Origin of the sequence: Kitasatospora sp. NPDC058032 (assembly GCF_042885845.1) — a bacterium.
In the GTDB taxonomy this organism is placed as follows: domain Bacteria; phylum Actinomycetota; class Actinomycetes; order Streptomycetales; family Streptomycetaceae; genus Kitasatospora.
Window position 1 is genome coordinate 1 of sequence record NZ_JBHVRK010000032.1, and the last position, 57671, is coordinate 57671.

The window sequence follows — 57671 nt, forward strand, 5'->3', positions numbered from 1 at the left end:
TGGCGAGGGTGGTGTCGCCGAGGTGGACGGTGGTGCCGTCGACGGTGGCGGAGCCCCACCGGATGCCGAAGGGCTCGCCGCGCTCGTGGAGTTCGTGGAGGAGGGAGGTGATCTCGGGTTCGGTGTAGGTGCGGAGGTAGGGGTCGTGCGGGGGGATGGGGAGGTTCACGCGGCGGCGTCCAGCTCGAACCAGGTGACCTTGCCGGTCTTGGTGGGGGTGGTGCCGAAGCGGTGGGTGAGGGCGCGGATGAGGTGGAGGCCGCGTCCGGAGGTCGCGTAGGGGTCGGTGGGCGTGCGGGGTTCGGGCGGCAGGTCGGGGCAGTCGTCGCAGACGGCGACGCGCAGGGTGGTGGGCCGGAGGAAGACGAGGACGGACGGTGCCGGAGAGCCGGCGTGCTGCCAGGCGTTGATGTACAGCTCGTGGAAGGCGAGTTCGGCGTCGGCGATGGTGTCCGGCGGCCAGCCGGCGGAGCGGAGGTTGGCGCGGAGTTCGGCGCGGAAGGTGGAGCAGTCGGGCGGGTTGAGGGCACGCATGGGAGACCTCCATGGGGAGAGGCAGGGAGGGAGGGGAGGAGAGAAACGTCGACGGATGCGTCGCCGTGAACGAGGCCAGCCCGGACCTGGCTGCTCTGCGGTGCGAAGTGGGCAGCATGCGCCTACTGCCCAGGGAACAAGCGTTACTGACGATCAGTCGGATCGTTGTGAGATAGACCGTAGCTCACGCAACCTCTATTTATAGGTTGCGGCGAGAAAGTTCTCCCTATCGTGTAGTCGGCTCCCAGATGGACCCGCTCGCTGCCCGCGCGGCAGACTGATCCAGCACCGGTAGAGAGGACGTCATGGCCCTTCGCTCCAACCCGACCCTCCGTCAGCGGCGCCTCGGAAGCGAGCTGAGACGGATGAGAGAGCAGGCCGGCCTCGGCAGTAGTGAGCTCGCCCGGAAGCTCGGCATCAGTCCCGCTCAGATGACGCAGATGGAGATGGCGAAGATCGGCGTCAGCCCCGAGCGACTGCGGACGGTTGCCTCAGCGTGCGGGTGTGCCAACGAGCCACTCATCGATGCCCTCGCACGCATGGCTTCGGAACGTGGCAAGGGCTGGTGGGAGGAGTACCGCGGTGTTCTGACCATCGACTTTCTTGAGGTCGCCGAGCTTGAGGCCCATGCTGAGCGACTGACCTTCTGCACCACCGCCTACATCCCCGGCCTGCTCCAGACCCGCGCCTACGCGTCGGCAGTGTTCGCCCGGTTGTTCCCGCCGCTGCCGCCGCAGGAGATCGAAGCAAGGACCGCCTTCAGGATCCGACGGCAGGAGATCGTGCGCTCTGGCACCGTGCCTTTGCGGACGTTCGTCCATGAGGCCGCACTTCGGATGCAGTTCGGAGGTCCTGCGGTGCTCGTTGACCAGCTCGGCGCCTTGATCGACGACTCCGAGCAGTCAGGAATCTCGGTGAGGGTGGTGCCGTTCGCGCTCGACACCTTCCCGGGGTCCGGCGAGAACCTGACCTTTGCCGAAGGCCCTGTCCCTGAGCTCGACACCATTGAGATGGACGTATCCCAAGGCGCGCTCTTCTTCGACTCGCAAGCTGACTTGGCCAAGCATCGAGTCATCTTCTCGCGTCTCGATTCCACTGCTCTCTCCGAAGAGGAATCGCGCGAGTTCATCCGATCCGTTATGAAGGAAGTGAAGGCTGCCGATGTCTAGCTCGGAGTGGCAGAAGTCCAGCTACAGCGCATCGAACAACGAGTGCGTCGAGGCGCGTGCAGGGGCTGGAGCGGTCGAACTGCGTGAATCCGATGACCCTGCCACGGTCCTGTGTGCGGGCCCGGCCGCTTTTGCGGGCCTTCTCGCCAGCATCAAGGCTGGTGAACTCGACGATCGTGTCTGACCCGGGTGGCCCTCGCTCGACCGGAGCGAGGGCCACCCAGCACAGTGGTTGGTGGGGTGGCGGGGTTCGAGCAGGTCTCGAAGCCCGTCACCGGCAACGGAGCGGGAAGTCGGTTGACCGGACTTCCCGCTCCGTTGCGTGTGGGTCAGTTGTGGGCGTGGAGGTCGGCGTTGAGGCCGCCCCAGGAGCCGGTGCGGGCGATGACCTCGACGGCGCCGGTCTGGGAGTTGCGGCGGAAGAGGAGGTTGTCCTGGCCGGACAGCTCGACGGCCTTGGCCACGGTGCCGTCCGGGGTGGTGACCCGGGTGCCGGCGGTGACGTAGAGGCCGGCCTCGACGACGCAGTCGTTGCCGAGGGAGATGCCGATGCCCGCGTTGGCGCCGAGCAGGCAGCGCTCGCCGACGGAGACGACCTGCTTGCCGCCGCCCGACAGGGTGCCCATGATCGAGGCGCCGCCGCCGATGTCGCTGTGGTCGCCGACCAGGACGCCCGCGCTGATCCGGCCCTCGACCATCGAGGTGCCGAGGGTGCCGGCGTTGAAGTTGACGAAGCCCTCGTGCATCACGGTGGTCCCCACGGCGAGGTGCGCGCCGAGGCGGACGCGGTCCGCGTGGGCGATGCGCACGCCGGACGGCGCGACGTAGTCGGTCATCCGCGGGAACTTGTCGATGCCGTAGACGGCGAGCTGCCCGCCCTGGGCGCGCACGGCCAGCCGGGCCTGCTCGACCTTGTCCACCGGAACCGGGCCGATGCTGGTCCACGCCACGTTGGCCAGCAGGCCGAAGATGCCGTCGAGGCTCAGGCCGTGCGGCCGCACCAGGCGGTGGCTGAGCAGGTGCAGACGCAGGTAGGCGTCGTGCGCGTCGAGCGGCTTCTCGTCCAGCGAGGCGATGGTGGTGCGCACGGCGACCACCTCGACGCCGCGGCGGGCGTCGGCGCGCAGCGCCTCGGCGGCGCCCGCGCCCAGCTCGGCCTCGGCCTGCTCGGCGGTCAGGAGGACGGTCCCGGCCGGGCCGGCCTCGGCGGTCAGCGCGGGGGCCGGGTACCAGGTGTCGAGGACGGTGCCGTCCGCGGCGATGGTGGCCAGGCCTGCGGCAACGGCGCCGCTCACGGGGGTGGTGGATTCTGCAGTCACATCGTGCACGTTAACGAATCCGGGCCGCCGTTGCCGAACACGCTCACCGTCCGGACCGGCCCCGTCGGCCGCGGGCGGCGACAAAATGCGGTGCCGGTGGAGCCGCTCCTCGGCAATACTCCGACGGGTGTTCATGTCGATCTCCACCACAGGTACCGCCGAGAGCCCGGCCACTGACCTGGGCTTTCTGCTGCACAAGCACCCCGCCAAGGTCCAGCGGTTCGCCACGGCGCACGGCGAGGCGCACGTCTTCTACCCGGAGGCGGGCGACGAGTCCTGCACGGCCGCGCTGCTGCTCGACGTCGACCCGATCGCGCTGGTCCGCAAGGGCCGGGGCAAGGGACGCGCCGGCTCGCCGGACTTCGCGCTCGCCCAGTACGTCAACGACCGCCCGTACGCGGCCTCCTCGCTGCTCGCGGTGGCGCTGCGGACGGTGTTCCGGACGGCGATGCAGGGTGTCTGCGAGGCCCGCCCCGGGCTGGCCGACCGGCCTCGCCCGCTGCGGATCGTGCTGCCGGCCGTGCCGGTCGGCGGTGCCGACAGCACGCGCGAGGGCTCCGCCGCCGCGATGGCGGTCCGCCTCTTCGAGCCGCTGGGCTGGCAGGTGGAGGCGTCGGCGATCCCGCTGGACGCGGCCTTCCCCGAGTGGGGCGACTCGCGCTACGTCCGGCTGGAGCTGTCGGCGGAGCGGGCCCGGCTGGCGGACGCGCTCCAGCAGCTGTACGTGCTGCTGCCGGCGATGGACGGTGCCAAGCACTACTGGGTCGCCCCGGACGAGGTCGACAAGCTGCTCGCCGCCGGGGAGGGCTGGCTGGCCGGTCACCCGGAGCGGGACCTGATCACCCGACGCTACCTGTCGCGGCGCTGGTCGCTGACCCGGCGGGCGATGGAGCGGCTGGAGCTGGCCCGGCTGGCGGAGGCCGACGACCGCGAGGCCGAGGAGGTCGACAACGCGGTCGAAGACGCTTCGGAGGAAGCCGAGCAGGAGCAGGAGCAGGAGCAGAACGAGCAGGGGCAGAACGAGCGGCGCCCGCCCTCGCTGGCCGAGCAGCGCCGTACGGCGATCCTGGCCGCGCTGCGCGAGGTCGGCGCGGCCCGGGTGGCCGACCTCGGCTGCGGGCAGGGCGAGCTGATCGGCGCGCTGCTGAAGGACGCGGGCTTCACCGAGGTGCTGGGCGTGGACGTGTCGGTGCGGGCGCTGTCCACGGCGGCCCGCCGGCTGCGGCTGGACCGGATGCCGGAGCGTCAGGCGAAGCGGGTGCGGCTGGTCCAGGGCGCGCTGACCTACACGGACGAGCGGCTGAAGGGCTTCGACGCGGCCGTGCTCTGCGAGGTGATCGAGCACCTGGACCTGCCGCGGCTGCCCGCCCTGGAGTACGCCGTGTTCGGCGCGGCCCGGCCGCCCGCGGTGGTCGTGACGACGCCGAACGCCGGGTACAACGTCCGGTGGGAGAGCCTGCCGGCCGGCCGCCTCCGGCACGCCGACCACCGCTTCGAGTGGGACCGTGCCGAGTTCCGCGCCTGGGCCGAACGGGTCGCCGCCGCGTACGGCTACACGGTGGACATCCGCCCGGTCGGCCCGCAGGACGACGAGGTGGGCGCCCCGACCCAGCTCGCCCTGTTCCGCCTCGGTGACCGGGCGAGCGAAGGCGAGAAGACGGCCACCGCGGCCACCACGGACAGCACGACGCCCGAAGGGGGCGAGACCCGATGACCGACGAGACCGACGCGACCCAGCCCGCCGACGCCGCAGCGACTGCAGCGACCGAACCGACCGCAGCGACCGAACCGGCCGCGCCGACCGAACCGACGGCACCGGCCACGCCGCCCGCTCCCCGCCGCCTGCCGGTGACGGACGTCTCCCTGGTCGTGCTGATCGGCACCAGCGGCGCCGGCAAGTCCAGCTTCGCCCGCAAGCACTTCCTGCCCACCCAGGTCGTCTCCTCGGACTTCTGCCGCGGCCTGGTGGCCGACGACGAGAACGACCAGTCCGCCTCCGCCGAGGCCTTCGACGTGCTCCACTACATCGTCGGCAAGCGCCTCGCCGCCGGCCGGCTGACCGTCGTGGACGCCACCAACGTCCAGCCGGAGGCCCGCCGGCAGCTGGTCCGGATCGCCCGCGAGCACGACGTGCTGCCGATCGCCATCGTGCTGGACGTCCCGCCGGGCGTCTGCGCCGAGCGCAACCGCTCCCGCCCGGACCGTCAGCTGCCCGCCCACGTGGTGCCGCGCCAGCACCGCGAGCTGCGCCGCTCCCTGCGCGGCCTGGAGCGCGAGGGCTTCCGCAAGGTGCACATCCTGCGCGGCGCGGCCGAGGTCGAGACCGCCGAGATCGTGCCGGAGAAGCGCTTCAACGACCTGCGCCACCTCACCGGCCCGTTCGACATCGTCGGCGACATCCACGGCTGCCGCGCGGAGCTGGAGACCCTGCTCACCCGCCTCGGCTGGACGCTGGTGCGCGACGACGCCGGGCGACCGGTGGACGCGGTGCACCCGGACGGGCGGACGGCCGTCTTCGTCGGCGACCTGGTGGACCGCGGGCCGGACACGCCGGGCGTGCTGCGCCTGGTGATGGGCATGGTGGCGGCGGGACACGCGATCTGCGTACCGGGCAACCACGAGAACAAGCTCGGCCGCGCGATGAGCGGTCGCAAGGTCACCGTCTCGCACGGCCTCCAGGAGTCGCTGGACCAGCTGGCGGGCGAGTCCGAGGAGTTCCGGGCCGAGGTCCGGGCGTTCATCCGCGACCTGGTCAGCCACTACCTGCTGGACGGCGGCGCCCTCGTGGTCTGCCACGCCGGCCTGCCGGAGAAGTACCACGGCCGGGCCTCCGGCCGGGTGCGCTCGCACGCCCTGTACGGGGACACCACCGGCGAGACCGACGAGTACGGCCTGCCGGTGCGCTACCCGTGGGCGGAGGAGTACCGGGGCCGGGCGCTGGTGGTCTACGGCCACACACCGGTTCCGACGGCGAGCTTCCTCAACAACACCATCTGCCTGGACACCGGCTGCGTCTTCGGCGGCAGCCTGACCGCGCTGCGCTACCCGGAGCGGGAGCTGGTCACTGTCGAGGCCGAGCGGGAGTGGTACGCGCCGGTGCGGCCGATGCACACGGACGCGCCGGGCGCCCGCGAGGGCCGTCCGCTCGACCTCGCCGACGTGGCGGGCCGCCGGGTGGTGGAGACCTCGCTGCACGGCCGGGTCGCGGTCCGGGAGGAGAACGCGGCGGCGGCCCTGGAGGTGATGAGCCGGTTCGCGATCGACCCCCGGCTGCTCGCCTACCTGCCGCCGACCATGGCGCCGAGCGCGACCTCGGGCCGGCCCGGCTACCTGGAGCACCCCGACGAGGCCTTCGCCGCCTACCGGGCGGACGGTGTCGAGCGGGTGGTCTGCGAGGAGAAGCACATGGGCTCCCGCGCGGTGGTGCTGGTGGCGCGGGACGGCGCGGGGCTGGAGAAGCGGTTCGGGTCGGCCGTCCCGGGCGCGATCTGGACCCGCACCGGCCGGGCCTTCCTCGGGGACGAGGCGCTCACCGCCGCGGTGCTGGACCGGCTGCGGGCGGCGGCCGAGCGGTCCGGGCTGTTCGAGGAGCTGCGCACCGACTGGCTGCTGCTGGACGCCGAGCTGATGCCGTGGTCGCTGAAGGCCGTCGAGCTGCTGCGTCGTCAGTACGCGGCGGTCGGCGCCGCGGCGGGCGCGGCGCTGCCGGAGGTGCTGGCCGCGCTGGAGCGGGCGGGCGGGCGCGGGCTGGACGTGGCCGAGCTGACCGGGCGCCAGCGGCGGCGCGCCGCCGACGCGCAGGCGTTCACCGAGGCGTACCGGCGGTACTGCTGGCCGACCGAGGGGCTGGCCGGGATCCGGCTGGCGCCGTTCCAGGTGCTGGCCGCCGAGGGGGTGAACCTCGCGGTGCGTCCGCACGACGAGCACCTCGCCTGGATCGACCGGCTGGTCGAGGCGGACGAGGCGCACGTGGCCGACGCCGCGAACACGGCGGACGCGGCGCACACCGCGGACTCGGCCGACGCGGCGGACCGCCCGATCGCCCCGCTGCTGCACCGCACCGGCCGCCTGGTGGTGGACACCGCCGACGAGGCCTCGCTCGCCGCCGGCGTCGCCTGGTGGGAGCAGCTGACCGCGGCGGGCGGCGAGGGCATGGTGGTCAAGCCGCTGGCCTCGCTGGTGCGCGGCCGGGCGGGGGAGGGCCGGCCGGGCGGGCTGGTCCAGCCCGGGGTGAAGGTGCGCGGGCGCGAGTACCTGCGGATCATTTACGGTCCGGACTACACCGAGCACCTGGACCGGCTGCGCCAGCGCTTCCTCGGGCACAAGCGCTCGCTGGCGCTGCGCGAGTACGCGCTCGGGCTGGAGGCGCTGGACCGGCTGGCGGCGGGTGAGCCGCTCTGGCGGGTGCACGAGCCGGTCTTCGCCGTTCTCGCCCTGGAGTCGGAGCCGGTGGATCCGCGGCTGTAGCGGTACGGGCGGGCGGAGAGGCGGGCGGGCGGAAGGAAGCGGAAGTCGTACGATCGGCAGTCTTGCATAGAAATTCTGAGCATCGTATAGACTTGCTACTTTCCGCCCGTCCGCCCGTCCGCCCGCCCGAGACCGTCACCGTTACTGTCACCGTCACACCCAGGAGCCCGGCATGGCCTTCAACCTCCGGAACAGGCACTTCCTCAAGGAGCTCGACTTCACGGCCCAGGAGTTCCGCTTCCTGGTGGACCTCGCCGCCTCGCTCAAGGCGGCGAAGTACGCGGGCACCGAGCAGCCCCGGCTGCGCGGCAGGAACATCGCGCTGATCTTCGAGAAGACCTCCACCCGGACGCGCTGCGCCTTCGAGGTCGCCGCCCACGACCAGGGCGCCTCCACCACCTACCTGGACCCGGCCGGCTCGCAGATCGGCCACAAGGAGTCCATCAAGGACACCGCACGGGTGCTCGGCCGGATGTTCGACGGCATCGAGTACCGCGGGCACGGCCAGTCGGTGGTCGAGGAGCTGGCCGCCTACGCCGGGGTGCCGGTCTGGAACGGCCTCACCGACGAGTGGCACCCCACCCAGATGCTGGCGGACGTGCTCACCATGGCCGAGCACACCACCAAGCCGCTCACCGAGGTGGCGCTCGCCTACCTCGGGGACGCCCGCTCCAACATGGGCAACTCGCTGCTGGTCACCGGCGCGCTGCTCGGCATGGACATCCGGATCGTCGCCCCGCGCGCCCTGTGGCCGGACGAGGAGGTGCGCAAGGCCGCGCAGGCGCTCGCCGAGACCAGCGGCGCCCGGATCACCCTCACCGAGGACGTCGCCGAGGGCGTGGCCGGGGCCGACTTCCTCTACACCGACGTCTGGGTCTCGATGGGCGAGCCCAAGGAGGTCTGGGCCGAGCGGATCGCGCTGCTCAAGCCGTACCAGGTGTCGATGGAGACGGTGCGCGCCACCGGCAACCCGCAGGTGAAGTTCCTGCACTGCCTGCCGGCCTTCCACGACCTGGGCACGGTGGTCGGCCGGCAGCTGTTCGAGGAGACCGGCATGGCCGAGCTGGAGTGCACCGACGAGCTGTTCGAGTCGGCGCACTCCGTGGTCTTCGACCAGGCCGAGAACCGGCTGCACACCATCAAGGCCGTCCTGGTCGCCACCCTCGGCGACTGACGGCGACCGACGGCGGCGGCCGGCGCGCTACCGCTTCTCGCGCAGGTTCACGCAGGCGACCCGGTCGGCCGCGCCGTGCGCCCCGGCCGGGTCGCCCGCGTGCAGCACCAGCGAGCGCGCCCCGTCCGGCCGGGGCCGCCAGGCCACCGCGGCGGCGGCGGTGCCCGCGCCCCGCGCGTCGGTGCGCAGGGTGAGCCGCAGCTCGTTGCGGTCATTGGCGTACGCGGGGTCGGTGGACGGGCTGACCGGGTCCACCGCGTCCTGGTAGTGCGGGCCGGACGCGGCCGGGTCGGCCCCGCACGCGGCGGTGTGCAGGTGCACCGGGAACACGTGGTCGGCGGCGACCCCGGTCACGCTCACGGTCAGGACCGTCCGCCCGGGCAGCGAGCGGTCCATCACCACCCGGACGTGCGAGCCGTAGGGCACCAGGTCCGGCGCGTGGCTGATCGCGGTCGGCGGGACGAACGCGGTGGCGGGGTCGAAGTCGGCCTCGGTGACCGTGGCCGGCAGCGCGACCGGCGCCAGCAGGGCGAACGGGAGCAGCGCGGCGGTGAACGGGGCGGCGGCGAGCGGAGCGGGCATCGGCGAACCTCTTCGAGTGGGGGGCAGGAGGCCGGACGCCCCGTTCAACGCCGCACGCCGCCCCCGGACACGCTCCGGCTACCCGTCCGCCCGCCGGATCCCCCGGATCTCGCAGCGCGGTCCGCTGGCCCGCATCAGCCGCAGGTCGGCCGTGACCAGCGGCGCCCCGAACCGCTCCGCCACCGCCACGTACGCGGCGTCGTCCGGGGTGAGGTTGTCCTTCAGCTCCCAGATCCGCCCGAGCAGCGGCTCGACCGGGACCTTCCGGATCGCCAGCCCCGGCAGTGCGGCGGCGAGCTCGCCGACCCGTTCGGCGCTGAGCTCGCGCGCCAGGTAGAGGCCGCGCAGTGACTGCATCACCTCGATGACGACGTGCTCGGGCGCCACCCACTCGCCGCCCGCGGCCAGCTCGGCCCGGGCCGCTTCCCCGCGCTCACCCTCGTCGGCCAGCGCCAGCACCAGCGCGGACGCGTCCACCACGATCATCGGTCGGCCCCCGTATCCGTTCCCGGCCTCTCACGTGCGGCTCACCGTACCGGTGTCGGCACGCCGGTCGGGGCGGAGGGTGCGCCGGTCGGGGCGGAGGGGGTCCCGGGTTCCGGGTCCTCGTTGTAGTACGGCTGGACGGCCTGTTCGGCCTGCTGCGCCGTCTCGGGGGTGATCCACTCCTGGAAGCGGCCATCCATCGCGATGGCCTTGACCTGGTCGAGGGTGAGCGGCAGCCCGCTGCGGACCTGCTCGGGGGTGTCCGCGCCGGCCACCATCGCCGTGTTGTTGACGTTGACCAGGACCTGGGTGCCGTCCGGGCGCAGCAGGTCGGCGGTGCGGAAGAGCCGCTCGCCCTGGGCCAGCTCGGTGATCAGCAGACGGCCGCCGTCCGGGAGCGCGGCGTCGGAGCAGTACTGGTACTGGTTGGTCGCGTTGGCCTTGGCGCAGGAGTAGCGGTTGTCGAAGAAGGTGGTGACCAGGTCCTGGTCGGAGCCCGGCTGAAAGGTGGCGAGGGCACCGATGCTGCCGTTGTCGGAGTCCGGTTGGGGGGGGAGGACGCTGATGCGGCTCTTGTCGGAGTCCGGTTGGGGGGTGAGGCGGACGCGGAGGCTGCCGTAGCCGCCGGCCATGGTGACGGTGACGGTGGCCGGGCCGTTCCCGTCGTCGTAGAGGACGGAGCCGCTGCTGTCCACGCTGGGCCGGTCCGGTTCGCTCAGGAACATGTGGTCGGCGTAGCGGATCGTCGACGTGATGACCGCGGAGCGGCCGGAGTAGCCGGAGGTGGTGGCGCCGGGCGGCAGGGTCTGCAGCAGGGTGTGGACGGTGGCGCGGCCGGTCATGGCGACCTTGTCCGCGTTGGCCCCGGTGCCGGGACGCTGCTGCTCGGGGCCCGACGTGGGCTTCGGCAGCGGGGCCGGGAACGCGCCGCCCGCCGCGGGCGCGACGCCGGGCCTGTCGCCGGAGTGCAGGCCGAGCGTGCCGCCGACCGTCAGCACGGCGACGGTGGCGGCCGCGCCGGCCATGGTGGCCCGGCGGCGGCGCCGGATGCGGCGGCCGCGCTCGGCGGCGCCGGCGACCAGCGGTCCGAGGTCGGCGCCGACGCCGCCCATCGCCCGCTCGAAGGTGTCGGAGAGTCCCTGGGTGTCCCGGGGGCTGTTCGGTGTGTCCATTGCTGGTTCCTCGGTTTCGTCGGGATGAGCCGGATGAGCCGGATGAGCCGGACAGACGGGGTGGGCCGGATGAGCCGGACGGGCGGAATGATTCGGATGAATCGGGTGCGGTGGACGGTGCGGGGGCCTCAGGAGACGGTGAGCTGCTCGGCGGCCTGCGGCCCGAGCACGGCGCGCAGCCGCCCGAGGGCGCGCAGCGCCTGGCTGCGCACCGCCCCGGCGCTGACGCCGAGTTCGGCGGCGGTCTCCTCGACGCTGCGGTCCTCCCAGTAGCGCAGCACCAGGACGGCCCGGTCCCGGCGCGACAGCTCGGCGAGTGCGGCGAGCAGGGTGACCCGCAGCGCCGGGTCGCCGGCCGCGGGCGCCAGGCCGCCGGGCGGCTCCGGCAGGTCGCCGATGGCGGGCCGTTCGCCGCTGCGCCGCAGCCGTCGGTGGGAGAGGTGGGTGCGGACGAGCACGCCGCGGGCGTAGGCCTCCGGGCTCTCGGCGCGGCGCACCTTGGGCCAGGCGGCGTAGAGCTTGGCGAGGGTGGTCTGGGTGAGGTCCTCGGCGAGGTGCCAGTCCCCGCAGAGCAGCAGCGCGGTGCGGAAGAGGTGCTGTCCGCGGGCCAGGGCGAAGGCCTCGAACTCGGCGTTCTCCCCGGTCCGTCGTGTCCTGCCGATCACGCTGTCCCCTGCCCCTCGCGCCTCGTGGACGGCGGCCGCGCGTCCCCTGTGCCCGGATAGACGCGCGAGCCCGGCGGGCGCGTTACGGGAGGGTCCGGCGGGGGTTCGGGGAGGATGCACCCGGTGGGGGCAGGCTGGAGGTGGTGCCGACGTGGCGGACGCCGCAGCATGCACTATGGTTTATCTCGACATCGAGATAACTCAGCCTTACGATATATCTCGACATCAAGATACTTGCCGAGAGGCGCTCACCGGCGGTGCGGGGAGGGTCCACCCAAGTAAGGGTGACCTTACCAGCGTGGCGGCCGGATACCGCACGAAGCACCTAGAAGGAGTCAGTCGTGTCCGCGAACAGCTTCGACGCCCGCAGCTCGCTGCAGGTGGGCGACGAGTCGTACGAGATCTTCAAGCTCTCCGCCGTCGAGGGGTCCGAGCGGCTGCCCTACAGCCTCAAGGTGCTGCTGGAGAACCTGCTCCGCACCGAGGACGGCGCCAACATCACCGCCGACCACATCCGTGCCCTCGGCAACTGGGACGCCGACGCCCAGCCGAGCCAGGAGATCCAGTTCACCCCGGCCCGCGTGATCATGCAGGACTTCACCGGTGTGCCGTGCGTGGTCGACCTCGCCACCATGCGTGAGGCCGTCAAGGAGCTGGGCGGCGACCCGGCCAAGATCAACCCGCTGGCCCCGGCCGAGCTGGTCATCGACCACTCCGTCATCGCCGACAAGTTCGGCACCCCGGACGCCTTCGTCCAGAACGTCGAGATCGAGTACGGCCGCAACAAGGAGCGCTACCAGTTCCTGCGCTGGGGCCAGACCGCGTTCGACGAGTTCAAGGTCGTCCCGCCGGGCACCGGCATCGTCCACCAGGTGAACATCGAGCACCTGGCCCGCACCGTCATGGTCCGCGGCGGCCAGGCGTACCCGGACACCTGCGTCGGCACCGACTCGCACACCACCATGGTCAACGGCCTGGGCGTGCTGGGCTGGGGCGTCGGCGGCATCGAGGCCGAGGCCGCCATGCTCGGCCAGCCGGTCTCCATGCTGATCCCGCGCGTCGTCGGCTTCAAGCTGACCGGCGAGCTGCCGGCCGGCACCACCGCCACCGACCTGGTGCTCACCATCACCGAGATGCTGCGCAAGCACGGTGTGGTCGGCAAGTTCGTCGAGTTCTACGGCGACGGCATCGGCGCCATCCCGCTGGCCAACCGCGCCACCATCGGCAACATGTCGCCGGAGTTCGGCTCGACCTGTGCGATCTTCCCGATCGACGCCGAGACCATCAACTACCTGAAGCTCACCGGCCGCGACGCGCAGCAGCTCGCCCTGGTCGAGGCGTACGCCAAGGAGCAGGGCCTCTGGCACAACCCGGCGCACGAGCCGGTCTACTCCGAGTACCTGGAGCTGGACGTCTCCACCGTCGTCCCGTCGATCTCCGGCCCGAAGCGCCCGCAGGACCGCGTGATCCTGGCCGAGGCCTCCGAGCGCTTCGCCGAGGCGCTGCCGACCTACTCGGCCGAGGCCTCCAAGCCGACCGCGGTCAACGTGCCCGACGGCTCGACCTACCAGATCGACAACGGCGCGGTCGTGATCGCCTCGATCACCTCCTGCACCAACACCTCCAACCCCTCCGTCATGCTGGGCGCCGCCCTGCTGGCGAAGAAGGCCGTGGAGAAGGGCCTGACGGTCAAGCCCTGGGTCAAGACCACCCTGGCGCCCGGCTCCAAGGTCGTCATGGACTACTACGAGAAGGCCGGCCTGCTCCCGTACATGGAGAAGCTGGGCTTCAACCTGGTCGGCTACGGCTGCGTCACCTGCATCGGCAACTCGGGCCCGCTGCCCGAGGAGGTCTCGGCCGCGGTCAACGAGGCCGACCTGGCCGTCGTCTCGGTGCTCTCCGGCAACCGCAACTTCGAGGGCCGGATCAACCCGGACGTCAAGATGAACTACCTGGCCTCCCCGCCGCTGGTGGTCGCCTACGCCCTCGCCGGCAACATGAACGTCGACCTCACCAAGGACGCCCTGGGCCAGGACGCCGACGGCAACGACGTCTTCCTCGCCGACATCTGGCCGTCCGAGCAGGAGGTCGCGGACACCGTCGCCGCCTCCATCGACCAGGACATGTTCGACAAGGGCTACCAGGACGTCTTCGCCGGCGACCACCGCTGGCAGTCGCTCCCGGTCCCGACCGGCAACACCTTCGAGTGGGACGCCGAGTCCACCTACGTCCGCAAGCCCCCGTACTTCGAGGGCATGGCCAAGACCCCGAGCCCGGTGACCGACATCGCCGCCGCCCGCGTCCTGGCCAAGCTGGGCGACTCGGTCACCACCGACCACATCTCCCCGGCCGGCAACATCAAGCCGGGCACCCCGGCGGCGCAGTACCTGACCGCGAACGGTGTCGAGAAGCGCGACTTCAACTCCTACGGCTCGCGCCGTGGCAACCACGAGGTCATGATCCGCGGCACCTTCGCCAACATCCGCCTGCGCAACCAGATCGCGCCGGGCACCGAGGGCGGCTACACCCGCGACTTCACCCAGGCCGACGGCCCGGTGTCGTTCATCTACGACGCCTCGCAGAACTACCAGGCCGCCGGCACCCCGCTGGTCGTCCTGGCCGGCAAGGAGTACGGCTCCGGCTCGTCCCGCGACTGGGCCGCCAAGGGCACCGCGCTGCTCGGCGTCAAGGCCGTCATCGCCGAGTCCTACGAGCGTATCCACCGCTCGAACCTGATCGGCATGGGCGTCCTGCCGCTGCAGTTCCCGGAGGGCCAGAACGCCGACTCCCTCGGCCTGACCGGCGAGGAGACCTTCTCCATCACCGGCGTGACCGAGCTCAACGAGGGCCGCACCCCGGCGACCGTCAAGGTCGTCGCGGTCGGCGCGGACGGGACCGGCAGGGAGTTCGACGCGGTCGTGCGCATCGACACCCCCGGTGAGGCGGACTACTACCGCAACGGCGGCATCCTGCAGTACGTGCTGCGCAGCCTGATCAACGGCTGAGCACCGCGCTGAGCGCCGAGGAGGCCGGACCGCACCCGCGGTCCGGCCTCCTTCGCTTTGCCCGGACGCCTCCTCGGCTTTGCCGGCCTTTTGCATAGTGCGCCGACCGGGCCGCGCCTCTTGTGCGGTGTGCCCGCGATGGACTAAACCTCTGTTCCAGCTTGGTCCAGACCAATTGACGCTGCTTCAGAGAATAGGTCCGGTATGCCCATTCGCCGCCCCGCCCTGCTCGCCGCCACCACCGTCGCCGCGCTGCTCGCCTCCACCGTCGCCACCGCCACGGCCCATGCCGCCCCCGGCGCCCAGGGCCCCAAGCTCAAGGGCCAGCGGGTCGGCTACTTCACCTCGTGGGGCGCCGACAGCTCCGCCAAGCGCGTCCAGGAGTCCGGCCAGGCCGGCCGGCTCACCGTGATCAACTACGCCTTCGGCAACGCCTCCGCCGAGGGCACCTGCTTCCAGAGCAACGAGCCCGGCCAGGGCGACGCCTACAACGACTACCAGCGCGCCTTCTCCGCCGCCGACTCGGTGGACGGCGTCGCCGACGCCCCGGGCCAGGCGCTCAAGGGCCACTTCAACCAGCTGCGCAAGCTCAAGGCGCAGAACCCGCAGCTCAAGGTCGTCATCTCGCTGGGCGGCTGGAGCTGGTCCAAGTACTTCTCGGACGCCGCCGCCACCGACGAGGCCCGCCAGAAGTTCGTCTCCTCCTGCGTCGACCTCTACCTGAAGGGCGACGTGCCGCAGCTGGCCGGATCCCCGGAGGGCGGCGCCGGCGCCGCCGCGGGCGTCTTCGACGGCATCGACGTCGACTGGGAGTACCCGGGCGGCGGCGGTGACGAGGGCAACGTGGTCCGCCCCGAGGACGGCCGCAACTTCACCCTGCTGATGGCCGAGTTCCGCAAGCAGCTGGACGGTCTGGCCGCCGAGCGCGCCGCGGGCGCCAAGGGCAAGGCCAAGAAGCCCGAGCACTACCTGCTGACCGCCGCCGTCGCCGCCAACGAGACCGTCGCCGACCGGCTGGAGCTGCCCGAGCTGGCGGACTCCGTCGACTGGCTCAACCTGATGACCTACGACCTGCACGGCCCGTGGGAGGGCAAGGGCCCGGCCAACCACCAGGCCCCGCTCTACTCCGACCCCACCGACCCGGACGCCCGCCAGCGCAGCGCCGACAAGGCCGTCGACCACTACGCCCAGCGCGGCCTCCCCTCCCAGCAGACCGTCCTCGGCGCGCCGTTCTACGGCCACGGCTGGACCGGCGTGCCGGCCGGCAACCGGGGCGGCCTGTACCAGAAGGCCACCGGCACCGTGGCGGACCGCTCCTACAAGGAGATCAACGCGCTGCCCGGCACCACCTACGTGGACCGCGACCACGGCGCGTCCTGGAAGTACGACGGCAACACCTTCTACAGCTTCGACTCGGCCGAGGTGCTCACCGAGAAGGGCCGCTACGCCCGCTGGAACGACCTGGCCGGTGTGATGGTCTGGTCGCTGGACGGCGACGACGCGCAGGGCAGCGGGATCGCCGCCCTGGACAAGGGCCTGCGCGGCAAGTGAGCCGGCCCTGACCCGGACATGAGCCCGACCCGGACATGAGAACGGGAGGGCCCGCCGCGACGCTCGTCGCGGCGGGCCCTCCCGTCCGTCCGCTCAGACGCGGTCGCAGGCCTGCGCCCGCAGCGCGCGGGCCAGGTCGTCCCGGCGCTCCAGCACCAGCCGGCGCAGCGCGGGCGCCGCGGCCGGGTGCCCGGTCAGCCAGGCGTCCGCCTCGGCCAGCGTGGCCTCGTCCACCTGCGCCTGCGGGAAGAAGCCGCCGACGATGCGCATCGCGATCTCGATGGTCCGCTCGGCCCAGACCCGCTCCAGCAGCTTGAAGTAGGGCGCGGCGTAGAGCGCGGTCAGATCGCGGTGCGCGGGCACCGCGAAGCCGGCGATGTTGGCCTCGACCAGCGCGTTGGGCAGCTCGTCGGAGTCGATCACGGCCGACCAGGCGGCGGCCTTGGCCTCCGGGGTGGGCCGGGCGGCCAGGCACTGGGTGTGCTGGCGGCGTCCGCTCGCGGTGTTGTCGGCGGTGAGCTCCCCGGTCAGCTCCTCCTCGGTGGCCTGGCCGGCCGCGGCCAGCGCCAGCCACAGCGCCCAGCGCAGCTCCTGGTCGACCTCCAGGCCGTCGATCCGGGCGGTGCCGGCCAGCAGGCCGCGGACCAGGCCGAGGTGCTCGGAGCCGTTGGCGGTCTGCGCCAGGAAGCGGGCCCAGGCCAGCTGGTGGTCGCTGCCGGGGGCGGCGGCGCGCAGCTCGTGCAGCGCTCCGTCGGCGAGCAGCCGGCCGCCCTCGCCGCGCCAGGCCGGGTCGGCGTAGAGGTCGACGGCGCCCTTGGCCTGGGTGTGCAGCGACTGCAGGACGCCGATGTTGGCCTCCCGGCCGGCGAACCGCAGCACCAGCGCGACGTAGTCGCGGGCCGGCATCAGGGCGTCCCGGGTGAGGTTCCAGACGGCGGACCAGGCCAGCGCGCGGGCCAGGTCGTCCTTGATGTCGCCGAGGCCGGCGCGCAGGGTCTCCAGCGACTCCTCGTCGAAGCGGATCTTGCAGTACGTCAGGTCGTCGTCGTTGAGCAGGACGAGTGCGGGGCGCGGGCGGCCGACCGCCTCGGCGACGGTGGTGCGGGCGCCGGTGACGTCCAGTTCGAAGCGGCCGGTGCGCACCAGCGCGCCGTCGTCGTCCCGGTCGTAGAGGCCGACCGCGATCCGGTGCGGGCGCAGCACGCCGCCGTCCTGGAGGACGGCGAGCTCGGTGATCCGGCCCTCGGCGTCGGCGGTCAGCTGCGGGGTGAGGGTGTTGACGCCGGCGGTCTGCAGCCAGGCGGCGGCCCAGGACTTGAGGTCGCGGCCGCTGGTCTCCTCCAGGACGTCCAGCAGGTCGGCGAGTTCGGTGTTGCCGAAGGCGTGCCGCTGGAAGTAGCGGCGGGCGCCCTCGAAGAAGGCCTCCGCCCCGACGTAGGCCACCAGCTGCTTGAGCACCGAGGCGCCCTTGGCGTAGGTGATGCCGTCGAAGTTGAGCTTGGCGTCCTCCAGGTCCCGGATGTCCGCGGTGATCGGGTGGGTGGTGGGGAACTGGTCCTGCCGGTAGGCCCAGGCCTTGCGCTGGTTGGCGAAGGTGACCCAGGCGGAGCGGTAGCGGGTGCCGGCGCCGACCAGGCCGTAGGAGCCCATGAAGTCGGCGAAGGACTCCTTCAGCCACAGGTCGTCCCACCAGCGCATGGTGACCAGGTCGCCGAACCACATGTGCGCCATCTCGTGCAGGACGACGTTGGCGCGGGCCTCGTAGGCGGCGTCGGTGACCTTCGAGCGGAAGATGAACTCCTCACGGAAGGTGACGCAGCCGGGGTTCTCCATGGCGCCGATGTTGTACTCGGGGACGAACGCCTGGTCGTACTTGCCGAAGGGGTACGGGTAGCCGAACCGCTCGTGGAAGAAGTCGAGTCCGAGCTTGGTGACACCGAGGATCTCGTCGGCGTCGAAGTACGGGGCGAGCGACCTGCGGCACATCGCGGAGAGCGGGATGTCCAGCACGGTGCCGTCGTCGAGGGTACGGCTGTAGTGGTCGCGGGCGACGTGGTACGGGCCGGCGACGACGGCGGTGAGGTAGGTGGAGATCGGCTTGGTCGGCGCGAACTCCCAGGTGCGGGCGCCGTCCTCGGGGGCGCCGTCCTCGGCGGTGACGGTCTCGGCGGTGACGCTCACGTGCGGGGCGTTGGACCACACGTCCCAGGCGGCCGGCGCGGTGACGGTGAAGGTGAACGGGGCCTTCAGGTCGGGCTGTTCGAAGGTGGCGAAGACCCGGCGGGCGTCGGCCGGCTCGTAGTGGGTGTAGAGGTAGGTCTCGCCGTCGACCGGGTCGGTGAAGCGGTGCAGGCCCTCGCCGGTGCGGCTGTAGGCGCAGTCGGCCTCGACGGTGAGCACGTTCTCGGCGGCGAGGCCGTCGACGTGCACCCGGGCGCCGTCGTAGGCGGCGGCCGGGTCCAGGGCGCGGCCGTTGAGGGTGACGGCGCGTACGGCCGGGGCGAGCAGGTCGACGAAGGTCGACGCGCCCGGTTCGGCGCAGCGGAAGGCGATGGTCGTGGTGGAGCGGAAGGTGGCGGCCGCGGGGTCGGGGGCCGAGGTCACGTCCAGCCGGACGTGGTAGCCGTCCACGGTGAGGATGCTGGCCCGCTGCTGGGCTTCGTCGCGGCTCAGGTTCTTGCCCGGCACGGCGGTACTCCTTTGTCCGGCTCGCACGGTCGTGCGGTCTTCGCTGGTGCGGTGGTGCGGCGCGCTGTGGTGCTGCGGGGGCATCCTTTCACGCCCCCCGCGCCGGTACCATTGCACAACTCGGGCGGGCGGGCCGGAATCAGTGGCGGGGGCCGGGCGTTGGCGCTCTGGGGGGCGCGGTCCGCCACGGCCGCACGGTCTCCGACGCGCACTTCTCCGATCTTCTTCCCGGACGACTTCGAAGGACGACAGCCGTGACGAACTCCGCTGGTGCCGCCGGCGCCGCCGAGCGCAAGACCGCCGACTTCTGGTTCGACCCGGCCTGTCCGTGGGCCTGGATGACGTCCCGCTGGCTGATCGAGGTCCAGCAGCTGCGCCCGGTGGACGTGAACTGGCACGTGATGAGCCTGTCGGTGCTGAACGAGGGCCGGGACCTCCCGCCGCAGTACCGGGACCTGCTGGACAACGCCTGGGGCGCGGTACGGGTGTGCATCGCGGCCGCGAAGCAGCACGGCGACCAGGTGCTGGGCCGGCTCTACACCGAGCTGGGCACCCGTTTCCACAACCAGGGCCTGCCGCAGAACCGGGAGACGATCGAGGCGGCGCTGGCCGCGGCCGGGCTTCCGGTGGAGCTGGCGGAGGCGGCCGGCACCGACGCGTACGACGAGGCGCTGCGCCTGTCGCACAAGGAGGGCATCACCCTGGTCGGCGAGGACGTCGGCACCCCGGTGATCGCGGTCGAGGGCGCGGACGGCGAGCGGGTCGCGTTCTTCGGCCCGGTGGTGACGCCGATCCCGCGCGGCGAGGCCGCGGCGCGGCTGTGGGACGGCACCCTGCTGGTCGCCTCCACGCCGGGCTTCTACGAGATCAAGCGGACCCGTACCGCGAGCCCGTCCTTCGAGTAGGCCGTCGAGCGGCCGCTCGCGCGGGAGGGGCCCGGTACCACGCGGTACCGGGCCCCTCCCGCGCGTCGCGCCCCGGGTCAGCCGCGGACGGCGTCCCGGCGCTGCTTGAGCAGGCCGGCGGCGGTGAGCAGGACGACCAGCACGCCGGCCGCGTACAACTGCTGCCGGTTGCCCTCGGTGGTGGTCATCAGGGCGAGGATGCCGGCGACGGCGGCCATCGCGACCCAGGTCAGGTAGGGGAAGCCCCACATCCGCACGGTGAGCAGCTCGGGCGCCTCGCGCTCCAGCCGGCGGCGCATCCGCAGCTGGACGACGCAGATGAACAGCCAGACGACCAGGATGGCGACGCCGGTGGTGTTCATCAGCCAGGTGAAGACGGTGGCGGGCCAGAACTTGGCGGCCAGGACGGCGGCGAAGCCGAACAGGCAGGAGGCCAGCACCGCCCGCCGGGGCACCCCGCCGCCGACCTTGGCGAGGGCGCGCGGGCCCTGGCCGCGGCCGACCAGCGAGTAGGCCATCCGGGAGGCGCCGTAGATGTTGGCGTTCATCGCGGACAGCAGCGCGATCAGCACCACGAACTGCATGATCGTCCCGGCGCCGGGCACCCCGAGGTGGCGCAGCACGGTGACGTAGGGGCCGTCGGCGACGACCGCCGGGTCCTTCCAGGAGACCAGGGTGACGACCAGCGCCATCGAGCCGATGTAGAAGATCGCGATCCGCCAGACGGCGGTGCGCACGGCCCTGGCGACGTTGCGCCGGGGGTCCTCGGACTCGGCGGCGGCGATGGTGACGGTCTCCAGGCCGCCGTAGGCGAAGACGGAGGCGAGCAGGCCGACGATCAGTCCGCTGACGCCGGTGGGCAGGAAGCCGCCCTGGCCGGTGAGGTTGGCGGTGCCGGGGGCGCCGGGGCCGAGCACGCCGGCGATGCCGAGCCCGCCCAGCACCAGGAAGGCGATGATCGCGGCGACCTTGACGGCGGCGAACCAGAACTCGAACTCGCCGAAGTTCTTCACCGCGGTGAGGTTGCTGGCGCAGAAGAACACCATGAACAGGGCGACCCAGACCCAGGCGGAGACGCCGGGGATCCAGCCGTTGACGATCTTGCCGGCGGCGGTGGCCTCGGCGGCGACGCCGCAGCAGAGCATCACCCAGTACATCCAGCCGGCGGTGATCCCGGCCCAGGGGCCGATCTCCTTCTCGGCGTGCACCGAGAAGGAGCCGGAGGCCGGGCGGGCCGCCGACATCTCGCCGAGCATCCGCATGATCAGCATGACCAGCAGGCCGGAGAGCACGAAGGCCAGGATGATGGCGGGCCCGGCCGCCGCGATGCCCGCGCCGGAGCCGACGAACAGGCCGGCGCCGATGACGCCGCCGAGCGCGATCATCGAGAGGTGGCGCTGCTTGAGTCCGTGCGAGAGCTGCTGCCCGCCGGCCGGGGGAGCGGACTCGGTTGCGGTGGTCCCGGGCGCGGGGGGCGCGGAGGTGGGGGCCATGGGAGGTGGATCCAGACTGTTCGACATGCGGTGCGAGCTGTCCAATATCCGGTGACACGACTGGGCATGCCAAGAATGTCCGGTTCGGGACCAGCATGCGGACCCCATCGTGACATTCGGACCCCGGATGCTCACGCTCCGTCGCCCCGGTGGGTCGGGACCCGACAAGGAGTCCGGCCGGGGGTTTGTCCGGATCCCTGACGGTGTTCGGCGTGATCGCCGCGTAGGTTCAGAGTGATCACTCACTTGATCCGCTGATCCTTCGATCGTCCGGATCCCCACCGTGCCGAGGAGAAGCCCGATGGCCACCGCCAGCACCCCCGTTCCGAGCCGCGCCGTCCTCGCCGACCTGCTGCCCGCCGCCGGCAGCCGCCTCGGCGGCCAGGCGCGCGACCTCGCCCTGGTCGCCGGCGGCGCCGCGCTCACCGGCCTGGCCGCCCAGCTGTCGGTGAACGTCCCCGGCTCCCCGGTGCCGGTCACCGGCCAGACCTTCGCCGCCCTGCTGGTCGGCACCGCGCTCGGCAGCCGCCGGGGCGTCGCCTCGCTCGGCCTCTACCTGCTGGCCGGCATGGCGGGCGTGCCGTGGTTCGCCGAGGGCTCCTCCGGCTGGTCGATGCCCTCCTTCGGCTACACCATCGGCTTCGTGCTGGCCGCCGGCCTGGTCGGCGCGCTGGCCCGGCGCGGCGCCGACCGCTCGCCGGTGCGCACCGCCGCCGCGATGGTCCTCGGCAGCCTCGCCATCTACGCCGTCGGCGTGCCCTACCTGGCCTTCGCCCTCGACGTCCCGATGGCCCGCGCCGCCGAGCTCGGCCTCTACCCGTACCTGGTCGGCGACGCCCTGAAGGCCGCCCTCGCCGCCGGCGCCCTCCCGCTCGCCTGGAAGCTCCTCGGCCGCCGCTGAGGACCTCCCCCCGTTCCCTTCGCGGCGCTCCGGCCCGGTCCCGACCTGCCGAAGGCGTCGCCCCCTGCGGAGCCCGGGTCCACGCGCATGCCACACTCATGGGCATGCGCGTGTACCTGGGCTCCGACCATGCCGGATACGAACTGAAGAACCACCTCGTGGAGTGGCTCAAGGAGGCCGGCCACGAGCCGGTCGACTGCGGGCCGCACATCTACGACGCCCTCGACGACTATCCGCCGTTCTGCCTGCGGGCCGCCGAGCGCACCGCCTCCGACCCGCAGTCGCTGGGCATCGTGATCGGCGGTTCGGGCAACGGCGAGGCGATCGCCGCCAACAAGGTCAAGGGCGTCCGCGCCGCGCTGGCCTGGAGCGAGCAGACCGCCGCGCTCGGCCGCGAGCACAACAACGCCAACGTGATCTCCATCGGCGGCCGGATGCACACCGAGGAGGAGGCCACGAAGTTCGTGGAGGTCTTCCTCAACACCCCGTACAGCGGCGACGAGCGGCACACCCGCCGGATCGACATGCTCAGCGTGTACGAGACCACCGGCGAGCTCCCGCCGATCCCGGCCCACCACCCGCAGCAGGAGGGCTGACCCTCCCGCCCGTCCCGGCTCCTCCCGGCGGCTGTGCGATCGCTGTGTGATCGGCCACAGCGCGCACCCCGGCGCACGCCGCGCCCGACCGCCCGCGCGACGGGGCGTGCGCCGTCCGGTCGGTTCGTACGCCCCGCGCCCGCACGCCTCCTGACACCCCGGACGCCGCCCGCCGCAATCGGCCGAAACCCGCTGACGCGCCCGCGCCACCGCACCACCGCACCCACCCTGGCCGTCGACGCCGACCGCGACCGCTGGATATGGTCGGTCCCCATGGCTGGCAGAGCGCCGGGCACACCGCCCCAGACGACTGCGACGAGGCCCGGCGCCGCTCCGGCGTCCGACCCCGTGACGGCCCGGTTGCGCAAGAGGCTCCGCCGGGTCCGCCGAAGGCTGCGCACCGCCGCGGTCGACTGGTTCCGCGGCGGCGCCGCCGACTGGCCGGTGCTCTGCGCGCTCGCCCTTCTGGTCCCGCTGCTGATCCTGCTCAACGTCTGGTGGCCCGCCTGGGCCCCGCCGACCGCGCTGGTCCTGCCGATCCTGGCGGCGGCCCTGCTGCTGCGCCCCGGCTCGCTGGTGGTGCTGTACGCGTTGGCCGCGCTCGGCCTGTCCGCCGAGTCCGTCATCCACACCGGCCAGCGGGTGGCCAGCGACCACCCGGAGGCCTACACCTACGGGGTCACCCCGGGCGCCGCCCTGGTGGTCGGCGCCGCCGGGGTCGGCGGCCTGCTGCTGGCCCAGTTCCGCAGCCGGGTCGGCGTGCCCTGGTGGGGCGGCTCGACGATGCTCTTCGACCTGCGCGAGCGGCTGCGGGTGCAGAGCCGGGTGCCCCGGCTGCCGGACGGCTGGCACGCCGACATGGCGCTGCGCCCGGCCGGCGGGCAGTCCTTCTCGGGCGACTTCGTGGTCGCCGACCGCACCGGCCCCGGCCGTCGGGTGCTGGAGGTGGTCCTCGCGGACGTCTCCGGCAAGGGCATGGACGCCGGCTCGCGGGCGCTGCTGCTCTCCGGCGCGTTCGGCGGCCTGCTGGGCTCGCTGCCCGCGCACGACTTCCTGCCGGCCGCCAACGGCTACCTGCTGCGGCAGTCCTGGGAGGAGGGCTTCGCGACCGCCGTGCACCTGGTGCTCGACCTGGACACCGGCGAGTACGAGCTGCTCTCGGCCGGGCACCTGCCCGGCATGCAGCGGCTGGCGGGCGCCGGCCGCTGGGAGGTCAAGGAGGCGCTGGAGGGCCCGGCGCTCGGCATCTACGACGGCGCCAAGTTCGAGGGCGTGCGGGGGCGGCTGAACCGCGGCGACGTCCTGCTGCTGTGCACCGACGGCATGGTCGAAGCGCCCGGCCGGGACCTCTCGGAGGGCATGGACCGGCTGATGGGCGAGGCGGACCGGCTGGTGCCGGGCGCCGGTGCCGGCGGCGGCGCGGCCTCCCGGCTGATCGAGACGGTCGCCAGGGACATCAACGACGACCGCGCGGTCCTGCTGTTCTGGCGCGACTGAGCCGTGCGCAACGGGCCCGGCGCGGTGCGGAACCGGCTGGTGGCGCCCCGCACGACGGGCCTCCCGCGGCCCCTCGGCGGCGGCACGTGCCGACGGCAGCTGCTGTCAAGCCCCGGAGCTGATCTTCAGCCAATTCCGGTACCCCGGAAGCAGAGCGGACCTGCCGGTTCCGGTCCGGCCCGCCGAACGTTTCCCGGCCGCTCAGCGGCGCCCCGCCGAGCATTCGTCAGGATGTCTCGGCTATCGTCTCGGTCGGCGGAAACTCGTCTCGCATCGCAGGATATCGGCGTTCGACCGACTGTCAGACCTTTACGCAATCGGCACGGTCGACCACACTGAGTCCGGGCGGGACTGTTCAGGATTCGGGGGATGGGGGGCGTCACATGCGGCACGACGAACACCGTGCGGTCGTAGCGGGCGGCCACCCCTCCGGCCTCGACGTGCCGGACGATCTGCCGTTCCGCCTCGGGACCGTCGGACAGGCCGGGGTCCGGCTTCACAGGGGTCGTCAGCCGGTGGCGCCCCGCTATGAAACGAGGAAGTGAGTCCGGGTGGCACTCTCCGTCTCCGCGCTGGTCCTGTTCGGCATCATCTGCTTCATCTTCATCCGCCAGAAGCAGCTCAAGGTCGGGCACTTCATCCTGGCCGCCCTGTTCGGCTTCATGCTCAACCAGAGCACGGCCGCCAAGCCGATCCAGGACTTCCTGAGCCAGATCGCCAAGTCCATCTCGAACATCGCCAGCTGACCCCCGGACCGCCGGCCCACCGCGGCCGGCGCCCCGTCACCGGTCGGCGCGCCTCGCCTGCCGCCACCGGGCGAACAGGCCCCGCGGGCGCGCCGCCGCCACGGCCGCCGGCCGGGCCGCCACGACCCCGCCGGCGCCGGCCGGTGCGGTCACCGGCGCGGACGGCTCCTCGCGCGCCGTCAGCAGGACGAACAGCCGTGCCCAGCACAGCCGCTCGCCGCGCGGCCAGTCCAGCGCGCGCAGCGCCGCCGACGCGGCCTCGTTCACCTCGCCGTCGACCCTGACCTCGGCCACGTCGTCCCCCGACCGCCCGCCGAGGAACAGCTTCACGCCGTGCGGGCGCCGCTCGCCCGCCCCGGTCAGTGCCGGCAGCAGCGAGGGCGCCAGCGCCGGCACCACCCGGTTCCCGGCCAGCCAGGCCGCCAGCCGATCGTTGCCGAACCCGAAGACCGCCGCCGGCCCCTGGACGGCGTGCCAGCCGGGCAGTTCGGGGTGGTCGGCGTGGTCGGCGTGCGCACCGCCGCCCCCGGCCGGCTCGACCAGCGCGGCCGCCGTGGTGGTCGCCCACATCCGCACCGCGTTGTCGAGCTTCTCCTCCTCGGTCTTGCCGAGGCCGGCCGTGCAGTCCCACACCACCGGCGCGTCCGCCCGGCCGAGCTCCAGCGCCCAGCCGAGGTCCACGTGCCCGGCGCCCTCGCCGCCGGGGTGCTCCCGGACGGCCACCGCGACCGTCCCCGGACCGCGCACCACCTCGCCGTCGACGGTGAACTCCTGTCCGAACCGCGCCATCTCCCGGACCACGCAGCGCTGAATGACGGCCAGTCGGTCCTGCGGGCGCACGGGGACTCCTCCGCTCACGGCTTCGAATCGACTCGAACGCCATCGGCCATCGAACTGTTCTCGAACTGCTCTCGAACGCCGCCGAGGCTATCGGCCCGGAGGCCCCCCGGGAAACCGTTCGGGCCGGGTGGGGCGGGCGTGGCGCTCCGGTCGCCGAAATGACGGGAATGCACCATTTTGGGTAGCGAACACCACCACCGCTGCCTGGAGAGCCCGCATGCCCCGCACCGTCCTGCCGCCCGTCCCGGTGACCGCCCTGCTGCTCACCCCGGACGCCTCCGGGCTGGTCGCCGAGATCGAGGCGTACCTGGCCTCGCTGCCCGCGCCCGCGCGCACCCCGGCGCCCCACCCCGTCTGCCGCTACGGCTCGGTTGCGCAGCCCTGGCACGCCGGCCACCCGCTGCCCCGGGCCACCCTGCTCGACCGGGCGCTGCGCCGCCCCGCCCGCCCCGCCCCGGTCACCGCCGCCGAGCACCTCGGGCTGGCCTCCCGTTACATCGCCGCGCACGGCTGGCTGCAGGGGGCGATGTGGGACGCGGCCGGCCGGGTCTGCCTGCTCGGCGCCCAGGCGGCGGTGCTCGCCCACGGGTTCGGCACCCCGGCCACCGTACGCACCGCCCGGGTCCAGCTGATGGAGGTGCTGCACGCCACCGGCCGCCCGGTGCGCTCCCCGGACGAGTTCAACGACCGGCCCGCCACCCGGCAGGCCGACGTCCACCGACTGCTGGAGCGGGCCGCGGCCCGGGCCGCCCGGCTGGGTCTGTGACTGCGGGGCCTGTGACCGCGGGACCTGTGGCCGCGGGGCCGGCTGACCCGCCGTCGGGAACGCGAACGGCCCCGGGGATGCGATGCATCCTCCGGGGCCGTTCGTCCTGCGGAGCGGGCGACGAGAATCGAACTCGCGTGACTAGTTTGGAAGACTAGGGCTCTACCATTGAGCTACGCCCGCGCGATCCCCCGGCCGTCACCGGACGGAAGGTCGGGAACAGCGTACCTGGTCCGGTCGGCTGCGTGCACACCCGTTCCCGGTGAGGGCCTCGGAATATCTCGCCGATCCGGCAGGGCCCGGCGTGTACGCTTCCTCTCGGCACCACGGGGTGTGGCGCAGTTTGGTAGCGCGTCCGCTTTGGGAGCGGAAGGCCGTCGGTTCGAATCCGGTCACCCCGACCGTGCGCAGGGTCTCGCCCAGGGCGGGGCCCTGTTGTCGTTTCCGGGGCCGGTCCGGCATGGTGGGTAGTTGATTTTTCACCGAACCTGGAGCCCCGATGAGTGCGACGAGCCCGGCGCGAGCACCGCGTCGGCCGCGGATGAACCCCAAGGCCGCGGTCGGCGTCGTCTTCGTCGCCGCGCTGTTCATGTCGATCATGGACACCACGATCGTCAACGTGGCGCTGCCCGCGATCGGCCGCGACTTCGGCACCGACCCCGCCGGGGTCGGCGTGATCAACGTCGGCTACCTGGTCAGCCTGGCGGTCTTCGTGCCGCTCTCCGGCTGGCTCGGCGACCGCCTCGGCACCCGCCGGGTGTTCCTGGCCTCGCTCGCCCTGTTCACCCTCGCCTCGCTGCTGTGCGGGGTGGCCGGCTCGCTGACCGCCCTCACCCTCGCCCGGATCCTCCAGGGCGCGGCCGGCGGTCTGCTCACCCCGGTCGGGATGACCATGCTCTTCCACGCCTTCCCGCAGGAGGAGCGGATGCGGGCGACCCGGGTGCTGATGCTGCCCACCGCGGTCGCCCCGGCCGCCGGGCCGGTGCTCGGCGGCTGGCTGGTGGACGGCTGGTCCTGGCACTGGGTCTTCATCGTCAACCTGCCGGTCGGCCTCGCCGCGCTGGTCTTCGGCCTGCTCTTCCTGCCGGACTACCGCGCCGAGCGCGCCGGGCGCTTCGACGCGGCCGGCTTCCTGCTCTCCGCGGCGGGCTTCGGCGCGGCGATGTACGCGCTCTCCGAGGGCGCGTCCGAGGGATGGGGGAGCGCGCGGATCCTCGCCGCGGCGCTCGGCGGCGTGCTCGCCCTCGCCGCGCTGGTCGCCGTCGAGCTGCGCCGCCCCGAGCCGATGCTCGACCTGCGGCTCTTCCGGGACCGGATCTTCCGCACCACCAATCTGCTCTCGCTCTTCTCCGGCGCGGCCTTCCTCGGCATGCTCTACCTGTTCCCGCTGCTGATGCAGGACGCCCTCGGCATGGACGCCCTGCACAGCGGTCTGATGATCTTCCCCGAGGCGCTCGGCGTGATGCTCGCCTCGCAGATCGCGGGCCGGCTCTACCCGAGGTTCGGCCCGCGCCGGCTGCTCGCCGCGGGCGCCACCGTGGTGGCCGCCGCACTGGCGGTGATGGCCACGATCGGGCCGGACAGCAACCTGTGGGCGGTGCGCGCGCTGCTCTTCGTCTGCGGGTTCGCCATGGCGCACGTCTTCATGCCGAGCCAGACCGCGGCCTTCGCGACGATCCCGGTGGCCTCCACCGGCGCCGCCTCCACCCTCTACAACGCCCAGCGCCAGCTCGGCTCGGCGCTCGGCGTGGCCGTGCTGGGCACCGTGCTGACCGCCGTCGGACCGTTCGCCGCGGACGCCTCGGGTACGCCCGTGGCGAACCTCACGGCCTACCGCGCCGCCTTCCTGACCGCGGCCGGGCTGGCACTGCTCGCGGCCGTGATCGCGCTGCGGGTGCGGGATGCCGACGCCGCCGCGACCATGCGCCCGGGCCCGGTTTCCGGGGGTACCGGGGCCGGGGACGCCGCGGCCGGGACGGAGGGCGCGGTGCCGTCCGGCTCCGCCGCCGAGGGTCCGTCCGGACCGGCCCGGAAGGCCGCCGGGAGGGCCTGAACGGGCCCGGACGGCGGCGTCCTGGCGTCCGCCTTTCGTGGTACCGGTAGGATGGGGCGCTGGCGGTAGTCCCTGTGGCGTCCACCCAGGTCAACCGCACGAGGGCGAGGAGTCACGCTCACCGTCCACCCCCCACGGGAGATGCAGCTCCAACCGCCCATCGCCCGTCTCGCCCGACCCGCTGGAAACCGGCCCAGGCCGGCGTCCGGGGAGGGCGCAGGCAACCTGACCGCAAGCCCATAGGAGACCTAACCGTGAAGAGCGCCGTCGAGACTCTGAACCCGACCCGGGTTCGACTCACCGTCGAGGTGCCCTTCGAGGAGCTCAAGCCCAGCCTCGACGCGGCGTACAAGAAGATCAACCAGCAGGTCTCGGTCCCGGGCTTCCGCAAGGGCAAGATCCCGAACCGGGTCATCGACCAGCGCTTCGGCCGTGGTGCCGTGCTGGAGGAGGCCGTCAACGACGCCCTGCCGCGCTTCTACACGCAGGCCGTCGACGAGGGCAAGATCGAGGTCCTCGGCCAGCCCGACATCACCAACATCGAGGGTGTCGAGAAGATCGCCGACGGCGGTGACCTGAAGTTCACCGCCGAGGTCGACGTCCGCCCGGAGATCACCCTTCCGGACTTCTCGACCATCGAGGTCACCGTCGACCCGATCGCGGTCTCCGACGAGGACATCGCCAAGTCCCTGGAGCAGCTGCGCGAGCGCTTCTCCTCGGTCAAGGACGTCGAGCGCGCCGCCGCCGCCGGCGACATCGTGGTCGTCGACCTCGAGGCCAAGGTCGACGGCGAGGTGCCGGAGGACGGCACCGCCGCCGGCGTCAGCTACGAGATCGGCTCGGGCCGTCTGATCGACGGCATCGACGAGGCCGTCGTCGGCCTGGAGGCCGGTGGCACCGCCACCTTCACCACCGAGCTCAAGGGTGGCACCCAGGCCGGCAAGTCCTCCGAGGTCACCGTCAAGGTCACCGCCGTCCAGGAGAAGGAGCTGCCCGAGCTGGACGACGAGTTCGCCCAGCTGGCCAGCGAGTTCGACACCCTGGAGGACCTGAAGGCCGACTCCCGCAAGCGCCTGGAGCGCATGAAGGAGTACGACCAGGCCACCCAGGCCCAGGAGAAGGTGCTGGACGCGCTGCTCGGCCTGGTCGAGATCGAGTTCCCGGAGAAGCTCCTCAAGGACGAGATCGAGACCCGCAAGCACAACCTCGAGCACCACCAGCTGGAGCCGATGGGCCTCAACCTGGCGAGCTACCTGGAGACCCAGGGCAAGTCGGAGGAGGAGTACCTCGCGGAGACCGAGGAGCAGGCGAAGAAGGGCATCAAGACCCAGTTCGTCCTGGACCAGATCGTCGCCGACGAGGAGCTCAACGTCTCCCAGGAGGAGCTGACCGAGCACCTCATCCGCCGTGCCGCCGGTTCGGGCCTGACCCCGGACCAGTTCGCCCAGCAGGTCGTCCAGGGTGGCCAGGTGCCGCTGCTGGTCGGCGAGGTCGCCCGCGGCAAGGCGCTGGCCACCGTGGTCGAGGCCGCCAAGGTCGTCGACACCGAGGGCAACGAGATCAACTTCGACGACGACGAGGCCGACGAGTCGGCCGAGACCGTCAAGGCCCCGGCCGCCGAGGCCGAGGCCGAGGAGAAGACCGAGGCCTGACCGCCGCGGTCGCCTCGCTCGCCCGAGGCGTGAGCGCGGGCCCGGACGCCGTACGGCGTCCGGGCCCGCGCCGTTCCCGGGGCCCGGCCCGCCGGGGCCGCGAACCCTGCGCTCACAGCGAACAGTTCTGCGTGAGGGATTCAGCGGCCGGGCCTGCGCGTTAGGGTCCATGGACAGCAACAATCACGACGTGATACCCGGAAGCTGTGCGACATCGTGACGGCCGTGGAGCGACCGTCCAAATCGACTGAGCAGGTGGCTAAGTGACGTACCCGCAGATGCAGATGCCCGGCCCGATGGCGCCGCACGCCGCCGCTGGTGACGTGCTGGGCGGCCTCGGCGACCAGGTCTACAACCGGCTGCTCAACGAGCGGATCATCTTCCTCGGCCAGCAGGTCGACGACGACATCGCGAACAAGATCACCGCCCAGCTGCTGCTGCTGGCCGCGGACCCGGACAAGGACATCTTCCTCTACATCAACTCCCCGGGCGGCTCGATCTCGGCCGGCATGGCGATCTACGACACCATGCAGTACATCAAGAACGACGTCGTCACGATCGCGATGGGCATGGCGGCCTCGATGGGCCAGTTCCTGCTGACCGCCGGTGCCAAGGGCAAGCGCTTCTCGCTCCCGAACGCCAACATCCTCATGCACCAGCCCTCCGCCGGCCTCGGCGGCTCGGCCACCGACATCCGGATCCAGGCCGAGCAGCTGCTGCGCACCAAGAAGCGGATGTCCGAGCTGATCGCGTTCCACAGCGGCCAGTCCTTCGAGCAGATCACCCAGGACTCCGACCGCGACCGCTGGTTCACGCCGGAGGAGGCCCTGGACTACGGCCTGATCGACGCGATCATGCACAGCGCCGCGGACGTCCCCGGCGGCGGCGGCACCGGCGCCTGAGCCCCGGCCCGGGCCCACGAGACCACAGCCACAACGCTCCGGAGGACCAGAACACCCATGAACATCCCCAGCCTGTCGGCCGCCAAGGCCCGCGTCGAGGACATGCGGGCCGAGGGCCGCTACATCGTCCCGCGCTTCGTCGAGCGCACCTCGCAGGGCATCCGTGAGTACGACCCGTACGCCAAGCTGTTCGAGGAGCGCATCATCTTCCTCGGCTCGCAGGTGGACGACGTCTCCGCGAACGACATCATGGCGCAGCTGCTGTGCCTGGAGTCGATGGACCCGGACCGCGAGATCCAGATGTACATCAACTCGCCCGGCGGCTCGTTCACGGCCCTGACGGCCATCTACGACACCATGCAGTACGTCAAGCCGGACATCACCACCGTCTGCATGGGCCAGGCGGCCTCGGCGGCGGCCGTGCTGCTGGCGGCCGGCACCCCCGGCAAGCGGATGGCGCTGCCGAACGCCCGCATCCTGATCCACCAGCCGTACACCGAGACCGGCCGCGGCCAGGTCTCCGACCTGGAGATCCAGGCCAAGGAGATCTTCCGGATGCGCGAGCAGCTGGAGGAGATGCTGTCCAAGCACTCCAACAAGTCGGTCGAGCAGGTCCGCGACGACATCGAGCGCGACAAGATCCTCACGGCCGAGGAGGCCGTCGAGTACGGTCTGGTCGACCTGGTGATCTCGACCCGCAAGGCCTCGCTGACCTCCTGAGGCCGGCACTCCCTCCCGGCCCGTCCTCGCGGGCGGGAGGGGGCCGGGGGCTGCTCCGACGGCATCTGTTCGGTATCAATTCGCCCAGGGCGTAGGGCAGACCCGGCGAAGAGGGCGGAATCGGCGGCTCGGCAGAGTACCGTCGGATAGCGAGACCGATCGCCGTCGGCGTCGACGGTCCACAGCACCAGGCCCCGGAACTCCCGCGGGGCCCCTGGCGAAGGGGAAGCACCTCGTGGCACGCATCGGAGACGGTGGCGACCTGCTCAAGTGCTCGTTCTGCGGCAAGTCGCAGAAGCAGGTGAAGAAGCTGATCGCCGGCCCAGGCGTGTACATCTGCGACGAGTGCATCGACCTGTGCAACGAGATCATCGAGGAGGAGCTCGCCGAGACCTCCGAGGTGCGCTTCGAGGAGCTCCCGAAGCCCCGCGAGATCTACGAGTTCCTGGACCAGTACGTGGTCGGCCAGGACCTCGCCAAGAAGGCCCTGTCGGTGGCCGTCTACAACCACTACAAGCGGGTCCAGGCCGGTGAGGCCGGCCGCAGCGGCGGCAACGGCCGCGAGGACGCCATCGAGCTGGCGAAGTCCAACATCCTGCTGCTCGGCCCGACCGGCTCCGGCAAGACGCTGCTGGCGCAGACCCTGGCCCGGATGCTGAACGTGCCGTTCGCGATCGCCGACGCCACCGCGCTCACCGAGGCCGGCTACGTCGGCGAGGACGTCGAGAACATCCTGCTCAAGCTGATCCAGGCGGCCGACTACGACGTCAAGAAGGCCGAGACCGGGATCATCTACATCGACGAGATCGACAAGGTCGCGCGCAAGAGCGAGAACCCGTCGATCACCCGCGATGTCTCCGGCGAGGGCGTGCAGCAGGCGCTGCTGAAGATCCTGGAGGGCACCACCGCCTCGGTGCCGCCGCAGGGCGGGCGCAAGCACCCGCACCAGGAGTTCATCCAGATCGACACCACCAACGTGCTGTTCATCGTGGGCGGCGCCTTCGCCGGCCTGGAGCGGATCATCGAGGGCCGGGCGGGTGCCAAGGGCATCGGCTTCGGCGCGAACATCCGTTCCAAGCGGGAGCTGGACGCCAGCGACCACTTCCGTCAGGTGATGCCGGAGGACCTGGTCAAGTTCGGCATGATCCCGGAGTTCATCGGCCGCCTCCCGGTGATCACCAGCGTGCACAACCTGGACCGCGAGGCGCTGCTGCAGATCCTCACCGAGCCGAAGAACGCGCTGGTCAAGCAGTACCGCAAGCTCTTCGAACTGGACGGTGTGGAGCTGGAGTTCTCCCGGGACGCGCTGGAGGCGATCGCCGACCAGGCGATCCTGCGCGGCACCGGCGCGCGCGGCTTGCGGGCCATCATGGAGGAGGTGCTGATGTCCGTGATGTACGAGGTGCCCTCGCGCCAGGACGTCGCCCGCGTGGTGGTGACCGGGGACGTCGTCTCCAAGCACGCCATCCCGACCCTGGTGCCGCGCGACATGATCAAGCGGGAGCGGCGCGAGAAGAGCGCCTGACGCCCGACGGGTCCCGCCCGGAAACGACGAGGGCCCCGGTACCGCCTCCACGGGCGGTACCGGGGCCCTCGGGCGTGTGCGGGCCTACTTCGGGACCTCGGCGGCGGCGCGCAGGGCGCGGGTGTCCGCGGCGAGCTTGTCGAGGTCGGGGCGGCCGCCCTCCTCCGACGGCGGGGCCATCGCCAGGACCAGGCTGCTGGAGTCGGCCCAGGCGCAGACGCCCAGGTCGGTGCCGTCCTGGGAGGCCACGCCGCAGTCCATGCTGCCGCCCTTGGGGCCCGGGTCGACGGCGTGCCGGTCGCTGACCGTGGTGCCGTCCGACTGGAGACCCTTGAACATGGCGTTGAGCTCGGTCTTCGGGGCGAGCACCTTGCCGTAGGCGCCGAGCACCACGAGCTTGGGGTCCTCGGCGGAGTCCTGGTAGACGGCGCTGACGCCGGTCGGGTTCCAGGAGCCGTCGCCCTTGCCGAGCTCGGTGGTGATGCCCTCCTCCATCTGCCGGGCGACCGCGTTGTTCTCGTCCTTGGTGAGGCCGTTGAAGGCGGCCGGCAGGACGATCTTCTGGGTCCCGGCGTTGGAGGTGACGTCGAAGACGAAGTACGCGACCGCGCCGCCGATGAGGGCCAGCACGAGCACGAAGACGCCGACGAGGATGCCGAGGGTGCGCCGGGAGCGGCGCGGCGGAGCCGGCGCGGGGAACGCGCCGTACGGGGCGTAGCCGGGCGGCAGCGGCTGGCCCGGCGCACCGGGCGGGCCGGGCTGCGGCGGGACGGCGCCGTAGGGCGGCGGGGTCTGCGGCGGCGCGGGCGGGCCGGGGTAGGGCTGCCCGCCATAGGGCTGCCCGCCGTACGGGGGCTGGCCGCCGGGCGGCGGCGGGGCGCCGTAGGGGTTCTGCTCGGTCACGGAGGCCCTTCCTGGGACGGTGGTGCCGGGCTTGTACGAAGGCTCGGACGAATGTCCGGCACGTTATCGCACCGGTCCGTCACCCGGTCGGGGAATACCCCCCGGGGGCGGTGCCGGTCGGCTCCGGTGCCGGGCTCCGGTGTCCGGGGGGTGAAAGCCGTTCGTGACCCGGTTCCCGGGTTACGTAAACTGTCCGTCGTGACCGACACCACGAACCAGCGCCCCGTGAGCACGCACGCCGGGGACGACGCAGCCACCCTCCCGACGACCTTCGCCCCGGCGGAGGTAGAGGGCGAGCTGTACGAGCGCTGGGTAGAGCGCGGTTACTTCACCGCCGACGCCAAGAGCGACAAGCCCCCGTACACCATCGTCATCCCGCCGCCGAACGTCACCGGTGCGCTGCACCTGGGCCACGCCTTCCAGCACACGCTGATGGACGCGCTGACCCGCCGCAAGCGCATGCAGGGCTTCGAGGCGCTCTGGCTGCCCGGCATGGACCACGCCGGCATCGCCACCCAGAACAAGGTCGAGCAGCAGCTCGCCGAGTCCGGCCTGTCCCGCCACGACCTGGGCCGCGAGGCCTTCGTCGAGAAGGTCTGGGAGTGGAAGGCGAACTACGGCGGCAAGATCCTGGGTCAGATGCGCCGCCTCGGCGACGGCGTCGACTGGTCGCGCGAGCGCTTCACCATGGACGAGGGCCTGTCGCAGGCCGTCCAGACGATCTTCAAGCGGCTCTTCGACGACGGCCTGATCTACCGCGCCGAGCGCATCATCAACTGGTGTCCGCGCTGCCTCACCGCGCTGTCCGACATCGAGGTGGAGCACGAGGACGTCCCCGGTGAGCTGGTCTCGATCCGCTACGGGGACGGCGAGGACTCGATCGTCGTCGCCACCACCCGGGCCGAGACGATGCTGGGCGACACCGCGGTGGCCGTCCACCCGGAGGACGAGCGCTACCGGCACCTGGTCGGCCGGACCATCAAGCTGCCGCTGACCGACCGCGAGATCCCGGTCGTCGCGGACGAGCACGTCGACCCGGAGTTCGGCACCGGCGCCGTCAAGGTGACCCCGGCGCACGACCCCAACGACTTCGCCATCGGCCAGCGCCACGACCTGCCGAACCTGAGCGTCATGGACGAGCGCGGCGCGATCACCGTGCACGGCCCGTTCCTGGGCCTGGACCGGCTGGAGGCCCGCTCGGCCGTCGTCGGCGCGCTGCGCGAGCAGGGCCGGATCGTCGCCGAGAAGCGCCCGTACATGCACGCCGTCGGCCACTGCTCGCGCTGCCACACGGTGGTCGAGCCGCGGCTGTCGCTGCAGTGGTGGGTCAAGGTCGAGCCGCTGGCCAAGGCGGCCGGCGACGCGGTCCGCGACGGCAAGGTGGAGATCCACCCGAAGGAGCTGGAGCGCCGCTACTTCGACTGGGTCGACAACATGTACGACTGGTGCATCTCGCGCCAGCTGTGGTGGGGCCACCGGATCCCGGTCTGGTACGGCCCGGACGGCGAGGTCGTCTGCGTCGGACCGGACGAGCAGCCGCCGACGGGCGAGGGCTGGCACCAGGACCCGGACGTCCTGGACACCTGGTTCTCCTCCGGCCTGTGGCCGTTCTCCACGCTGGGCTGGCCGGAGAAGACCCCGGACCTGGAGAAGTTCTACCCGACCGACGTCCTGGTCACCGGCCACGACATCATCTTCTTCTGGGTCGCCCGGATGATGATGTTCGGCCTGTACGCGATGGACGGTCAGGTGCCGTTCAAGACGGTCGCCCTGACCGGCCTGGTCCGTGACGAGTTCGGCAAGAAGATGTCGAAGTCCTCCGGCACCGCCGTCGACCCGCTGGACTGGATGGACGCCTACGGCGCCGACGCCGTCCGCTTCACCCTGGCCCGCGGCGCCAACCCGGGCGCCGACGTGCCGATCGGCGAGGACTGGGTCAAGGGCGCGCGGAACTTCTGCAACAAGATCTGGAACGCCACCCGGTTCGCGCTGATGAACGGCGCGACCGTGGACGGCCCGCTGCCCGGCCCGGAGCAGCTGACCGCGGTGGACCGCTGGATCCTGTCGCGGCTGAACGCGACCGTGGCCGAGGTCGACGCGCTGTACGAGGACTACGAGTTCGCCAAGGCCTCGGACGCCCTCTACCACTTCGCGTGGGACGAGGTGTTCGACTGGTACGTCGAGCTCTCCAAGACCACCCTGGCCAAGGGCGGCGCGCCGGCCGAGGCCTCCCGCCGGGTGCTGGGCGAGGTCCTGGACGTCACCCTGCGCCTGCTCCACCCGGTCGTGCCGTTCGTCACCGAGGCGCTCTGGACGACGCTGACCGGTGCCGAGTCGGTGGTCGTCGCCGACTGGCCGAAGGACGCCGGCTTCCGGGACGCCGAGGCCGAGGCCGAGGTCGCCACGCTGCAGCAGGTGGTCACCGAGGTCCGCCGGTTCCGCTCGGACCAGGGCCTGCAGCCGGCCCAGAAGGTCCCGGCGCGCCTGGAGCTGGCGGGCACCGTGCTCGCCGTCCACGAGGACGCGATCCGCTCGCTGCTGCGGCTGACCGTGCCCGAGGAGGGCTTCGCGGCCACCGCCTCGCTGCCGGTCGCCGGCGCCACCGTGGCGCTGGACCTGTCCGGCACCATCGACGTCGCGGCGGAGCGCAAGCGCCTCGCCAAGGACCTCGCGGCGGCCGAGAAGGAGAAGACGCAGTGCGGCGCCAAGCTCGGCAACGAGGCCTTCCTGGCCAAGGCGCCGGACGACGTGGTCGCCAAGATCCGGACCCGTCAGGAGGCCGCCGAGGCCGACATCGCCCGGATCACCGCCCAGCTCGCGGCGCTGCCGCAGGGCTGACGCGCCGACGGTTCCCCGGAGCCGCATCCCGCCGACGCGGGGTGCGGCTCCGCCGTTTTTCCTGAAGGTCGGAAAATCGTGCGGCCCAATAGCCCAATCCGTTGCTCCCTTCCGGCGAATATTCATCCCGGACCGGGTGAGGACCTATTCCGCCCGAATTCATTCCGGTCTTGCCCGCGCGCGCTCGCGGAAGTTTCCAGGTCGACTGTGTACGGTGTGCTTCGAGTTTCGGACGGCGAGGAGCGACGGGAGGGCATGGGCGTGATGGTGACCGAGGAGCTGGCCGACGAACTGCCTGCCGAGGTGGTCGAGGAGGCCAAGGGGCGGGCGGCGACGCTGCTGCTCGCCTTCCGGCACGGCAACCAGCTCGCGTTCGACCACGCGTTGGACCGGCTGTTCGAGGAGCACGTCGAGCGCGAGGTGACCACGCTGCTCACCTGGATCGCCGCCGAGGCGGTCCGCAAGGCCTACGCCCCCGAGGTCGGCGACCGGGTGCTGCGGGCGATGGCCCGGCGCGCCCCGCGCGACACCGGCGCCGTCCACGTCGACGAGGAGGGCATGGACGCGGCCCGGCTGATCGAGGCGGTCGCGGCCGGCGAGGTGGCCGAGGTCCGCGGCCTGGTCGCCACCACCCCCGACACCACCTTCCTGCTCGGCGGTCTGCTGCAGGGCGTGGCGATGATGCTGCCGCTGCTGCCGGAGGGCGAGCTCGCGGAGATCACCGCCGAGCTGCGCCGCCGGCACGGCGGCGCGCCGGCGGCCGTGCCGGAGGCCCGGGCGGGGGTCTGACCCCCGCCCGGGCCCACGGCCCCGCGTTCGCCGGTTACGGCATCGCGTGCAGGTGGGAGCCGACGGTGGAGGCGATGCCGCCGCCCGCCTTGGCGTCCCAGTTGGTCGACCAGGTCATCGCCCCGCCGATCCCGGGCCACTTGGTGTCGGGCTTGAAGCTGCCGCAGTTGGTGCCGGCGGCCAGGCAGTCCAGCGCGTTGTTGACCACGCTCGGGCTGACGTAGCCGCCGCCGGCCGCACTGGTGGAGGCCGGGACACCGAGGCCCACCTGGTCGGGCCGCAGCCCGCCCTTGAGCTGGATGCAGGCCAGCCCGGTGAGGAAGTTGACGGTGCCCTGGGAGTAGACCTGGCCGTCGCAGCCCAGCATGGCGCCGGAGTTGTAGTACTGCATGTTGACGATGGTGAGGATGTCCTTCACGTTCAGCGCCAGCTTGAAGTACTCCATGCCGGTGGACTGCATGTCGATGGTCTGCGGCGCCATGGTGAGCGTGAAGCCGGAGCCCGCCCTGGCCGCCAGGGTGTGCAGCGCCTGGCCCATGTAGGTGGAGTTGATGCCGTTCTCCAGGTCGATGTCGACGCCGTCGAAGCCGTAGGTCTGCATCAGGGACCAGGCGCTGTTGGCGAAGGTGGTGGCCGCGGAGGCGCTGCTGACCGAGACGGAGCCCTTCTCGCCGCCGACCGAGAGGATCACCTTCTTGCCGGCCGCCTTCTTGGCCGCGATGTCGGCCTTGAACTGGGCGTCGGTGTAGCCGCCGAGCCGGGAGGAGAGCGTCGGGTCCAGGGTGAAGCTCAGGCCCCCGGGCGTGGAGGTGGCGTCGGCGAAGGAGACCGCGATGATGTCGTACGCGGCCGGGACGTCGCTGATCCGCTGCACGGTCGCGCCGTTGTCGAAGTTCTGCCAGTAGCCGGTCAGCAGGTGCTTGGACGGCGGCCGGGGCGTGGTGGCGGTGGGGGAGGGCGTGGTGGTGTCGGTGGGCGACGGGCTGCCGGGGTCGGTCGGGGTCGGCGTGGTCGCGGTCGGGGAGGGCTTGGGGTCGCCCGGGCCGAGCAGCGAGACGTCGTCGGCCAGGAAGGCCGGCTGCCCGTACCAGCCGTGCAGGTAGACGGTGACGCTGGTGGTGCTCGCCCCGGTGGTGAAGGTGGTGCTGAGCTTGGACCAGGCGCTGCCGCCGGGCGTCCAGGTGCTCGGGTCGGTGCCGCCGGTGCCGCGGGCGCCGAGGTAGACGTACGAGCCCTGGACCCAGCTGCTCAGGGTGTAGGTCGAGGACGGCTTGACGGCGACCGTCTGGGTGCATTCGCCGGTGTCGCCGCCGGCCGGGGTGGAGCGCAGCGCGCCGGTGCCGGAGTGGACCGTGCCGGTCTCCGGCGTGCCGGCCGTACAGGTCCAGCCGTTGAGGCGGTTGGCGTCCTCGAAGCCGCCGTTGGTGATCAGTTCGACGTCGGTGGCGGCGTGGGCGCCGGTGCCGCCGGCGAGGACCAGACCGCTCAGGCCGATCGCGACGGCACTGGCGCCGGCGAGCATCGAGTGGACGGCGCGCGGGCGCCGCTGTCGTGCAGGTGGCATGACTCCATCTCCTGTGGGGGAGGCCGGCGGCTCCCGTGGGGGAGAGCCGTCCGGGTGTCGATGGGTACGCGTGCGGGAGCTACCGACAATTCAAGTCCCTGTCGGGATAGGAGACTTGCCCTCACAAGGTGGAGTAGACCAATTCTGCTGTCAAGAGGGCCCCTGTCCGGGGGCCGTTCAGGCGGCCGTCGGCAGCGCGCCGGCGGGCGTCCCGACCTGCCCGGCGGTCAGGTCGGCGGTCAGGCCGGCGATCCGGGCGGAGGCCAGGCCGTCGCCGTAGGGGCTCGGGGTGGCCGCGAGCCGGGCGAGCCGCTCGGGGGTGTCGGCCAGCCAGGTCCGGGCGTGCTCGCCGAGCCCGGCGCCGGGCGCCACCAGCGCGGCGAAGCCGGCCTCGACGGCCTCGGGCCGCTCGGTGGAGCGGCGCACCACCAGCAGCGGGCGGCCGAGCACGGTGCACTCCTCCTGCACCCCGCCGGAGTCGGAGACCAGCAGTGCGGCGTGCCGGGCCAGGCCCAGGAAGTCGGCGTAGCCGACCGGCCCGGTCACCGCGAGCCGCTCCAGCAGGCCCTCCAGGCCGAACCGCTCGACGGCGGCCCGGGTGCGCGGGTGCATCGGGAACAGCACCGGGGTACCGGCCCGGGCGATCCGGTCGAGTTCGGCGAGGACGGCGCCGAGCGCCTCGGCGGTGTCGGTGTTCTCCGGCCGGTGCACGGTGGCCAGCACGTAGCCGTCCGCGGTGAGGCCGTGCCGGGCGAGCAGCGCGGCCCGGGCGGCGGCGTCCGGCAGCGAGCCGCGGACCACCTCGACGACGGTGTTGCCGGTGAGCGCGATCCGCTCCTCGGCGAGGGACTCGGCGCGCAGGTTGGCGGCGTTGTCGGGGGTGGCGGCGCACAGCAGGTCGGCGACGTGGTCGACCATCACCCGGTTGTGCTCCTCGGGCATCGCCCGGTCGAAGCTGCGCAGTCCCGCCTCGACGTGCACCAGCGGGATGTCCCGGGCGTTGGCGGCGAGCGCGCCGGCCAGGGTGGCGTTGGTGTCGCCCTGGACGACGACGGCGGCCGGGCGGTGCTCGGCGAAGGAGGCGTCGAGCTGGCCGAGCGACTGGGCGATCTGGCCGGCCCGGGGGCGGCCTCCGACGCCGGTGAGCAGTTCGGGGCTGGGCAGGCCGAGGTCGCGCAGGAAGCGGCCGGACATCGCCTCGTCCCAGTGCTGGCCGGTGTGGACCAGGCGGGTGGCCGGGCCGAGCTCGTGGATCAGCGGGGCGAGCTTGACCAGTTCGGGGCGGGTGCCGAGGACGACGGCGACGCTGCCGGGGGCGAGCGGACGGCGGGCGGCGGGCTTCGGGGTCGGGCACGCGGTCATGGCGGAACGGCTCCGGGGGTCGGGGCGGTCGGGAAGCGAAAAGGACGGGGGCTCAGGACTCGAGCGCGGTGGGGGCGCCGAGGGCGACCTTCTCGGCGTTGCGCCGGGTCTTGGCCCAGCCGTTGCGGCCGAGCAGCAGGCGCACGGCGGCCCGGGTGGCGACCACGAACAGGTGGTAGGCGTAGAGCCAGACCAGGGCGCCCCAGAGCAGGCCGGTGAGCCGGCGGCGGTCGGGGTGGACGAGCCGGCGGTAGGCCGGGCCCCAGAGGACCATCGGCAGGGTGGCGAGCACGAAGGCGAGCACCATCCACGGGCCGTACCGCAGCTGGAAGTCGGCGGTCTCCTCGGGGAAGAGCGCCAGCCCCGCCCCGGTGATGGCCAGCGAGAGCGGGGTGAGGACGACCAGCAGGACGCAGACCACCGGCTGGAGGAAGGTGTAGAGCACCTCGGCCTTGCCGGCGGGCCGGTAGTGCCGCGAGCGCAGCACCCGGCCGGTGTAGCGCAGGCACTGCATGTTGCCCTGGGCCCAGCGGGTGCGCTGGGTGAGGAAGCGCCGCCAGGAGACCAGGGCCTCCTGGGAGACGTTGGCCTCGGTGACATGGGTGAGCCGCCAGCCGGCCAGGCGCAGGTCGAGGCCGGACTCGTAGTCCTCCAGCAGGGCGCGCTCGGGCCAGGGCCGGCCGGCGCGGCCCTCCTCGGCGGTCAGCGAGTCCAGGGCGGTGAGCCGGACGAACTGGCCGTTGCCGCCGAGGCCGACGCTGCCGGTGCGGCGGCGCAGCAGTTGCATGCCGGCGTTGTTGGCCTGGAACTCGACGTCCTGCATCCGCACCAGGGCGCGGGCCAGCGCGTTGGCGGTCCGGCCGCGGCCGGGCAGCGGCCGCTCGTCGTCGGCGTTGCGCATCCGCACGCCGATCTGCACGGCGCCGGTGTCGGGGCGGCCCATCGCGCGGTCGTTGCAGACCTGTTCGAGGGTGCCGGGGTCGAGCCGCCCGTCGGCGTCGACCACGCCGAGGACCACCCGGGAGCGGTCGGTGCCGGGCGGCAGCCGGGCGGAGATCTCCCGGTAGGCGGCGTTCAGCGCGGCGCCCTTGCCGATCCGGGCGTGCGGGCGGCGGCGCTGCACCAGGTGGACGCGCGGGTCGCGTTCGGCGGCGGCGAGCACCAGGGCGCGGGTGCCGTCGTCGCTGTCGTCGTCGATCACCCACAGGTGGGCGGCGGGGGCGACGGCCCGCAGACCGGCGAGGGTCCGGGTGATCACCGCCTCCTCGTCCCGGCAGGGGATCATCAGGTGCCACCGGAAGGCGGCGGGGTCGCCGGGCTCGGCCGGGCTGCTGTGCCGGAAGGCGTGGCGGGAGCCGGCCCAGTAGACGAGGAAGCGGCCGAAGACCAGGACCATGTAGCAGAGCAGGGCCAGCGAGATCAGCCCGCCGAGCTGGAGGAACCCCTCGCGGCGCATCTCGACGAACTGGCGCAGGGCGTCGGGCATGGCGAGCTGCTCCTCGTGATCGAAGGTGTTTTGTCTCCTTGAGGTGCGAATCAATGCTTCATTGCGGTCTGATGTCGCTAAATCGATAGTAGGCACGGGAAATCGCCCAACTCGGGCAAAGTGGCGGTTCTCACCCCGTGAGGAGCGCCGGTCCCCGCTCCGTAGACTGTGGTCGTGAGCGACAAGGCCGACCCGAACCCGTACACCCTCCGCCCCGCCGACGGCGGTACCGGCGACGCCCTGCGCGACGTCGAGGTGGAACTCTCCGAGCGCTGGCCGGAGAACAAGCTGGAGCCCTCGCTCGACCGGATCGAGGCACTGATGGACATCCTGGGCCAGCCCCAGCGGTCCTTCCCCTCCATCCACGTCACCGGTACCAACGGCAAGACCTCCACCGCCCGGATGATCGAGCAGCTGCTCGGCGCCTTCGAGCTGCGCACCGGCCGCTACACCAGCCCGCACGTGGAGAGCGTCACCGAGCGGATCACCCTGGACGGCGCCCCGATCACCCCCGAGCGGTTCGTCGAGGTCTACCGCGACATCGAGCCCTACGTGCGGATGGTCGACGAGCGTGAGCCGGTCGCCATGTCCTTCTTCGAGGTGCTCACCGGCATGGCCTACGCGGCCTTCGCCGACGCGCCGGTGGACGTGGCCGTGGTCGAGGTCGGCATGGGCGGCTCCTGGGACGCCACCAACGTCATCGACGCGACCGTCGCGGTGATCACCCCGATCGGCCTGGACCACACCGACAAGCTGGGGGAGACCACCGGCGAGATCGCCGTCGAGAAGTCCGGGATCATCAAGCCCGGCTCCGTCGCCGTCGTCGCCCAGCAGCAGCTCGACGCCGCCCAGACCATCCTGCGGCGCGCCGTGGAGGTCGACGCCACGGTCGCCCGCGAGGGCATGGAGTTCGGCGTCATCCGCCGCGAACTCGCGGTCGGCGGCCAGCTGGTGACCCTGCGCGGGCTCGGCGGCGAGGAGTACGAGGAGGTCTTCCTGCCGCTGCACGGCGAGTACCAGGCGCACAACGCGGCCCTCGCCCTGGCCGCCGTCGAGGCGTTCTTCGGCGTCGGCGGCGCCCGCGGCGGCAAGCTCGACACCGACAAGGTCCGCCAGGCGTTCTCCGGCGTCAGCTCCCCGGGCCGCCTGGAGGTCGTCCGGCGCAGCCCCACCATCGTCCTGGACGCCGCCCACAACCCGCACGGCGCCCGCGCCACCGTCGCCGCGCTCACCGAGTCCTTCGGCTTCACCCGCCTGGTCGGCGTCATCGGCACCAGCGGCGACAAGGACGTGGCCGGCCTCCTGGAGGCCTTCGAGCCGCTGCTCGCCGAGGTCGTCGTCACCCGCAACTCCACCCACCGCGCGATGGACGTGGACGAGCTGGCCGCGCTCGCGGTCGAGATCTTCGGCGAGGACCGCGTCCAGGTCGAGCCCCGGCTCGACGACGCCATCGCCGCCGCCGTCACCCTGGCCGAGGAGGAGGGCGACCTCGGCGGCGCCGGGGTGCTGGTCACCGGTTCGGTCATCACGGTGGGCGAGGCCCGCCTGCTGCTCGGGAGGAAGTGACGATGAGGACGCTCTGCTCCTCGACGCTGATCGGCGAGGCCCTCGTGGTGCTGTTCGCGGCGCTGGTCGCGATGCAGCTCTCCGACGTCTCCACCGGGGCGCTGTGGACCGTCAGCGGCATCGCCATGGCGCTCTGCCTGCTGCTCTGCGGCATGATCAACCGCCCCGGCGCGGTCGCCGTCGGCTGGGCCCTGCAGCTCGCGCTGATCGCCAGCGGCTTCGTCGTGCCGACCATGTTCGGGCTCGGCGTGGTCTTCGCCGGACTGTGGTGGTGCTCGGTGCACTACGGCCGCAAGATCGACGAGATCAAGGCCGCCCGGGCCGCCGCCGCGGCCGTCTGAGGCGGCCCCGGACCGGGTCCGGGGCGTTCGCTCACGCAAGGTAACCTCTGCGGTAGTCGCACGGCGCACGCGGATCGGCGCGTGCGTGCCGAACCGCGTACGTGCCGAACCCCTTCCTCCAGGAGACGCCCCGTGTCCCAGCGCACTCTCGTCCTGCTCAAGCCCGACGCCGTCAAGCGCGGCCTGGCCGGCGAGATCATCAGCCGCATCGAGCGCAAGGCCGGCTGGCGGCTCGCCGCCGTCGAGCTGCGCACCTTCGACCGGGCGACGCTGGAGCACCACTACGCGGAGCACGTCGGCCGCCCGTTCTACGAGCCGCTGCTGGAGTTCATGACCTCCGGCCCGTCCATCGCCCTGATCGTCGAGGGCGAGGAGGTCGTCCCCGGCATCCGCATGCTGGCCGGCGCCACCAACCCGCTGGAGGCCGGGGCCGGCACCATCCGCGGCGACTACGCGACGATCACCCGCGAGAACCTCATCCACGCCTCCGACTCGGTCGAGTCCGCCGAGCGCGAGATCAAGATCTTCTTCCCCGCCCACGCCTGACCCGACCGGGCGGCGGCGATCATTCGGGACCTTCGGAAGGCCCCGGTCGGGACTATTGGCCCGGCCGGGGCATTCTTATCGGGAAATAGGGAACCAGGCCCTCCGACACGGCGTCCCAATGCCCGGAGAAGCGATCACGCCCCGGACAATGGACGGTATGCCCCACGTCGACGTCAGTGCCGACCGGCGTGACTACGATGGACGCGACTCAAGGGCCCGGTAAGGCAGCTCAGCTGGTCGCCGCCCACGCGTGGGCGCGCACACCGTCCACCCCACAAGACTCCGAGCCCGGGAAAGGCACCCCACCCCATGGCGAGCAACCTGTCGTTCATCGGCCGCGACTTGGCGATCGACCTCGGAACTGCCAACACGCTGGTGTACGTCAGGGGCAAGGGCATCGTCCTCAACGAGCCGTCGGTGGTCGCGGTCAACACCAACACCGGGGGCATCCTCGCCGTCGGCTCCGAGGCCAAGAAGATGATCGGCCGCACCCCCGGCAACATCGTCGCCATCCGCCCGCTCAAGGACGGCGTCATCGCCGACTTCGAGATCACCGAGCGGATGCTGCGCTACTTCATCCTCAAGGTGCACCGCCGCCGCTTCCTCGCCCGCCCCCGGGTCGTCGTCTGCGTCCCCTCCGGCATCACCGGCGTCGAGCGCCGCGCCGTCATCGAGGCCTCCCTGCAGGCCGGCTGCCGCCAGGTGCACATCATCGAGGAGCCGATGGCCGCAGCCATCGGCGCCGGGCTGCCCGTCCACGAGCCCACCGGCAACATGGTCGTCGACATCGGCGGCGGCACCACCGAGGTCGCCGTCATCTCGCTCGGCGGCATCGTCACCGCGCAGTCCATCCGGGTCGCCGGCGACGAGCTGGACAACGCCATCGTCCAGCACATCAAGAAGGAGTACTCGCTGCTCCTCGGCGAGCGCAGCGCCGAACAGATCAAGATGAGCATCGGCTCCGCCTTCGGCCTGGAGGGCGAGAAGGACGAGCACGCCGAGATCCGCGGCCGCGACCTGGTCAGCGGCCTGCCCAAGACCGTCGTCATCTCCGCCGCCGAGGTCCGCGAGGCCATCGACGAGCCGGTCAACTCGATCATCGACGCGGTCAAGACCACCCTCGACCAGTGCCCGCCGGAACTGGCCGGCGACGTCATGGACCGGGGCATCGTGCTCACCGGCGGTGGCGCCCTGCTCCGCGGCATGGACGAGCGGCTGCGCCGGGAGACCGGCATGCCGATCCACATCGCGGAGAACCCGCTGGACTCCGTCGCACTCGGCTCCGGCAAGTGCGTCGAGGAGTTCGAGGCGCTCCAGCAGGTACTCGACGCCGCGCCGCGCCGCTAGCAGAACCGACACCACAGCCGAACTGACGGGCCCCGCCCGGGTCCACAGCCCGGTCCGGCGGCCAGGGGCACGAAGGGGCAGTACCAGCACCGTGAGGGACACACGAGAGAGCCGGCTGCTGCTGATCCTGCTGGTGGCCGTCGCCTTCGCACTGATCACCGTCGACATCAAGGGCGGTGAGAGCTCCCCGCTCGGCGGCGCCCGGCGCGCGGCGGCCGCCGTCCTCGGCCCGGTCGAACGCGGCGCCGCCACCGCCGTCGACCCGGTCGCCGACACCGTCCGGGCCTTCCGCGACGCCGCCTCGCACAGCGGCCGCACCGACCAGCTCGCCCGCGAGAACACCGACCTGCGGCAGAAGCTCGCCTCCTCCGACATGGCCGGCGGGCGCACCAAGCAGCTCGACGACCTGCTGCGCACCGCGGGCGCCGGCGGATACACCGTCAAGGCCGCCCAGACCATCGCGATCGGCCCGGCCCAGGGCTTCTCCTGGACCATCACCATCGACGCCGGCAGCGACGACGGCCTCACCCGCGACATGACCGTCATCAACGGACAGGGCCTGGTCGGCCGGATCACCACCGTCGCCCCGACCACCTCCACCGTGCTGCTCGCCTCCGACCCCGGCTTCACCGCCGGCACCCGGCTGGAGGGCAGCGGCGAGATCGGCTTCGCCGCCGGCGGCGGCACCAGCGCCATGAAGGTCTCGCTGCTCAACGGCAAGGCCCAGGTCAAGGAGGGCGACCGGCTGGTCACCTTCGGCTCGCAGAGCGGCCGCCCGTTCGTGCCCGGCGTCCCGGTCGGCAAGGTGGTCCAGGTCGAGGCCAACCCCGGACAGCTCACCAAGACCGTCCTGGTCGAGCCCTTCGTCCAGTTCACCCGGCTCGACCTGGTCGGCGTGGTCGTCGTCCCGCCGCGCACCGACCCGCGCGACGCGGTCCTGCCGCCCGCCCCCGCGCCGGCCGCCCAGGGCCAGGCCGCCCCGGCGGCGCCCGCCGGCCCGGCCGTGCCCGTCGTGCCCGCCGCCCCGGCCGCCCTCCCGCCCGCCAAGCCCACTGGGGGGAACTGAGCCATGCGCCTCGCCCGCATCCCCGTCTCCGCCGTCCTGATCCTGCTCGGCCTGCTGCTCCAGGTCAGCGTCCTCGGCCGGCTGCAACTGCCCGGGGCCACCCCCGACGTGCTGCTGCTCGTCGTGGTCGGCCTCGCCCTCGTCTACGGGCCGACCGGCGGCTGCCTGGTCGGCTTCGCGGCCGGCCTGCTCGCCGACCTCGCCCCGCCCTCCGACCACGCCATCGGCCGCTACGCGCTGGTGCTGTGCCTGATGGGCTACGCCGCCGGGCTGCTGCGCCCCGAGCACGGCCGCCAGCGCTCGGTGCTCAGCGCGCTGCTGGTGGTGGGTGGCGCCGCGATCGCCTCCACCCTGCTGTACGCGATGGTCGGCGCGCTGGTCGGCGACACCGCCGCCCGGCACGTCGGGCTCGGCCAGCTGGTGGTCACCGCGCTGATCTACGACCTGCTGCTCGCCCCCTTCGTGGTGCCCGCCGTGATGCTGATCGCCCGCCGGTTCGGCAAGGGCCCGCTGGCCGTCGCCGACGACGACGAGGGCGGCCCCGGCCTCGGCAGCCTGACCCGCTACCGCACCACCCGCGACACCACGGGCGGCGCGTCCTTCAAGAAGAAGCGCCTGCTGGGCGCGGGAAAGCGCCCGTAGCCACGGCGCCGCCCCGGCCCGACCAGCCCGCCCGCCCCCGTTCTGTTTTTGGAGCGCACGAGACGTGAGCAACATCCCCGAGACCGGCCGTACCCGGCGGGTGACGATCCGTCTGGTGGTGCTGCAGATCCTGGTGCTCTCGCTGCTCGCCACCCTCGGCGGACGGCTGTGGTACCTGCAGATCCGCAACGCCGACGTCTACACCGCCAAGGCGACCGGCAACCACATCCGCGAGGTCGTCGAACCGGCCGTGCGCGGCGAGATCCTGGACGCCTCCGGGCGGATCCTCGCCGGCAACGAGACGAAGCTGGTCGTCTCGGTCAGCCGCACCTCGCTGCTCCAGCAGAAGGACGCCGGCAAGGCGGTGCTGACCCGGCTCGCCGAGGTGCTCGGGATGCCCGCCAAGGACGTCCAGGAGAAGGTCCGGCTCTGCGACGCCAAGACCCCGCAGCCCTGCTGGAACGGCTCGCCCTACCAGCCGATCCCGGTCACCAAGGAGGCGACCACCCAGCAGGCGATGCAGATAATGGAGCGCCGGGAGGACTTCCCCGGGGTCACCGCCCAGCCCACCGCCGTGCGCCACTACACCGGCGCCGAGGGCGCCAACCTCGCCCAGGTGCTCGGCTACCTCTCGCCGGTCACCGACGAGGAGGTGTCGAAGACCGCCGACCAGGCCGGCCTGGACCGCTACCTGCCGGCCGACCAGATCGGCCGCGCCGGGCTGGAGTCCGTCTACGACCGCGACCTGCGCGGCACCGCCGGCATCACCAAGCTGGAGGTGGACAACCTCGGCCGGGTGATCGGCACCGCCGACCAGGCCGCCCCGCAGACCGGCAACAACCTGGTGACCAGCATCGACGCCCGGGTGCAGAAGGTCGTCGAGGACAACCTGGCGCAGGCCATGGCCGACGCCCGCAAGACCTTCGACAAGGTCACCAACCGCAACTACGAGGCCGACTCCGGCGCCGCCGTCGTGATGGACGTGCACACCGGGCGGATCGTCGCGATGGCCAGCGCCCCCACCTACGACCCCAACCTGTGGCAGGGCGGCATCAGCGGCAAGGACTACCAGGCGCTGACCAGCAAGGAGTCCAACTTCCCGCTGCTCAACCGGGCCATACAGGGTCAGTCGGCCCCCGGCTCGACGTTCAAGGTCATCTCCACCACCGCCGCCGTCCAGGCCGGCTACTCGCTCGACGGCCGCTACGACTGCCCGAAGAGCCTGACCATCGGCGGGCGCGAGTTCAAGAACTTCGAGAGCGAGAACTTCGGTCCGATCTCCCTGGAGCGGGCCCTGGAGGTCTCCTGCGACACCGTCTTCTACGGCCTGGCGTACGACCAGTGGATGAAGGACGGCGGCATCAAGCCGAAGAAGGACCCGGGCGACTGGTTCTTCAAGACCGCCCACGAGTTCGGCCTCGGCGCCAAGACCGGCATCGACCTGCCGAGCGAGGTCACCGGCCGGGTGCCGGACCGGCAGTGGAAGCAGTCCTTCTACGACAACAACAAGGACGCCTGGTGCAAGCAGGCGGAGAAGGGCGGCAACAGCTTCTCCGACCAGATCGCCCGGGAGAACTGCGTCGACGGCTACCAGATGCGCGCGGGTGACGCCGTCAACTTCGCGATCGGCCAGGGCGACACCCTGGTCACCCCGATCCAGATGGCCCGGATCTACGCGGCGCTCGCCAACGGCGGCACCTTCTACCGGCCGACGGTCGCCAAGGCCGTGATAAGCCCGAGCGGGGAGCTCGTCCGCGAGATCGCCCCGCACGAGGACGGCCGGCTGCCCGGTGACCAGAAGCTGCTCGGCTACATCGACCAGGCCACCGCGGGCGTCATCACCAACGGCACCGCCGCCTGGAAGTTCACCGGCGCGGGCTGGCCGCAGGGGAAGATCGAGCTGCACGCCAAGACCGGCACCGCCGAGGTCGAGGGCAAGCAGACCACCTCCTGGCTGACCACCTACAGCCGCGACTACGCGGTCGTGATGACGATAAGCCAGGGCGGCACCGGCTCCGGCGGCTCCGGCGACGCGATCCGGCGGATCTACCAGTCGCTGTACGGCGTCGACGACAAGGGCAACATCGACCAGGGCAAGGCGCTGCTGCCCACGCCGCAGGCCGAGCTGCCGAAGTTCAACCCGGACGGCACCGCGATCGTCAAGCCCGCCTCGTTCGGCGCGGACGGCGCCGCGCCCGGCGACCCCGGGGTGAGCGGCGACTCGCCGCGGGTCTTCCTGGACCCGGCGCAGTCCGGCGGCACCGCCCCGGTGCTCGTCGCGGCCGAGGCCGCCGTCGAACCCACCCGCTCCACCGGAAGGGGCCGGGCATGACCTCCTACGGCTCGTACCGCCAGCTGCGGTTCGCCCCGCGGCGCGGCGGGGTGCCCAAGTCGCTGGCCAAGGACTCCCCGCTGTGGCGGATCGACTGGATACTGCTGCTGGCCGCGGTCGTCCTCTCGCTGGGCAGCTCGCTGTTGGTCTGGTCGGCGACCCGGGGGCGCGACTCGCTGACCCACGGCGACCCGCAGTACTTCCTGTTCCGGCACCTGACCAACGTCCTGATCGGGGCGGTGCTGTGCGCGGTGGTGATAGCGATAGGGAGCCGGCGGTTCCGCACGCTCGTGCCGTTCCTGTACGCCGGCGTGATCCTGCTGCTGCTGGCCACGCTCAGCCCGCTCGGCTCGACCATCAACGGCCAGCACTCCTGGATCCAACTGGGCGGCGGCTTCTCGGTGCAGCCGGCCGAGTTCGCCAAGCTGGCGATCGTGCTGTCGATGGCGATCGTGATGTCCGACCAGGTGGACGCGGGGGAGCGGGAGTTCCCGGCCGACAAGGCGGTGTTCCGCGCGCTGGTCTGGGCGACGCTGCCGATGGCCATAGTGATGCTGATGCCGGACGCCGGCTCGGTGATGGTGATGGCCGTCATCGTGCTGGGCATCCTGCTGGCCTCCGGCGCGGCCAACCGCTGGGTGCTCGGGCTGATGCTGGCCGGTGTCGGCGGATGTGTGGCGATCTGGAAGCTCGGGGTGCTGAGCAAGTACCAGATCGACCGCTTCGCCGCCTTCGCCAACCCGGCGCTCGACCCGTCCGGCGTCGGCTACAACACCGCGCAGGCCCGGATCGCGATCGGCTCCGGCGGGCTGTGGGGCAAGGGCCTGTTCCACGGGACGCAGACCACCGGGCAGTTCGTGCCGGAGCAGCAGACCGACTTCGTGTTCACGGTGGCCGGCGAGGAGCTGGGCTTCCTCGGTGCGATGGCGATCATCGTGCTGCTCGGCGTGGTGCTGTGGCGGGCCTGCCGGATCGCCCGGCACGCCACCGACCTGTACGGCACCATCGTGGCGGCCGGGGTGGTCGCCTGGTTCGCCTTCCAGGGCTTCGAGAACATAGGGATGTGCCTGGGCATCATGCCGGTGGCCGGCATCCCGCTGCCGTTCGTCTCCTACGGAGGCTCGTCGATGTTCTCGACCTGGGTGGCGATCGGGTTGCTGCAGGCGGTGCAGAGCCAGCGGCCGATAGCGGCCTGAGCGGTTCGCGCGGCGGGGCCGGTCCGGGGTGTTCCCCCGGGCCGGCCCTTTCTGTCGTCCGGGGGCTACCAGGTGTCCCAGTGGGTGATCCGGGCGGTGTCCACCCGCGGGCCGGGGCGGAAGTCGGTGCCCAGGGTGTGGGCGAGCGGGACCAGCGCGGTCTGGGCGACCGTCTCGTAGGGGATGCCGAGCAGCTCGGCGGCCTCGCGCTCGTAGTGCAGGTGCGGGGTGGTCCAGGCGGTGCCGAGGCCGCGGGAGCGGGCGGCGAGCATGAACTGCCAGACGGCCGGGAGGATCGATCCCCAGGCGTTGGCCTGGCCGATGTGGCCGGCCAGTTCGTGCCGGCCCTCGATCCGGACGCACGGCACCACCAGGACCGGGACCTCGTGCAGGTGGTCGAAGAGGTGCTGGGCGCTCACCGCCAGCCGCAGCCGGCGGGCGGCGTCCTCGGTGGTGCGGTCCAGGCCGGTGCGGGCGACGCGGTCGCGGGGGTGGGTCAGGCCGAGCCGGTAGAGGCCGGCCAGGGCGGCCCGCCGGGCCGGGTCGGTGACCACCACGAAGTCCCAGCGCTGGCGGTTGCGGCCGGTGGGGGCCTGGGTGGCGAGGGCCAGGCACTCCTCGACCAGGGCCCGGTCGACCGGGCGGGTGAGGTCGAGGCGGCGGCGCACCGCCCGGGTGGTGGTGAGGAGCTGGTCGGCGGTCAGATCGAGCTGTGGCACGGCCGGTGGCCTCCGGGATCGGTGGGCCGGCCGCGGGGCGGGGCCTCAGTCGGCCGGCGGGACGTCGAGGAGCTTGCGGGTGAGGCGGACCAGCGTCGCGCGCTCGTCCGGGGTGAGGGCGGCGAAGGCGTGGTCCAGGACGGGCGCCATGGCGCGGTCGGCCGCGGCCAGGGCGGCGCTGCCGTCCGGGGTGAGGGTGACGGCGTAGGCGCGGCGGTCGCGGGGGTGGCGCTCGCGGCGGACCAGGCCGGCGCCCTCCAGGGCGTCGACGCAGCCGACCATGACGCTGCGGTCGATCCGCAGCTGCTCGCTCAGCTCCTGCTGGGAGCAGCTGCCGACGGCGGCGAGCATCTTGAGCACCAGGTGCTGGGGGACCGTCAGGGGACCGCCGGAGAACTGCTCGTCGATGGCGCGGGCGACCGCGGTGGTGGCCCGGCAGAGCGCGACGTCCGGGCGGTCCAGGGTGAGCGCGGCGAAGTAGCGCCGCCGCTCGCCGCCGTCGTCCGCCCGGCTGGGCGAGGCGAGGCGGGCGGGCCGGGGGGCGGTGGCCATCGGGGCTCCTTCGGTGGTGGACGGCCAGCATAACGCTCCCCGGAGATTGTTTGACGGTAGATGATTTCTGCCGATACGTTTCGGTGAGCATACGTGATTGAAGGTCAGATTGTTGACCGGCAGACGGATTTGCCGGCGGAGGGGTCCGCCGGCGGAGGGACGGGGGTGGGCGATGACCGGGACCGGAGCCGCGGGGGAGCCGCGGGTGCGGTGGTTCGACCCGGCGGACGAACGGCTCGGCTGGGACGGCGTCTGCGGCTTCGAGCGGGCCGGCGGGACGGTGCTGCCGCTGCGGATGCCGCAGGAGCGGATCGCCACCACGCTCAGCGAGGACTTCGGCCGGCTCGCCGCGCTCCCGGCCGGCGCCCGCTTCGCCGTGCGCACCGACGCGGCCCGGCTGCTCCTGGACGTGGACGCGGAGGCGGGCGGGGCGCCGCTGGACGTGCTCGCCGACGGCGCGCTCGTCCACCGCCGCCGCCCCGGGCCCGGCCGGGAGCGGATCGACATCGCCCTGCCCGGCGTCCCGGCCGAGGTCGAGGTGTGGCTGCCGCACCTGTCCCGCACCCGCCTGGCCGCGGTCGGCCTGTCCGGCCACCGGCTGCTGGCGCCGGTCCGGCGCACCGGCCCGCGCTGGGTGGCCTACGGCAGCTCGCTGACGCACGCGATGTTCCCGCACGGGCCCTCCGAGAGCTGGACCGCGCTGCTCGCGCGCCGCCGCGGCTGGCGGCTGCGCAACCTCGGGTTCGCCGGGCAGGCCTATCTGGACCCGCTGGTCGCCCGGGTCCTGCGGGACACCCCCGCCGAGCTGATCACCTTGGAGATCGGCACCAACGCCTATCTCAAGTCGGCCTTCACCGCACGCAGTTGGGGTCCGGCGGTGGGCGGCTTCGTCGAGACCGTCCGGGACGGGCACCCGGACACCCCGATCGCCGTGATCGCGGCCCTGCCGTCGGCGCCGCGCGAACACGCCCGCAACGCCGCCGGGTTGACGCTGGCCGACGTGCGCGAGCTGACCGGCGCGGCCGTGCGGGTGCTGCAACGGCTCGGCGACCGGCGGCTGCACCTGGTGGACGGCCGCGACGTACTGCCGCTCGCGGAGGCGGACGGGCTGTACGCCGACGGCCTGCACCCGACGCCGGCCGGCGAGCACCGGCTGGCCGGACTGGTCGAGCCGTTCCTGCTGCCGCTGCTCGGCGCCTGAAGGGGGAGCGCCGGGCGGGGAGGGCCGGCCGGGGAGCGCGGGGCGGGGAGGTCAGCCGGCCGGGGACGTCAGCCAGCCGGGGACGTCAGCCGGGCGGCAGCAGGAGGTCGGCGGCGGCGAGCACCGCCCGGGTCTGGTGGGCGACCTGGGTCTCCACCGGCACCCAGCGGGCGCCCAGCCGGTGCAGGCCCTCCAGGCTCGCCGAGACGATGCCCCGGGCGCGCGCCCGGGCCGCGTCCGCCGCCGGGCCGCCGCAGTCCGCGAGCAGCCGCAGCAGCATCGAGGCGATCCGCAGCGGCACCCGCTCGGCCGCGATCCGCGCCGCGGTCACCCGGGACACCGACAGCGGCGCCGACGACCAGTGGGCGATCCAGTCGTCCACCACCGGCCGGCAGACCGCCAGGTTGAACTCCACGGCGCGCAGCAGCGGCCCGTACGCCACCCCCGCGTGCGGCGGCACCAGCGGCAGCAGGGCGGTCAGCTCCGCGACCCGGCCGGCCAGCCGGTCGGCGCAGGCCCCGACGGCGGCGCGCACGTCCGGCGCCGGGCGGGCGTCGCCGACCGCGTCGATCGCCCACATCGGGGCCTCCAGCACCGCCGTGATGCCGCCGTACCGGCCCGCGTACGACCAGGTGGACAGCTCCGGGCGGTCCGGCAGCGGCTGCCGGCGCCGGCCGGGCGCCGGCATCACATAGGTGCCGGGGGCCGGACTGTCCCAGCCGACCGCGTCGTAGGAGTCGACGTCCAGCGGGATGCCGCCGCGCGCCACCGAGCGGGCGAAGCGGTCGGCCAGGGCCGGCAGCGGCCGGGTGAGCTGCACGAACGCGCCGCCGAAGTCCACGCCGTGCAGCGAGCACTGGAGCACCGGGCGCAGCTCGTCGATCAGCCCGGTCAGCACCCGGCTCTCCGGCATCGGCGCCAGCGGGCCGTCCGGGTGCGGCAGCAGCTCCGGCTGCTCGTGGAAGGCCGGGCGGAAGAAGTGCTCGTAGTGCCGGGCCGCGGTCAGCGGGCCGTGCAGCCAGCCCTCGTTGAGTGCGGCGCCGTCCGGGTCCAGGCAGAGCAGGACGTGCCAGCCGACCCCCGGGCGCGGCGGCAGCTCCAGCACCCGCTCGGCCAGCCCGACGGCGGCGGCCAGGCCCACCGGCTCGTTGGGGTGCGGCCCGCCGACGGCCAGCACCGTGTGCTCGCCGCCGTCCACCGAGAGCAGCACCAGCGGGCGCCCCGCCCGGGAGCGGCCCACCTCGCGGACCCGGCAGCGCCCCGGGTGGCGGCGGGCCAGCCGGCGGGCGGCGGCGATCGCGCGCGCCACCGTCGGATAGGTCCCGGTGCCGAGGTGCGGGGCTTGGATCCGGCGCGTCCGCCGGCCCGTGTCGGTCATGGCTCTCCTGTCCTCGGGGGCGGGCGGGGCGGCACGGTCGGGCGCCCGGCGCGGGGTCGGGGGCCTCGGCCGGGAGCGCGGCGCGAGGTCGCACCGGGCCTGCCGGCGCGGCCGGTGCGCGCGCGGCCAACTCCCTCGTCCCGGGGCGCACAGGACCTTCCGGTGGAGCCTTGCCAGTACCGCACGTGCCCGCGGAACGTGTCAACAGTCGTCGGGCACCCGCGGTGGGGCCGCGGTGGGCCCGCGGTCGGACGCCGGTGGGGCCGCGTTCACGTGCCGGGATCCCCGGCCGGGCCCGGTCCGGGGCCCGGACCACCGCGCTCGGCCGGGCCTGGGGCCGCGGCGGTTCGGCTACCCTTGAGGGTCACCCCTCCCAGCCGTCGCCCCCGCGGAGTGCGCGGCGGTCCCGAACGTCGTAAGGGTTCCTAGTACTCATGACTGTCGAATCGGTCTTCCCACGCCTGGAGGCCCTCCTCCCGCACGTCCAGAAGCCGATCCAGTACGTCGGCGGCGAGCTGAACTCGACCGTCAAGGACTGGGACGCCTGCGACGTCCGCTGGGCGCTGATGTACCCCGACGCCTACGAGGTGGGCCTGCCTAACCAGGGCGTCATGATCCTCTACGAGGTGCTCAACGAGCAGGAGGGCGTCCTCGCCGAGCGCACCTACAGCGTCTGGCCGGACCTCGAGGCGCTGATGCGCGAGCACGGCGTCCCCCAGTTCACCGTGGACGCCCACCGGCCGGTGCGCGCCTTCGACGTGTTCGGGCTCTCCTTCTCCACCGAGCTCGGCTACACCAACATGCTGGCCGCGCTCGAACTGGCCGGCATCCCGCTGGCCGCCGCCGACCGGACCGACGAGGACCCGGTCGTGCTGGCGGGCGGCCACGCCGCGTTCAACCCCGAGCCGATCGCGGACTTCATCGACTGCGCGGTGATCGGCGACGGCGAGCAGGCCGTGCTCGACATCACCAAGATCGTCCGGCAGTGGAAGGCCGAGGGCCGCCCGGGCGGGCGCGACGAGCTGCTGCTGCGGCTGGCCCGCACCGGCGGCGTGTACGTGCCGAAGTTCTACGACGTCGAGTACCTGGCCGACGGCCGGATCGGGCGCGTCGTGCCGAACGCCCCCGGTGTGCCGTGGCGGGTCTCCAAGCACACCGTGATGGACCTCGACGAGTGGCCCTACCCGAAGCAGCCGCTCGTCCCGCTCGCCGAGACCGTCCACGAGCGGATGTCCGTGGAGATCTTCCGCGGCTGCACCCGCGGCTGCCGCTTCTGCCAGGCCGGCATGATCACGCGCCCCGTGCGGGAGCGAAGCATCACCGGCATCGGCGAGATGGTCGAGCGCGGGCTCAAGGCGACCGGCTTCGAGGAGGTCGGCCTGCTGTCGCTGTCCTCCGCGGACCACACCGAGATCGCCGACGTCGCCAAGGGCCTGGCCGACCGCTACGCCGAGGACAAGATCGGCCTGTCGCTGCCGTCCACCCGCGTCGACGCCTTCAACATCGACCTCGCCAACGAGCTCAGCCGCAACGGCCGCCGCTCCGGCCTCACCTTCGCCCCCGAGGGCGGCAGCGAGCGCCTGCGCAAGGTGATCAACAAGATGGTGTCGGAGGAGGACCTCATCCGCACCGTCGCCACCGCCTACGGCAACGGCTGGCGCCAGGTGAAGCTGTACTTCATGTGCGGCCTGCCCACCGAGACCGACGAGGACGTGCTCCAGATCGGCGAGATGGCGAAGAACGTCATCCAGAAGGGCCGGGAGGTCACCGGCCAGAACGACATCCGCTGCACCGTCTCCATCGGCGGGTTCGTGCCCAAGCCGCACACCCCGTTCCAGTGGGCCCCGCAGCTGTCCGCCGAGGCCACCGACGCCCGCCTGGCCAAGCTGCGCGACTCGATCCGCGGCGACCGCAAGTACGGCAAGAACATCGGCTACCGCTACCACGACGGCAAGCCCGGCATCGTGGAGGGCCTGCTCTCCCGCGGCGACCGCCGGGTCGGCGCGATCATCCGCGCGGTCTACGAGGACGGCGGCCGCTTCGACGGCTGGCGCGAGCACTTCTCGTACGACCGCTGGATGGCGAGCGCCGAGAAGGGTCTGGCCGGCACCGGCGTCGACGTCGACTGGTACACCACCCGCGAGCGCGGCTACGAGGAGGTCCTGCCCTGGGACCACCTGGACAGCGGCCTCGACAAGGACTGGCTCTGGGAGGACTGGCAGGACGCTCTGGAGGAGGTCGAGGTCGACGACTGCCGCTGGACCCCGTGCTTCGACTGCGGCGTCTGCCCCCAGATGGACACGGCCATACAAATCGGCCCCACGGGCAAGAAGATGCTCCCGCTCACCGTGGTGAACAAGTAGCCGCAGAAGGCACCGGAGCGCCCCCGTCGGATCCGTCCGGCGGGGGCGCTCCGGGTCGGTGCGGGCGGGGGC

The 57671-nt window shown here is 72.6% G+C and carries 46 protein-coding genes and 2 tRNA genes; 31 read left to right on the forward strand and 17 right to left on the reverse strand.

Features of this window, described 5'->3' with window-relative positions; genetic code table 11:
* Positions 1-165: 165 nt before the first annotated feature.
* On the reverse strand, positions 166-534 hold the full coding sequence (locus ACFVUH_RS32735; RefSeq protein WP_387917113.1) for an ATP-binding protein: 369 nt from the start codon (positions 532-534) through the stop codon (positions 166-168).
* A gap of 305 nt (positions 535-839) precedes the next feature.
* Here ACFVUH_RS32735 and ACFVUH_RS32740 point away from each other — a divergent pair, with 305 nt between their 5' ends.
* Entirely contained in the window at positions 840-1703 is an 864-nt protein-coding gene (locus ACFVUH_RS32740) for a helix-turn-helix domain-containing protein (RefSeq protein WP_387917114.1), read from the forward strand.
* Positions 1696-1887: a DUF397 domain-containing protein gene (locus tag ACFVUH_RS32745; protein ID WP_387917116.1), complete on the forward strand. Its 192-nt coding sequence runs from the start codon at positions 1696-1698 to the stop codon at positions 1885-1887. Before ACFVUH_RS32740 ends, ACFVUH_RS32745 begins: the two co-directional genes overlap by 8 nt.
* 145 nt (positions 1888-2032) lie before the next feature.
* On the opposite strand, the gene dapD is transcribed toward ACFVUH_RS32745, so the two are convergent.
* A complete protein-coding gene (dapD, locus tag ACFVUH_RS32750) occupies positions 2033-3022 on the reverse strand; it encodes a 2,3,4,5-tetrahydropyridine-2,6-dicarboxylate N-succinyltransferase (RefSeq protein ID WP_355376022.1) in 990 nt (329 codons plus the stop codon).
* Between the two features lie 127 nt (positions 3023-3149).
* On the opposite strand from dapD, the gene ACFVUH_RS32755 reads away from it, so the two are divergent.
* The 3 genes from ACFVUH_RS32755 (at position 3150) to argF (ending at position 8663) form a co-directional block, all read left to right on the forward strand.
* Positions 3150-4736 carry a 3' terminal RNA ribose 2'-O-methyltransferase Hen1 gene (locus ACFVUH_RS32755; RefSeq protein WP_387917118.1) on the forward strand — a complete coding sequence of 529 codons (1587 nt, stop codon included), beginning with the start codon at positions 3150-3152 and terminating at the stop codon, positions 4734-4736.
* Positions 4733-7489: a polynucleotide kinase-phosphatase gene (locus tag ACFVUH_RS32760; RefSeq protein ID WP_387917119.1), complete on the forward strand. Its 2757-nt coding sequence runs from the start codon at positions 4733-4735 to the stop codon at positions 7487-7489. The genes ACFVUH_RS32755 and ACFVUH_RS32760 overlap by 4 nt, the downstream gene beginning before the upstream one ends.
* A 172-nt stretch (positions 7490-7661) precedes the next feature.
* Positions 7662-8663, forward strand: a complete 1002-nt coding sequence (gene argF, locus ACFVUH_RS32765; RefSeq protein ID WP_387917121.1) for an ornithine carbamoyltransferase — start codon at positions 7662-7664, stop codon at positions 8661-8663.
* Positions 8664-8690: 27 nt separating this feature from the next.
* On the opposite strand, the gene ACFVUH_RS32770 is transcribed toward argF, so the two are convergent.
* The 4 genes from ACFVUH_RS32770 to ACFVUH_RS32785 form a co-directional block, all read right to left on the reverse strand.
* Positions 8691-9245 (reverse strand): superoxide dismutase family protein, encoded by a 555-nt coding sequence (locus tag ACFVUH_RS32770; protein ID WP_387917123.1) that lies wholly within the window; start codon positions 9243-9245, stop codon positions 8691-8693.
* A 78-nt stretch (positions 9246-9323) separates the two neighbouring features.
* Positions 9324-9731: a type II toxin-antitoxin system VapC family toxin gene (locus ACFVUH_RS32775; RefSeq protein ID WP_387917125.1), complete on the reverse strand. Its 408-nt coding sequence runs from the start codon at positions 9729-9731 to the stop codon at positions 9324-9326.
* Between the two features lie 41 nt (positions 9732-9772).
* Positions 9773-10903, reverse strand: a complete 1131-nt coding sequence (locus ACFVUH_RS32780) for a hypothetical protein (protein ID WP_387917127.1) — start codon at positions 10901-10903, stop codon at positions 9773-9775.
* 128 nt (positions 10904-11031) lie between these two features.
* Positions 11032-11568 carry a SigE family RNA polymerase sigma factor gene (locus ACFVUH_RS32785; RefSeq protein ID WP_355376004.1) on the reverse strand — a complete coding sequence of 179 codons (537 nt, stop codon included), beginning with the start codon at positions 11566-11568 and terminating at the stop codon, positions 11032-11034.
* A 341-nt stretch (positions 11569-11909) separates the two neighbouring features.
* Here ACFVUH_RS32785 and acnA point away from each other — a divergent pair, with 341 nt between their 5' ends.
* Positions 11910-14573 carry an aconitate hydratase AcnA gene (acnA, locus tag ACFVUH_RS32790; protein ID WP_387917129.1) on the forward strand — a complete coding sequence of 888 codons (2664 nt, stop codon included), beginning with the start codon at positions 11910-11912 and terminating at the stop codon, positions 14571-14573.
* A gap of 204 nt (positions 14574-14777) precedes the next feature.
* Positions 14778-16124, forward strand: a complete 1347-nt coding sequence (locus ACFVUH_RS32795; protein WP_387917131.1) for a glycoside hydrolase family 18 protein — start codon at positions 14778-14780, stop codon at positions 16122-16124.
* 93 nt (positions 16125-16217) lie between these two features.
* Here ACFVUH_RS32795 and pepN read toward each other — a convergent pair whose 3' ends face one another.
* Positions 16218-18812, reverse strand: a complete 2595-nt coding sequence (gene pepN, locus ACFVUH_RS32800; RefSeq protein ID WP_387917133.1) for an aminopeptidase N — start codon at positions 18810-18812, stop codon at positions 16218-16220.
* 254 nt (positions 18813-19066) lie between these two features.
* On the opposite strand from pepN, the gene ACFVUH_RS32805 reads away from it, so the two are divergent.
* A complete protein-coding gene (locus ACFVUH_RS32805) occupies positions 19067-19717 on the forward strand; it encodes a DsbA family protein (RefSeq protein WP_355375992.1) in 651 nt (216 codons plus the stop codon).
* Between the two features lie 77 nt (positions 19718-19794).
* Here ACFVUH_RS32805 and ACFVUH_RS32810 read toward each other — a convergent pair whose 3' ends face one another.
* Positions 19795-21210 (reverse strand): amino acid permease, encoded by a 1416-nt coding sequence (locus ACFVUH_RS32810; RefSeq protein WP_387917134.1) that lies wholly within the window; start codon positions 21208-21210, stop codon positions 19795-19797.
* 301 nt (positions 21211-21511) lie between these two features.
* On the opposite strand from ACFVUH_RS32810, the gene ACFVUH_RS32815 reads away from it, so the two are divergent.
* The 4 genes from ACFVUH_RS32815 (at position 21512) to ACFVUH_RS32830 (ending at position 24950) form a co-directional block, all read left to right on the forward strand.
* Complete coding sequence (locus ACFVUH_RS32815; protein WP_387917136.1) at positions 21512-22111, forward strand: biotin transporter BioY; 600 nt, start codon at positions 21512-21514, stop codon at positions 22109-22111.
* Between the two features lie 104 nt (positions 22112-22215).
* Positions 22216-22707, forward strand: a complete 492-nt coding sequence (locus ACFVUH_RS32820) for a ribose-5-phosphate isomerase (RefSeq protein WP_355375987.1) — start codon at positions 22216-22218, stop codon at positions 22705-22707.
* Between the two features lie 360 nt (positions 22708-23067).
* On the forward strand, positions 23068-24204 hold the full coding sequence (locus ACFVUH_RS32825) for a PP2C family protein-serine/threonine phosphatase (RefSeq protein ID WP_380689232.1): 1137 nt from the start codon (positions 23068-23070) through the stop codon (positions 24202-24204).
* Positions 24205-24755: 551 nt separating this feature from the next.
* Complete coding sequence (locus tag ACFVUH_RS32830; RefSeq protein ID WP_355372342.1) at positions 24756-24950, forward strand: hypothetical protein; 195 nt, start codon at positions 24756-24758, stop codon at positions 24948-24950.
* Between the two features lie 36 nt (positions 24951-24986).
* Here ACFVUH_RS32830 and ACFVUH_RS32835 read toward each other — a convergent pair whose 3' ends face one another.
* Positions 24987-25790 (reverse strand): DUF6348 family protein, encoded by an 804-nt coding sequence (locus ACFVUH_RS32835; protein ID WP_387917138.1) that lies wholly within the window; start codon positions 25788-25790, stop codon positions 24987-24989.
* A 217-nt stretch (positions 25791-26007) separates the two neighbouring features.
* On the opposite strand from ACFVUH_RS32835, the gene ACFVUH_RS32840 reads away from it, so the two are divergent.
* The gene (locus ACFVUH_RS32840) at positions 26008-26556 is read left to right on the forward strand and encodes a hypothetical protein (RefSeq protein WP_355372336.1); all 549 of its coding nucleotides are present in this window, start codon (positions 26008-26010) and stop codon (positions 26554-26556) included.
* Positions 26557-26668: 112 nt separating this feature from the next.
* Here the strand turns inward: ACFVUH_RS32840 and ACFVUH_RS32845 are convergent.
* Positions 26669-26739: transfer RNA gene (locus ACFVUH_RS32845), tRNA-Gly, on the reverse strand.
* A 144-nt stretch (positions 26740-26883) separates the two neighbouring features.
* Between ACFVUH_RS32845 and ACFVUH_RS32850 the strand changes: the two genes are divergently transcribed.
* The 6 genes from ACFVUH_RS32850 to clpX all read left to right on the forward strand — a co-directional run bounded on the left by ACFVUH_RS32850 (position 26884) and on the right by clpX (position 33408).
* Positions 26884-26957: transfer RNA gene (locus tag ACFVUH_RS32850), tRNA-Pro, on the forward strand.
* A 98-nt stretch (positions 26958-27055) separates the two neighbouring features.
* Complete coding sequence (locus tag ACFVUH_RS32855) at positions 27056-28609, forward strand: MDR family MFS transporter (RefSeq protein WP_387917139.1); 1554 nt, start codon at positions 27056-27058, stop codon at positions 28607-28609.
* Between the two features lie 254 nt (positions 28610-28863).
* Positions 28864-30261 (forward strand): trigger factor, encoded by a 1398-nt coding sequence (gene tig, locus ACFVUH_RS32860; RefSeq protein ID WP_387917141.1) that lies wholly within the window; start codon positions 28864-28866, stop codon positions 30259-30261.
* A gap of 284 nt (positions 30262-30545) precedes the next feature.
* Positions 30546-31163, forward strand: coding sequence for an ATP-dependent Clp protease proteolytic subunit (locus tag ACFVUH_RS32865; protein ID WP_045941987.1), 618 nt, complete (start codon positions 30546-30548; stop codon positions 31161-31163).
* Positions 31164-31220: 57 nt separating this feature from the next.
* Positions 31221-31883, forward strand: a complete 663-nt coding sequence (locus ACFVUH_RS32870) for an ATP-dependent Clp protease proteolytic subunit (protein ID WP_344344462.1) — start codon at positions 31221-31223, stop codon at positions 31881-31883.
* 235 nt (positions 31884-32118) lie between these two features.
* Positions 32119-33408, forward strand: a complete 1290-nt coding sequence (clpX, locus tag ACFVUH_RS32875; RefSeq protein WP_030309676.1) for an ATP-dependent Clp protease ATP-binding subunit ClpX — start codon at positions 32119-32121, stop codon at positions 33406-33408.
* 84 nt (positions 33409-33492) lie between these two features.
* Here the strand turns inward: clpX and ACFVUH_RS32880 are convergent, their stop codons facing one another.
* Positions 33493-34311, reverse strand: coding sequence for a hypothetical protein (locus tag ACFVUH_RS32880; RefSeq protein WP_387917143.1), 819 nt, complete (start codon positions 34309-34311; stop codon positions 33493-33495).
* Positions 34312-34509: 198 nt separating this feature from the next.
* Here ACFVUH_RS32880 and ACFVUH_RS32885 point away from each other — a divergent pair, with 198 nt between their 5' ends.
* Both ACFVUH_RS32885 and ACFVUH_RS32890 read left to right on the forward strand, forming a co-directional pair.
* Positions 34510-37149: a valine--tRNA ligase gene (locus ACFVUH_RS32885; protein ID WP_355372324.1), complete on the forward strand. Its 2640-nt coding sequence runs from the start codon at positions 34510-34512 to the stop codon at positions 37147-37149.
* Positions 37150-37365: 216 nt separating this feature from the next.
* Positions 37366-37938, forward strand: coding sequence for a hypothetical protein (locus ACFVUH_RS32890; protein ID WP_387917144.1), 573 nt, complete (start codon positions 37366-37368; stop codon positions 37936-37938).
* Positions 37939-37972: 34 nt separating this feature from the next.
* Here ACFVUH_RS32890 and ACFVUH_RS32895 read toward each other — a convergent pair whose 3' ends face one another.
* From ACFVUH_RS32895 to ACFVUH_RS32905, 3 genes are all read right to left on the reverse strand, one after another.
* The gene (locus ACFVUH_RS32895; protein WP_355372319.1) at positions 37973-39502 is read right to left on the reverse strand and encodes a glycosyl hydrolase family 18 protein; all 1530 of its coding nucleotides are present in this window, start codon (positions 39500-39502) and stop codon (positions 37973-37975) included.
* Positions 39503-39679: 177 nt separating this feature from the next.
* The gene (wecB, locus tag ACFVUH_RS32900; protein ID WP_387917146.1) at positions 39680-40864 is read right to left on the reverse strand and encodes a non-hydrolyzing UDP-N-acetylglucosamine 2-epimerase; all 1185 of its coding nucleotides are present in this window, start codon (positions 40862-40864) and stop codon (positions 39680-39682) included.
* A gap of 52 nt (positions 40865-40916) precedes the next feature.
* Positions 40917-42350, reverse strand: a complete 1434-nt coding sequence (locus tag ACFVUH_RS32905; RefSeq protein WP_387917148.1) for a glycosyltransferase — start codon at positions 42348-42350, stop codon at positions 40917-40919.
* 174 nt (positions 42351-42524) lie between these two features.
* Between ACFVUH_RS32905 and ACFVUH_RS32910 the strand changes: the two genes are divergently transcribed.
* From ACFVUH_RS32910 to rodA, 8 genes are all read left to right on the forward strand, one after another.
* A complete protein-coding gene (locus ACFVUH_RS32910) occupies positions 42525-43916 on the forward strand; it encodes a bifunctional folylpolyglutamate synthase/dihydrofolate synthase (protein WP_387917149.1) in 1392 nt (463 codons plus the stop codon).
* Between the two features lie 2 nt (positions 43917-43918).
* A complete protein-coding gene (locus ACFVUH_RS32915) occupies positions 43919-44257 on the forward strand; it encodes a DUF4233 domain-containing protein (RefSeq protein WP_355372308.1) in 339 nt (112 codons plus the stop codon).
* Positions 44258-44389: 132 nt separating this feature from the next.
* On the forward strand, positions 44390-44803 hold the full coding sequence (gene ndk / locus ACFVUH_RS32920; protein ID WP_380682906.1) for a nucleoside-diphosphate kinase: 414 nt from the start codon (positions 44390-44392) through the stop codon (positions 44801-44803).
* A gap of 321 nt (positions 44804-45124) precedes the next feature.
* Positions 45125-46150: a rod shape-determining protein gene (locus ACFVUH_RS32925; RefSeq protein WP_355372351.1), complete on the forward strand. Its 1026-nt coding sequence runs from the start codon at positions 45125-45127 to the stop codon at positions 46148-46150.
* 91 nt (positions 46151-46241) lie between these two features.
* Complete coding sequence (gene mreC, locus ACFVUH_RS32930) at positions 46242-47216, forward strand: rod shape-determining protein MreC (protein WP_355372304.1); 975 nt, start codon at positions 46242-46244, stop codon at positions 47214-47216.
* A 3-nt stretch (positions 47217-47219) separates the two neighbouring features.
* A complete protein-coding gene (mreD, locus tag ACFVUH_RS32935) occupies positions 47220-47858 on the forward strand; it encodes a rod shape-determining protein MreD (RefSeq protein ID WP_387917151.1) in 639 nt (212 codons plus the stop codon).
* A gap of 64 nt (positions 47859-47922) precedes the next feature.
* Positions 47923-50190 carry a penicillin-binding protein 2 gene (gene mrdA, locus ACFVUH_RS32940; protein WP_387917153.1) on the forward strand — a complete coding sequence of 756 codons (2268 nt, stop codon included), beginning with the start codon at positions 47923-47925 and terminating at the stop codon, positions 50188-50190.
* On the forward strand, positions 50187-51386 hold the full coding sequence (gene rodA / locus ACFVUH_RS32945) for a rod shape-determining protein RodA (protein WP_355372294.1): 1200 nt from the start codon (positions 50187-50189) through the stop codon (positions 51384-51386). The genes mrdA and rodA overlap by 4 nt, the downstream gene beginning before the upstream one ends.
* Positions 51387-51451: 65 nt before the next feature.
* Here rodA and ACFVUH_RS32950 read toward each other — a convergent pair whose 3' ends face one another.
* Positions 51452-52105, reverse strand: a complete 654-nt coding sequence (locus ACFVUH_RS32950) for a nitroreductase family protein (RefSeq protein WP_387917155.1) — start codon at positions 52103-52105, stop codon at positions 51452-51454.
* 45 nt (positions 52106-52150) lie between these two features.
* The gene (locus ACFVUH_RS32955; protein WP_387917157.1) at positions 52151-52657 is read right to left on the reverse strand and encodes a MarR family winged helix-turn-helix transcriptional regulator; all 507 of its coding nucleotides are present in this window, start codon (positions 52655-52657) and stop codon (positions 52151-52153) included.
* A 172-nt stretch (positions 52658-52829) separates the two neighbouring features.
* Between ACFVUH_RS32955 and ACFVUH_RS32960 the strand changes: the two genes are divergently transcribed.
* Positions 52830-53858, forward strand: a complete 1029-nt coding sequence (locus ACFVUH_RS32960; RefSeq protein ID WP_387917158.1) for a GDSL-type esterase/lipase family protein — start codon at positions 52830-52832, stop codon at positions 53856-53858.
* Between the two features lie 85 nt (positions 53859-53943).
* Here the strand turns inward: ACFVUH_RS32960 and ACFVUH_RS32965 are convergent, their stop codons facing one another.
* Positions 53944-55236 (reverse strand): M14 family zinc carboxypeptidase, encoded by a 1293-nt coding sequence (locus ACFVUH_RS32965; RefSeq protein WP_387917160.1) that lies wholly within the window; start codon positions 55234-55236, stop codon positions 53944-53946.
* Positions 55237-55670: 434 nt separating this feature from the next.
* Between ACFVUH_RS32965 and ACFVUH_RS32970 the strand changes: the two genes are divergently transcribed.
* Positions 55671-57599 (forward strand): TIGR03960 family B12-binding radical SAM protein, encoded by a 1929-nt coding sequence (locus tag ACFVUH_RS32970; protein ID WP_387917161.1) that lies wholly within the window; start codon positions 55671-55673, stop codon positions 57597-57599.
* The last annotated feature ends 72 nt before the right edge of the window (positions 57600-57671 follow it).

What these genes read in the sequence shown, in the direction of transcription:
- ACFVUH_RS32735 (WP_387917113.1), bottom strand. Translation starts at nt 534, where the DNA reads ATGCGTGCCCTCAACCCGCCCGACTGCTCCACCTTCCGCGCCGAACTC.
- ACFVUH_RS32740 (WP_387917114.1), top strand. Translation starts at nt 840, where the DNA reads ATGGCCCTTCGCTCCAACCCGACCCTCCGTCAGCGGCGCCTCGGAAGC.
- ACFVUH_RS32745 (WP_387917116.1), top strand. Translation starts at nt 1,696, where the DNA reads ATGTCTAGCTCGGAGTGGCAGAAGTCCAGCTACAGCGCATCGAACAAC.
- ACFVUH_RS32760 (WP_387917119.1), top strand. Translation starts at nt 4,733, where the DNA reads ATGACCGACGAGACCGACGCGACCCAGCCCGCCGACGCCGCAGCGACT.
- argF (WP_387917121.1), top strand. Translation starts at nt 7,662, where the DNA reads ATGGCCTTCAACCTCCGGAACAGGCACTTCCTCAAGGAGCTCGACTTC.
- ACFVUH_RS32770 (WP_387917123.1), bottom strand. Translation starts at nt 9,245, where the DNA reads ATGCCCGCTCCGCTCGCCGCCGCCCCGTTCACCGCCGCGCTGCTCCCG.
- ACFVUH_RS32775 (WP_387917125.1), bottom strand. Translation starts at nt 9,731, where the DNA reads ATGATCGTGGTGGACGCGTCCGCGCTGGTGCTGGCGCTGGCCGACGAG.
- ACFVUH_RS32780 (WP_387917127.1), bottom strand. Translation starts at nt 10,903, where the DNA reads ATGGACACACCGAACAGCCCCCGGGACACCCAGGGACTCTCCGACACC.
- ACFVUH_RS32795 (WP_387917131.1), top strand. Translation starts at nt 14,778, where the DNA reads ATGCCCATTCGCCGCCCCGCCCTGCTCGCCGCCACCACCGTCGCCGCG.
- ACFVUH_RS32810 (WP_387917134.1), bottom strand. Translation starts at nt 21,210, where the DNA reads ATGGCCCCCACCTCCGCGCCCCCCGCGCCCGGGACCACCGCAACCGAG.
- ACFVUH_RS32815 (WP_387917136.1), top strand. Translation starts at nt 21,512, where the DNA reads ATGGCCACCGCCAGCACCCCCGTTCCGAGCCGCGCCGTCCTCGCCGAC.
- ACFVUH_RS32820 (WP_355375987.1), top strand. Translation starts at nt 22,216, where the DNA reads ATGCGCGTGTACCTGGGCTCCGACCATGCCGGATACGAACTGAAGAAC.
- ACFVUH_RS32840 (WP_355372336.1), top strand. Translation starts at nt 26,008, where the DNA reads ATGCCCCGCACCGTCCTGCCGCCCGTCCCGGTGACCGCCCTGCTGCTC.
- ACFVUH_RS32855 (WP_387917139.1), top strand. Translation starts at nt 27,056, where the DNA reads ATGAGTGCGACGAGCCCGGCGCGAGCACCGCGTCGGCCGCGGATGAAC.
- ACFVUH_RS32865 (WP_045941987.1), top strand. Translation starts at nt 30,546, where the DNA reads ATGCCCGGCCCGATGGCGCCGCACGCCGCCGCTGGTGACGTGCTGGGC.
- ACFVUH_RS32870 (WP_344344462.1), top strand. Translation starts at nt 31,221, where the DNA reads ATGAACATCCCCAGCCTGTCGGCCGCCAAGGCCCGCGTCGAGGACATG.
- ACFVUH_RS32895 (WP_355372319.1), bottom strand. Translation starts at nt 39,502, where the DNA reads ATGCCACCTGCACGACAGCGGCGCCCGCGCGCCGTCCACTCGATGCTC.
- wecB (WP_387917146.1), bottom strand. Translation starts at nt 40,864, where the DNA reads ATGACCGCGTGCCCGACCCCGAAGCCCGCCGCCCGCCGTCCGCTCGCC.
- ACFVUH_RS32905 (WP_387917148.1), bottom strand. Translation starts at nt 42,350, where the DNA reads ATGCCCGACGCCCTGCGCCAGTTCGTCGAGATGCGCCGCGAGGGGTTC.
- ACFVUH_RS32915 (WP_355372308.1), top strand. Translation starts at nt 43,919, where the DNA reads ATGAGGACGCTCTGCTCCTCGACGCTGATCGGCGAGGCCCTCGTGGTG.
- mreD (WP_387917151.1), top strand. Translation starts at nt 47,220, where the DNA reads ATGCGCCTCGCCCGCATCCCCGTCTCCGCCGTCCTGATCCTGCTCGGC.
- rodA (WP_355372294.1), top strand. Translation starts at nt 50,187, where the DNA reads ATGACCTCCTACGGCTCGTACCGCCAGCTGCGGTTCGCCCCGCGGCGC.
- ACFVUH_RS32955 (WP_387917157.1), bottom strand. Translation starts at nt 52,657, where the DNA reads ATGGCCACCGCCCCCCGGCCCGCCCGCCTCGCCTCGCCCAGCCGGGCG.
- ACFVUH_RS32960 (WP_387917158.1), top strand. Translation starts at nt 52,830, where the DNA reads ATGACCGGGACCGGAGCCGCGGGGGAGCCGCGGGTGCGGTGGTTCGAC.
- ACFVUH_RS32965 (WP_387917160.1), bottom strand. Translation starts at nt 55,236, where the DNA reads ATGACCGACACGGGCCGGCGGACGCGCCGGATCCAAGCCCCGCACCTC.
- ACFVUH_RS32970 (WP_387917161.1), top strand. Translation starts at nt 55,671, where the DNA reads ATGACTGTCGAATCGGTCTTCCCACGCCTGGAGGCCCTCCTCCCGCAC.